General features: G+C 40.9%; 45 protein-coding genes (1 of these 45 only partly in view). 26 read left to right on the forward strand and 19 right to left on the reverse strand.

The window, feature by feature from the left end; genetic code table 11:
* Positions 1–158, reverse strand: the start of a protein-coding gene (locus PAUR_RS22610) for a hypothetical protein (RefSeq protein ID WP_192509973.1). Its footprint begins 547 nt before the window's first position; 158 of the gene's 705 nt are visible here — the first part of the coding sequence; the start codon lies at positions 156–158; its stop codon lies beyond the left edge, outside the window.
* Positions 159–727: 569 nt separating this feature from the next.
* On the opposite strand from PAUR_RS22610, the gene PAUR_RS22615 reads away from it, so the two are divergent.
* A complete protein-coding gene (locus PAUR_RS22615) occupies positions 728–1276 on the forward strand; it encodes a hypothetical protein (protein ID WP_192509974.1) in 549 nt (182 codons plus the stop codon).
* A gap of 2 nt (positions 1277–1278) precedes the next feature.
* Positions 1279–2982: an LruC domain-containing protein gene (locus PAUR_RS22620; protein ID WP_192509975.1), complete on the forward strand. Its 1704-nt coding sequence runs from the start codon at positions 1279–1281 to the stop codon at positions 2980–2982.
* A 69-nt stretch (positions 2983–3051) separates the two neighbouring features.
* Here PAUR_RS22620 and PAUR_RS22625 read toward each other — a convergent pair whose 3' ends face one another.
* Positions 3052–3519, reverse strand: coding sequence for a hypothetical protein (locus PAUR_RS22625; RefSeq protein WP_192509976.1), 468 nt, complete (start codon positions 3517–3519; stop codon positions 3052–3054).
* Positions 3520–4209: 690 nt separating this feature from the next.
* Complete coding sequence (locus PAUR_RS22630) at positions 4210–4491, reverse strand: GIY-YIG nuclease family protein (RefSeq protein WP_192509977.1); 282 nt, start codon at positions 4489–4491, stop codon at positions 4210–4212.
* A gap of 1909 nt (positions 4492–6400) precedes the next feature.
* Between PAUR_RS22630 and PAUR_RS23870 the strand changes: the two genes are divergently transcribed.
* Genes PAUR_RS23870 through PAUR_RS22640 form a run of 3 tightly spaced genes read left to right on the forward strand, consistent with a single transcriptional unit; the run spans position 6401 to position 8317 of the window.
* Positions 6401–6535 (forward strand): hypothetical protein, encoded by a 135-nt coding sequence (locus PAUR_RS23870; protein ID WP_263973720.1) that lies wholly within the window; start codon positions 6401–6403, stop codon positions 6533–6535.
* Positions 6532–7233 (forward strand): class I SAM-dependent methyltransferase, encoded by a 702-nt coding sequence (locus PAUR_RS22635; RefSeq protein WP_192509978.1) that lies wholly within the window; start codon positions 6532–6534, stop codon positions 7231–7233. The genes PAUR_RS23870 and PAUR_RS22635 overlap by 4 nt, the downstream gene beginning before the upstream one ends.
* Complete coding sequence (locus tag PAUR_RS22640; protein ID WP_225738554.1) at positions 7211–8317, forward strand: HNH endonuclease; 1107 nt, start codon at positions 7211–7213, stop codon at positions 8315–8317. The genes PAUR_RS22635 and PAUR_RS22640 overlap by 23 nt, the downstream gene beginning before the upstream one ends.
* A gap of 94 nt (positions 8318–8411) precedes the next feature.
* On the opposite strand, the gene PAUR_RS22645 is transcribed toward PAUR_RS22640, so the two are convergent.
* On the reverse strand, positions 8412–11579 hold the full coding sequence (locus PAUR_RS22645; RefSeq protein ID WP_192509979.1) for a DUF3427 domain-containing protein: 3168 nt from the start codon (positions 11577–11579) through the stop codon (positions 8412–8414).
* 515 nt (positions 11580–12094) lie between these two features.
* On the opposite strand from PAUR_RS22645, the gene PAUR_RS22650 reads away from it, so the two are divergent.
* From PAUR_RS22650 to zigA, 3 genes are all read left to right on the forward strand, one after another.
* Positions 12095–13195 carry a DUF1570 domain-containing protein gene (locus PAUR_RS22650; protein ID WP_192509980.1) on the forward strand — a complete coding sequence of 367 codons (1101 nt, stop codon included), beginning with the start codon at positions 12095–12097 and terminating at the stop codon, positions 13193–13195.
* Between the two features lie 242 nt (positions 13196–13437).
* A complete protein-coding gene (locus PAUR_RS22655) occupies positions 13438–13614 on the forward strand; it encodes a hypothetical protein (RefSeq protein WP_192509981.1) in 177 nt (58 codons plus the stop codon).
* An 817-nt stretch (positions 13615–14431) separates the two neighbouring features.
* Entirely contained in the window at positions 14432–15634 is a 1203-nt protein-coding gene (zigA, locus tag PAUR_RS22660) for a zinc metallochaperone GTPase ZigA (protein WP_192509982.1), read from the forward strand.
* Between the two features lie 900 nt (positions 15635–16534).
* Here zigA and dgt read toward each other — a convergent pair.
* From dgt to PAUR_RS22695, 7 genes are all read right to left on the reverse strand, one after another.
* Positions 16535–18028 carry a dGTPase gene (gene dgt / locus PAUR_RS22665; protein ID WP_192509983.1) on the reverse strand — a complete coding sequence of 498 codons (1494 nt, stop codon included), beginning with the start codon at positions 18026–18028 and terminating at the stop codon, positions 16535–16537.
* A gap of 201 nt (positions 18029–18229) precedes the next feature.
* On the reverse strand, positions 18230–20110 hold the full coding sequence (locus PAUR_RS22670; RefSeq protein ID WP_192509984.1) for an amidohydrolase: 1881 nt from the start codon (positions 20108–20110) through the stop codon (positions 18230–18232).
* 815 nt (positions 20111–20925) lie between these two features.
* A complete protein-coding gene (locus PAUR_RS22675; RefSeq protein ID WP_192509985.1) occupies positions 20926–21669 on the reverse strand; it encodes an SEL1-like repeat protein in 744 nt (247 codons plus the stop codon).
* Positions 21670–21907: 238 nt separating this feature from the next.
* Positions 21908–23428: a cytochrome-c peroxidase gene (locus PAUR_RS22680; RefSeq protein WP_225738555.1), complete on the reverse strand. Its 1521-nt coding sequence runs from the start codon at positions 23426–23428 to the stop codon at positions 21908–21910.
* A gap of 226 nt (positions 23429–23654) precedes the next feature.
* Complete coding sequence (locus PAUR_RS22685) at positions 23655–24410, reverse strand: helix-turn-helix domain-containing protein (RefSeq protein WP_192509986.1); 756 nt, start codon at positions 24408–24410, stop codon at positions 23655–23657.
* 58 nt (positions 24411–24468) lie between these two features.
* A complete protein-coding gene (locus PAUR_RS22690) occupies positions 24469–25065 on the reverse strand; it encodes a hypothetical protein (protein WP_192509987.1) in 597 nt (198 codons plus the stop codon).
* 165 nt (positions 25066–25230) lie between these two features.
* Positions 25231–25461: a helix-turn-helix domain-containing protein gene (locus PAUR_RS22695; RefSeq protein ID WP_192509988.1), complete on the reverse strand. Its 231-nt coding sequence runs from the start codon at positions 25459–25461 to the stop codon at positions 25231–25233.
* 1466 nt (positions 25462–26927) lie between these two features.
* Between PAUR_RS22695 and PAUR_RS22700 the strand changes: the two genes are divergently transcribed.
* The 3 genes from PAUR_RS22700 (at position 26928) to PAUR_RS22710 (ending at position 31077) form a co-directional block, all read left to right on the forward strand.
* Positions 26928–27305, forward strand: a complete 378-nt coding sequence (locus PAUR_RS22700; protein ID WP_192509989.1) for a hypothetical protein — start codon at positions 26928–26930, stop codon at positions 27303–27305.
* A 159-nt stretch (positions 27306–27464) separates the two neighbouring features.
* Positions 27465–28925, forward strand: coding sequence for a PepSY domain-containing protein (locus PAUR_RS22705; RefSeq protein ID WP_192509990.1), 1461 nt, complete (start codon positions 27465–27467; stop codon positions 28923–28925).
* A gap of 28 nt (positions 28926–28953) precedes the next feature.
* Positions 28954–31077: a TonB-dependent receptor gene (locus PAUR_RS22710; protein ID WP_192509991.1), complete on the forward strand. Its 2124-nt coding sequence runs from the start codon at positions 28954–28956 to the stop codon at positions 31075–31077.
* A 98-nt stretch (positions 31078–31175) separates the two neighbouring features.
* On the opposite strand, the gene PAUR_RS22715 is transcribed toward PAUR_RS22710, so the two are convergent.
* From PAUR_RS22715 to PAUR_RS22730, 4 genes are all read right to left on the reverse strand, one after another.
* Positions 31176–31631 carry a hypothetical protein gene (locus PAUR_RS22715; protein ID WP_192509992.1) on the reverse strand — a complete coding sequence of 152 codons (456 nt, stop codon included), beginning with the start codon at positions 31629–31631 and terminating at the stop codon, positions 31176–31178.
* Between the two features lie 301 nt (positions 31632–31932).
* Complete coding sequence (locus tag PAUR_RS22720) at positions 31933–32091, reverse strand: hypothetical protein (protein WP_192509993.1); 159 nt, start codon at positions 32089–32091, stop codon at positions 31933–31935.
* Between the two features lie 5 nt (positions 32092–32096).
* Positions 32097–33641: a hypothetical protein gene (locus PAUR_RS22725; protein ID WP_192509994.1), complete on the reverse strand. Its 1545-nt coding sequence runs from the start codon at positions 33639–33641 to the stop codon at positions 32097–32099.
* A gap of 55 nt (positions 33642–33696) precedes the next feature.
* Positions 33697–34668, reverse strand: coding sequence for a hypothetical protein (locus PAUR_RS22730; protein ID WP_192509995.1), 972 nt, complete (start codon positions 34666–34668; stop codon positions 33697–33699).
* A 354-nt stretch (positions 34669–35022) separates the two neighbouring features.
* On the opposite strand from PAUR_RS22730, the gene PAUR_RS22735 reads away from it, so the two are divergent.
* The gene (locus PAUR_RS22735) at positions 35023–36087 is read left to right on the forward strand and encodes a hypothetical protein (RefSeq protein WP_192509996.1); all 1065 of its coding nucleotides are present in this window, start codon (positions 35023–35025) and stop codon (positions 36085–36087) included.
* A gap of 46 nt (positions 36088–36133) precedes the next feature.
* On the opposite strand, the gene PAUR_RS22740 is transcribed toward PAUR_RS22735, so the two are convergent.
* Positions 36134–36454 carry a hypothetical protein gene (locus PAUR_RS22740; protein ID WP_192509997.1) on the reverse strand — a complete coding sequence of 107 codons (321 nt, stop codon included), beginning with the start codon at positions 36452–36454 and terminating at the stop codon, positions 36134–36136.
* A 107-nt stretch (positions 36455–36561) separates the two neighbouring features.
* Between PAUR_RS22740 and PAUR_RS22745 the strand changes: the two genes are divergently transcribed.
* Positions 36562–37446 (forward strand): LysR substrate-binding domain-containing protein, encoded by an 885-nt coding sequence (locus tag PAUR_RS22745; protein ID WP_192509998.1) that lies wholly within the window; start codon positions 36562–36564, stop codon positions 37444–37446.
* A gap of 66 nt (positions 37447–37512) precedes the next feature.
* Here the strand turns inward: PAUR_RS22745 and PAUR_RS22750 are convergent, their stop codons facing one another.
* The gene (locus PAUR_RS22750; RefSeq protein WP_192509999.1) at positions 37513–38193 is read right to left on the reverse strand and encodes a DUF2306 domain-containing protein; all 681 of its coding nucleotides are present in this window, start codon (positions 38191–38193) and stop codon (positions 37513–37515) included.
* A 162-nt stretch (positions 38194–38355) separates the two neighbouring features.
* Between PAUR_RS22750 and PAUR_RS22755 the strand changes: the two genes are divergently transcribed.
* Positions 38356–39510 (forward strand): helix-turn-helix domain-containing protein, encoded by a 1155-nt coding sequence (locus PAUR_RS22755; RefSeq protein WP_192510000.1) that lies wholly within the window; start codon positions 38356–38358, stop codon positions 39508–39510.
* 42 nt (positions 39511–39552) lie between these two features.
* Here the strand turns inward: PAUR_RS22755 and PAUR_RS22760 are convergent, their stop codons facing one another.
* On the reverse strand, positions 39553–41757 hold the full coding sequence (locus PAUR_RS22760) for a TonB-dependent receptor domain-containing protein (protein WP_192510001.1): 2205 nt from the start codon (positions 41755–41757) through the stop codon (positions 39553–39555).
* Positions 41758–41968: 211 nt separating this feature from the next.
* Between PAUR_RS22760 and PAUR_RS22765 the strand changes: the two genes are divergently transcribed.
* The 6 genes from PAUR_RS22765 (at position 41969) to PAUR_RS22790 (ending at position 49926) form a co-directional block, all read left to right on the forward strand.
* Complete coding sequence (locus tag PAUR_RS22765; protein WP_192510002.1) at positions 41969–42421, forward strand: DUF4920 domain-containing protein; 453 nt, start codon at positions 41969–41971, stop codon at positions 42419–42421.
* Between the two features lie 113 nt (positions 42422–42534).
* Positions 42535–43524 (forward strand): WD40 repeat domain-containing protein, encoded by a 990-nt coding sequence (locus tag PAUR_RS22770; protein ID WP_192510003.1) that lies wholly within the window; start codon positions 42535–42537, stop codon positions 43522–43524.
* A gap of 1 nt (position 43525) precedes the next feature.
* Positions 43526–44521 carry a WD40 repeat domain-containing protein gene (locus tag PAUR_RS22775; RefSeq protein ID WP_192510004.1) on the forward strand — a complete coding sequence of 332 codons (996 nt, stop codon included), beginning with the start codon at positions 43526–43528 and terminating at the stop codon, positions 44519–44521.
* A gap of 96 nt (positions 44522–44617) precedes the next feature.
* Entirely contained in the window at positions 44618–45946 is a 1329-nt protein-coding gene (locus PAUR_RS22780; RefSeq protein WP_192510005.1) for an NERD domain-containing protein, read from the forward strand.
* A gap of 133 nt (positions 45947–46079) precedes the next feature.
* Positions 46080–47213: a PepSY-associated TM helix domain-containing protein gene (locus tag PAUR_RS22785; RefSeq protein ID WP_192510006.1), complete on the forward strand. Its 1134-nt coding sequence runs from the start codon at positions 46080–46082 to the stop codon at positions 47211–47213.
* 253 nt (positions 47214–47466) lie between these two features.
* Complete coding sequence (locus PAUR_RS22790; protein ID WP_192510007.1) at positions 47467–49926, forward strand: TonB-dependent receptor; 2460 nt, start codon at positions 47467–47469, stop codon at positions 49924–49926.
* A gap of 72 nt (positions 49927–49998) precedes the next feature.
* Here the strand turns inward: PAUR_RS22790 and PAUR_RS22795 are convergent, their stop codons facing one another.
* Positions 49999–50868, reverse strand: a complete 870-nt coding sequence (locus tag PAUR_RS22795; protein ID WP_192510008.1) for an AraC family transcriptional regulator — start codon at positions 50866–50868, stop codon at positions 49999–50001.
* Between the two features lie 245 nt (positions 50869–51113).
* Between PAUR_RS22795 and PAUR_RS22800 the strand changes: the two genes are divergently transcribed.
* From PAUR_RS22800 to PAUR_RS22820, 6 genes are all read left to right on the forward strand, one after another.
* Positions 51114–52952 (forward strand): sensor domain-containing diguanylate cyclase, encoded by a 1839-nt coding sequence (locus PAUR_RS22800; protein ID WP_192510009.1) that lies wholly within the window; start codon positions 51114–51116, stop codon positions 52950–52952.
* Positions 52953–53378: 426 nt separating this feature from the next.
* Positions 53379–53831, forward strand: a complete 453-nt coding sequence (locus PAUR_RS23725; RefSeq protein ID WP_225738556.1) for a hypothetical protein — start codon at positions 53379–53381, stop codon at positions 53829–53831.
* A gap of 51 nt (positions 53832–53882) precedes the next feature.
* Positions 53883–54683 (forward strand): HEPN domain-containing protein, encoded by an 801-nt coding sequence (locus PAUR_RS23730; RefSeq protein WP_225738557.1) that lies wholly within the window; start codon positions 53883–53885, stop codon positions 54681–54683.
* 584 nt (positions 54684–55267) lie between these two features.
* Positions 55268–56032 carry a toll-Interleukin receptor gene (locus PAUR_RS22810; protein WP_192510010.1) on the forward strand — a complete coding sequence of 255 codons (765 nt, stop codon included), beginning with the start codon at positions 55268–55270 and terminating at the stop codon, positions 56030–56032.
* Positions 56033–56343: 311 nt separating this feature from the next.
* Positions 56344–56631, forward strand: coding sequence for a hypothetical protein (locus PAUR_RS22815; RefSeq protein ID WP_192510011.1), 288 nt, complete (start codon positions 56344–56346; stop codon positions 56629–56631).
* A 183-nt stretch (positions 56632–56814) separates the two neighbouring features.
* On the forward strand, positions 56815–57576 hold the full coding sequence (locus tag PAUR_RS22820) for a hypothetical protein (RefSeq protein ID WP_225738558.1): 762 nt from the start codon (positions 56815–56817) through the stop codon (positions 57574–57576).
* Positions 57577–57671 lie beyond the last annotated feature (95 nt).

Raw genomic sequence — 57671 nt, forward strand, 5'->3', positions numbered from 1 at the left:
AAAGCACTTTTAACGGAGAGCTGTGGGCCTTTTACTTTTAGGTCGCCTAGATCAGATATATTGAGTTGTGAGTAACCCACTTCCAATGAATTAGAGGGGGTGCTGTGAGCGTGCGTTGCTGCAACTAAGCAACAGAAACTGATTATTAACCTTTTCAAAAATACAGACCTTTATAACATTTAGCCGCCAATAATACCGAAGCCGATAGATGCTGTAAATATTGACATAGCCAGCTGAAAAGTCGCAACACCTTTTGGCTGGTTTATAGCGCAAAATTGTTGCCAGTTATTTTCATGGCCGCCCTGAAAGCGTTCACTAATTTAACAAAAGCGGAATTTTAAATTGGCAATAAATTATCATGTATTTTGCAATATACGAATGAAAGTGCATTGCAAAATGATGCGGGCCTAAATTTAGGCGCACTATTTTCTCACCATAAACACCGCGTTATTTAACTATGTTAAATTTTGTATTTATGTAATTTATTGATTTCAATTGTTTTATTTGTGTGCGAGCCAAACCGTAAAGTGAATACTGATTTTATGCTGTGAAAATGACATTGCTCTGATCACTGGCATGAATATTTAACTATTGTGTATTACCAAACACCGAAACAGCTTTATGTTCCTGCTTTTAACTAAGCGTGGTTGGAACACCTGTATTTATTGGCAAAGCAGAGTGATAACGCTGAGCTTATTGAGTTATTTTATTAGGTTGGAGAGCAAACATGATTTTTAGATATATGTTTATTGCTACAAGTGTATTTTTAGCTGCATGTGGCGGTGGTTCCCAAAGCGATGGCAGCACACCAGCAGTAACAACCCCCAGTTCTGGTCAAGATACACCACCACCCGTTGTAGAGCCTGAGCCGGTACCTGAACCAGTGCCAGAGCCTAACATATTGAGCCTCGAAAACGTGACCGTTCCTGCGCAGTTCGATTGGTCTATGTATAAAGACGACGAAGTGAAAATTAAAACCGTCAGCACAACAATGCGGCCCGATGGTGCACTTGCTGGTATTGGCGGCAAGCACTTTATGAAAATTGTGGCGCTTGATGCAAACCATAATGAAGTTGAAAACCCATTGCAAAAAAGCTTAACAGATAGAACCGGAGAAACACGCACCAAATTAAAATTCCCAAGTGAATGGTATGGGGTAAAGATAGAAGTTACCGTAGGTAACAAACTGTGCAGCAAGGTGTTTAGCAAAGACGAAATCACCGGTGAAATAGAAGTGCCCTGTGATATTGAAATTCCCGTTGGCGATGGAGAATAATTATGAACATGAAATATAGCCTAAGCCTTGGCATCGCACTTGTTTTTCAAACGCCTTATGTATTTGCCGCAGCAACTGAAACCAATACGGTTGATAACCAAGATGGTACGTTCACTTACACCCAGAAAATTAATAAAGACAGTACATCACCTCATTATGTTGCACCAAGTGGGTACGGTTTTAATTATTATTCACACTCTGGGCAAGATTATGGTTGGCAGCACAGTTTCAGTGAAGCATCAAATCCTTTGGTTAAAATACAGAGCGCGACCTTATTGATAAGAGGTTTCGATATTGACTCTGAAGCTTTTCATGGCACCAGTGGTGAATATGACGGTATTAGTGTTGATGGTAATGACTTAAACCCTGGTTTATTACAAGGGACTAATGGTACTTGGTCAGAAACGCCATTTGATGTACCAACATCCTATATTTTGGATGATGGCTTAATGGATGTGTTTTTAGACATTGATATGAACCATAATTATGTTTGGTGGAAAACAACGCTCGATTACAGCCTTTTAACCATTACCTACGCAATAACAGCAAATGATGCACCTTATACACCCACACTGAATGGATCACCTCAAGGGTGCGCAACCGCAAACAACGATTTTGTTGTGGATGTATCAAATAGCGATAATGCAGACCCTGATGGGGACGCGGTTAGTTATGAATATCGTTGGTTTGTTGATATAGGCCAAGGTGAAGTGGTAGATGATGAAGTTGCAGGTAAAACGGATCATACGGGTAATACAGTGTTATCGTCAGAGGTGAACGCGGGCGAAACGTGGCGCGTACAAGTTATTGCAACTGACAGTAATGGCTTGGTGAGTGACCCTGCATTCTTTACGTGGATGTTAGGTGAAAATGACAGTGATTGTGATGGTATCAATGATAACAATGACGACTATCCAAACGACGACAAACGCGCAAGTAACAATTATTCGGTAGAGTCAACGCTTGCGTACGAAGATTTATGGCCAGATAAAGGAGATTACGACTTAAATGATTTAGTGATCACTAATCGCTTTAACGTTATAAAAGATGCTAATGGGTTGGTTAAGCAAATTGACTTAACCGGCAGTATTCAAGCCAGAGGCGCGACACTGGCCAGTGGTTTTGCAATCGCTTTTTCAGGTACCACCAGTGCCAATGTAGAAAGCATTAATATGGCGATTAACGGCCAATCTGAGGCGGTTACCGCAGAAGCAGGTCACAGCAGTGAGTTAGTGGTCGCGGTCTTAAAAAATACCCATTCAGCAACCAATGATTCGCTAACATATTCATTCTTTAATACCCAAAGTGGAGATGAACGCTCGGTTATTCCAGTAACGATGAGCTTGATTTTTGTTGAACCAGTTAACCCATTGGCAATTGGCAATGCACCCTTTAACCCGTTTATTTATAGAGTAAGTGACCGCGGTCGAGAAGTACATTTGCCAAACTATGCCCCCACAGCGTTAGCAAATACAGGTTTTTTCAAAACCGGTGCTGATAATACTGAAGTAGGGGGTGAGACTTATATGACCCCAGCTGGGCACCCTTGGGCACTTGAAATTTCGACATCTTGGTTGCATCCGATGGAGTCGGTTGACATTATTCAAGCATACCCTGCTATTCAAGACTGGGCTGAAAGCCGCAAGGCAAGGGGCGCAACTTGGTATAGCACACCCGTTTCAGGTAAATGCTGGAAGTGTAACTAGTTAACATTTTTTCAGAAAGCACCGTCATGTGGCGGTGCTTTTTTACTTTTTTAAACTGATATGATCTGTTTAAAAGTGATAAATAAATTGTATATTGCCGTCGGTGCGTTTTTCATAATCATAAGACTCTTCGCCGTAACCCGCTTCAAGTCGCACAGCCCACCCTGAATTTAGGTTGCTAGACAAATGGTACTCATAGCTTAGACCAATACCTTGTGTGGTTTGATGATCAAAAAGGCTAATACACAGAAATGTTGAATCAGAGCAGCGTACGTCAGTTTTTCGAGCCCCAACAGCGCCAATGAACGCCCCGTATTTATGTTTACCGTTTAATATTTCTGCGCCCAAACTGAAACCATCATCTAACCCCGCTTTGTAGTTAGCATAATATCGAATATCTGAATTTGTTAGTGAGACGGTTGGTACAACTAGAAATGGATAGCCCCCACCCAATGACAAGTCAACAGCTTTAGCTTGAGCGCTACATATAAAAGTTGACACGATTAACGCAGAGTATACGAGTATTTTTTTATGCATTTGAAATATCCTTTTATTTTAAAATTACATTGGGTACGCAATATACACTACATGCCATGCATGATATCTAATAAAAGGGACAAATTTTGTTTTTATTTGTATTTTTTAGCGTTGATATTTACGGTATTCATTTCTGACCTAAATAGACTACGAAACACCTTCAGAGCAACGAGCGACGAATATAGAGAAGCATTGGTTACCTATTTCGTCTTCCTGACGAAAGTCAGGATCCACGTAACTGACATGACTGAGCGTCAACCACTCACACTTCGTCTTCCTGATGCAGGTCAGGGCCCATGTAACGTACAGACTACAAGTCAGGTATTCTACATTTCGTCTTCCTGACGAAGGTCAGGACCCATCTCAAGACAAACAACTACATCACGTAAACTCAGAATCAAACACAGAGCAACTTCAAGTTAGCCACCCATACGCCGTCTTCCTGACGAAGGTCAGGGCCCATCTCAAGACAAGCAACTACACTACATAAACTCAGAATCAAATACAGAGCGAGTTCAAGTTAGCCACCCATACGCCGTCTTCCTGACGAAGGTCAGGATCCATGTAACGTACAGACTACAAGTCAGGTATTCTACATTTCGTCTTCCTGACGAAGGTCAGGACCCATTTACACCAGACTAATCTCAGTTTATTACCGTACTTTGTTTCTCTGACACGGGCCTGAGCTTTTTAAATACAGTAATACAAGTCGTCCCATTGCGGGTTAACCTTTTCAATTAAGTTAACTTTCCACTGCCGACGCCAGTTTTTAAGTTGTTTTTCACGGTTAATAGCATGGTACATATCAGCATGCGTTTCAAAATACACTAATTGGGTCACGTTATAACGTTTGGTAAACCCATCGATTAAATGGCCTTTATGCTCGTAAATTCGCTTTTTAAGATCTCGAGTCACGCCAATATATAGAGTGCCGTTTGGCTTTGACGCCAGAATATAGGTGGTAGGTTGCATGTGTTAGTCCTTTAAAACAACATTAATAAGTCAGACTGATATAGGTATAACATCCTGTTATACCTACTTATAAAAGTAAATTATTACAGTTATTCAAGATAAATCAAATAAACCCTAAATCATACTCAGAGCGACGAATAAGGCGGGCACCTCACACTTCGTTTTTCTGACGAAGGTCAGGACCCACTTAACGTACTCGACGCTAAATCAGTCACTCACACTTCGTCTTCCTGATGCAGGTCAGGATCCATGTAATGCATATGATCGAAACAATGAACTAAACCACATAGACTCTGAAACCAGTTCAGAGCGACGAATAAGAGGGCACCTCAACTTCGTCTTTTGGACGAAAAGCAGGAGCCACGTAACGTACTCGACTTTAACCAGCCACTCACACACTGTCTTCCTGACGTAGGTCAGGATCCATGTAATGCACATGATCGAAACAATAAACTAAACCAGATAGACTCTGAAACCAGTTCAGAGCGACGAATAAGGCGGGCACCCTACACTTCGTCTTTCTGACGAAGGTCAGGACCCACGTAACGTACTCAACGCTAAATCAGTCACTCATACTTCGTCTCCCTGACGCAGGTCAGGATCCACTTAACGTACTCGACGCTAAATCAGTCACTCACACTTCGTCTTCCTGACGCAGGTCAGGATCCATGTAATGCATATGATCGAAACAATAAACTAAACCACATAGACTCTGAAACCAGTTCAGAGCGACGAATAAGAGGGCACCTCAACTTCGTCTTCTGGACGAAGAGCAGGAGCCACGTAACGTACTCGACTTTAACCAGCCACTCACACACTGTCTTCCTGACGAAGGTCAGGACCCACGTAACGTACTCGATTGTAAACCCGTCACTCACACTCCGTCCTCGTGACGAAGGTCAGGATCCATGTAACGTACTCGATTGTAAACCCGTCACTCACACTTCGTCTTCCTGACGAAGGTCAGGATCCACGTATCTCACTCGACTTTTACCCAGCCACTCTACACTTCGTCTTCCTGACTAAGGTCAGGACCCACGTAATGTACTCGACTCTAAGCCAGCCACCCACCCACACTTCGTCTTCCTGACGCAGGTCAGGATCCACGTAATGTACTCGATTGTAAACCCGTCACCCACACTTCGTCTTCCTGACGAAGGTCAGGATCCACGTATCTCACTCGACTTTTACCCAGCCACTCTACACTTCGTCTTCCTGACTAAGGTCAGGACCCACGTAATGTACTCGACTCTAAGCCAGCCACCCATACTTCGTCTTCCTGACGAAGGTCAGGATCCACGTATCTCACTCGACTTTTCCCCAGCCACTCTACACTTCGTCTTCCTGACTAAGGTCAGGACCCACGTAATGTACTCGACTCTAAGCCAGCCACCCATACTTCGTCTTCCTGACGAAGGTCAGGACCCACGTAACGTACTCGATTGTAAACCCGTCACTCACACTTCGTCTTCCTGACGTAGGCCAGGACCCAAGTAACGTACTCGACTCTAAACCAGCCACTCACACTTCGTCTTCCTGACGCAGGTCAGGATCCTTACAAAACACACGATACTAAAGCAAACATTCTCCACTTAGTCTCCCTGACGCAGGTCAGGGTCTACAGCTAACCCAACTGAGAAATAGCACAATGTAAAAATAACGTAACCAATAAACCGCTTTATTTGTATGGATTTAATCGCAGAGACTATTCAAGCGCTTATAAATCGTGATAAGTTACCAAATATAAAGTAAAAGCTCATGTAAAAGTTGGTCACTTTTGACATAGCAATACGTTAACAAATACGTTTTTAGTCACCAAAAATAAACGGTTGAAGGAAGTAGTACAGCCGTAGCTGCTAATTTATACATCCTTATATAACTTAGCCACGCAGAACTAACAGGAATTTGAATGCGCTTATATCACGCAATTTTAAGCGGCCCAGGGCTCAATAAACATGCAAAAACATCAGGTATTGCTACCCACAAGCACTGCCGTTGTAAAAGAGCGCCAGTTGATGAACTGTCTATAGAGTGTCAGCAATGACTAATACACCTTCTTTTTCCAACACTCAGAGTTTGAATACAAGCAGCACGAATACAAGTGCGACCTCAATCAACACACTTGAGTATTACGCTAACAATGCGCAGGCTTTTGCTCAGTCAACACTACACGTGGATATGGGCGAGCTATACAGAGAGTTTTTGCCACTGTTACCATCTTTGCATCACAGCGAGCATGAAAAAATACATATTCTCGATGCCGGCTGCGGCGCAGGGCGCGACGCACTCGCGTTTAAGCAACTCGGCTATAAAGTCACCGCCTTTGATGCCTGCAGTGAACTGGCCGACATTGCCAGCTTTCATTTACAACAAAGTGTGTACGTAAAAACCTTTCGACAAGTTAAAGAACACGCGCAATATCACGGCATATGGTGTTGCGCAAGCCTCTTACATGTGGCCCATAACGAACTCCCTGACCGTTTCACCAAACTCGCCAGCGCATTAAAACCCAATGGTATTTTGTACGCCTCATTCAAATACGGCAAGGGTGAGCGCAGCGACGGCAACCGCACATTTAGTGATTTAACCGAAACATGCCTAGAGGATGTACTGGCACAAATACCCAGTTTAAAAGTGATTAAAGTATGGCAAAGCAAAGATCAACGCCCTGATAGAAGCGAGCAAATGTGGCTGAATGTGGTGGTGAAAAAGTTGCCTTATGAAGAATCGTCTTATGAGTGATAACCAACAGCAACAACTTGATTTTATCGCTTACATTCAGCGCTTACTGGTTGAAGGCGACTTCAGTGCCACGTATAAGTTTGCCTTACTCCATGCATTGGCTGACGTATGTGTAGAGCAGCCGCTAATATCTGAACAAGCAACACTCAAAATAGACTTAGCCACCTTAGCGGATAAGCTCATAGTTTTATATTGGCACCATGCCGTCCCTTTTTCAGCCGATCAAACAGGTGAAAACGCTTTATTAAAACAAAATAGTGGTGTGCAATCTAAAGTGATCTCGGTGTTGTATGAGTGCCAACAAAACAACATTCGTAATTTACGTGCTCTAAAGCAAAGCCACTTATATAAACCAACATTTAATGCCGCCTTAGCTGCGCTCAAAGTGGGTCCGCTGTGGCGTTTACAAATATTGGCAAAACAAGCTGAATGCTTTTTATACCCGCATACACATAGCACGCAATACATCACCCTAAATGCAGGTATTGCTAGCTGCTTTCGGCGCTTTTATGACTTAGTGGTGTACTTGGCTAAAAATGCGTGGTTACAAAAAATTCAAAGCATAAAACACAATCAAACATTGATTGGCCCACAAAGCCAACTACACGACTTTTTATTTGGTTTTGACCGTAATGCACTCAGCAAAGCCAAGCCTGTGTTAATAGAGCTACAACAGGGCAAGTGCTTTTACTGCCAAAAGCCGTTGAATAACAAAACCGAAGTTGACCATTTTATTCCGTTTGTCCGCTACGCAAACGACTTAGGTCACAACTTTGTGGCCGCGCACAGCGCTTGCAACAACAATAAACGCGACTTTTTAGCAGCGCAATGTCACCGCGAGCGCTGGGAAGAACAAAACCTTGTTATACATAGCCAACATTTAACCCGTGAGTTGAGTGATTACTTTAATTGCGATGCAGATAAATCGCGTTCAGTAAGTGATTGGGCGTATCAAGTAGCACATGCAAATAGCTCGAAGTTGTGGGTAGGTGTGAATGAGTTTGAAGGTGTTGATTTTAATTGTCAGCAACCAAGTATTGGGCTAGGTTGTGTGGCGGAGAGTAAACCGAAATATAGTGTATAGGATTTAGTATTAATTTATAAGCTTACAGGTTGTTCAGAACGTGCTCATTCTATTCTATAGCTGCAACTTTATAGGCATCCTTATTTTAAATTGATCACCCGACCGCCAATTTCCCAGCCTCGTGCCACATGTCACTTGGCATGGGGTTCATCAATTCCCACGTGATATTCATCGGTTGGCTGCCGGTGTGGCTTTGGTATATAACCTCGCCATAGTTTACAAAACCCATGGTTCGGCCATTTTCGTCTTTGCCTTGTTCTCGGACAAATAACAAGATGGTTTTACCTGTTTGTTGGTGTTCAATGTAGCTTAAGCCGCGACCGTGTTCTGGGCGGGCGCTGTTTTGTGTTTGCCAATGAAACAATGTGGGGCTCAGTGCATAGTCGTGATACAACGTGGTGGGCGAATAAGTTTTTTCGCACTTGTTAAGGGTAACAAATAGCAGTTCTAGGCTTTGTTTTTTAAATTCTAATATGCCTTCGCGCGCGGTCGATTTTTTATCAAAAGTGTGCGCGCCAAAGGCGGCGAGTATGTGTTGGCGCGTGTAGCGGCTATGTAATTTTATAGCGTGATTGGGCAAACACGCTAAATCATGCTCTTGTTGGTGAATACGGTTAATTAAAAGCGTAATTACTTGTGCCAGCTCTTGCTGTAACACTGGATGTTTAAGGGCTTTTAAGCTTTGCTCTAGAGCGTTAAACCCTAAATCTTTACCTGTACTATCCCAAAAGTTGTAATGAGCCATTAGCGCAAATTGTTGGTTTATCGGTGTTGGCGCAAAGTTAAAGTTGTTATTACATAATTCCTTTAGAAAACGTAAATAGCTAAGTGAGTCGCAGTTAAGTAATTGGGTGTTTATGGCGCGGTAATACGCGGCATAAATATCGGCTTGTTCTTTGGGAATGACATCACCTTTTAGCCAGTGCCAGCCGCCAAGCTTTTTGTCTTTTGGTTTGTAGATGTCTTCAAGTGTGACCTGCGGGTTGAGACGTAAAAAATTGCTTAAGGTGAGCTCGTCGTCACTGTGCTGTGAATAGCCAGCAATGAGTTGCTGGAGGCGGCGCTTGCCATTTATGGCCTGCTGAATATTCTTTAATATGGTTTTTTGCGTTTGCTTTTGTAGCTCTATACGGCAACCCAACGGCAAATGCGGAAAGTTGTTTTCAATTTCATTTTTGATTGGTTGACTGCTTTTACCAATGAGTGCACGAAACTTACTGGCAAAGTCGTATTCTGGGCGTGCATTACCTACAAAGTCGAGTACGGTACAACATTGCTTTGAACCACCCAAAGAAAGGCTATTGTCGGGCAAACGCAAACCGCGGCCTAGTTGCTGTAAAAAGAGTGTTAGGCTTTCGGTTGGTCGTAAAAATAGCAGGGTGTCGACTTCTGGAATATCAACGCCCTCGTTAAAAATATCGACTACGCACAGGATTTGAATAGCGCCATTGCGCAGTGCTTGTTGTTTTTGTACACGCTCGCGGGTGTTTTTACTGGTAAGTACGTCGGCATTGATACCTGCAAGGTTGAATTTGGCGGCCATAAACTCGGCATGGGCTTGGCTTACACAAAATGCCAGCGCTTTGATGGTGTGAACGTTGGTGACAATGTCGGCTAGGCTGGTGATAATTTTAGTTGCGCGATTATTCTCGCCAGTATAAAGGTTGCTTAGCTCGGCTATGTCATAGCGGCCATTGCGCCAAGGGATTTGGTTTAAGTCGAGTGTATCGTCAATACCAAAGTATTGAAATGGGCATAAATGACGTTGATTAATGGCTTCAGGTAAGCGTATTTCAGCGGCGATGACATCGCAAAAATCTTCTAATATATTAGCGCCGTCTTGTCGCTCTGGTGTGGCGGTTAACCCCAGTAATATGGTTGGCGTAAAATGCTTTAATACGGTCCGGTAACTGGTTGCACTCACATGGTGTACTTCGTCGATGACAATGTAGTCATAATAATCGGGTGTTAGCTGTAAGGTGGCTAATTGGTTGTTGATCGTTTGGATTGATGCAAATAATTGGTTATAACGCTCTGGGGTATAGTTACCCACCCACAATTCGCCAAAGTTATTATTTTTAAGCACGCCACGATAAGCGCTTTGAGCTTGTTTGAGTATTTCTTCGCGGTGGGCAATAAATAAAAAAGTGGCATTTGGGTTTTCATCGTAAAGAGGTTTAAAGTCAAAAGCCGAAACAATGGTTTTACCCGTGCCAGTAGCTGCAACCACCAAGTTTTTAAAGCGGTTGTGAACGCTGCGTTCGACAATAAGCTTTTCTAAAATGACTTTTTGATGGGGCTTTGGGGCTATATCAAAATAAAAGGAGTTACTTGGTTGGCGTACTCCGCGTTGTTCTTTTAGTGAATTTATCAGCTTTTCTTTACACGCCAATTTACCTGTAAACAGTTCAAATTCTTTTGATTGCCAGTAAGTTTCAAAGGTGCTTTTAGTTTTGGCGATAATATGCGGGATTTCTTGTGCAGTGATTTTTAAATTCCATTCAAGGCCACTGGTGAGTGCTGAATGCGATAAATTAGATGAGCCAATATAGCCGGTATGAAAGCCCGTATTACGTAAAAACAAGTATGATTTTGCATGTAGGCGCTCTTGTTGGTTGTTGTAACTGAGCTTCACTTCGGTATTGGGTAAGCTTGCCAAAAACTCTACTGCTTTGGCGTCGGTTGCACCCATATAAGACGTTGTTATTACCTTGAGCTGCTTACCACTGTGAGTAAATGCTTCGAGCTCATTTTTGAATATACGCAGCCCCGTCCATTTTATAAATGATACTAACCAGTAGATGGTATCGGCTGAGTTGATCTCACGTTTTAGCTCCGTTTCTAAAGAAATACCAGCGTTTGCGCCTGAGAACAGCTCGCTCTGAGTTAGTCCCGCGAGCGGAAATATACCATTCGTGTAAGCAGGTAAATCAGCGGCGATAGGGTTACTTTTATCAAACAACGCTGTGAGTATTTTGCCTTGTGAGTCAATTAAGTTATCGCTAATGAGTGCATCGTCAGTAATGTGATCTTTTAACCAAAAAACTAGTTTGTTAGCGAGTTCTATTTGGTGCTGTAACCGTTCGCTGGAGTTAGGTATAGCATTGATGGCGTGTTCTACCAGCTTTGCTAAAAAACGCGACAGCCAAGTTGCGGCTTCGGCACTTTCAAGTACACGTTCACCCACGTAAAAGCGTTCTCTGTTGAGGTTTTGCTCGACCACTTGGGTGATGAGCTGCTCGTAAATACCGATTTGTTCCACGTTTATTCCTTTTACTGCTGTGTTGTGGTTGCTGTAACTCCTTGAAACGATGTTTAGTTTAATTTATTGGGGTGAGGTTTGGAAGGGTTGTGCTGTCTGAGATTAGCCTTGGCTTTGCAGTGGTAGGTTAGATTGGACCCTGACCTGCGTCAGGGGGACGAGTGGTGGGGGAGTTGGGTGTGATATTGGATATGGGGTTTTGTTTAGCTTTGGTGTGTTTGGTTGGCATGGACCCTGACCTGCGTCAAGGAGACGAGTGATGTGTTGGGTGTGGAGTTAGGTTTAACTTTCTCGTGGTCGGTTGGGGTGGGCCCTGACCTGCGTCAGGGAGACGAATGGCGGGGGGGATGTGGAGTGGGTTTAGCTTTCGAGTGTTTGGTTGGATGGCCCCAGAGCTTCGTCAGGGAGGCAAATTCGATGAAGGGTATACGGATTGTCGTTAAGTGTTAAAATACAGATGCTGTTGATTTACCAAACGGCTAGTAAATCAACACTCATAGACTAAGGATAGTTAAATGCAGCGATGGACGCGTTTTATAATGATAACTGTACTGGTTATTACTTCGATTTCTTTATCATATTTTTTTAGTAATAGGCAGTTTTGGTTTAGTCCTCTGCATACACAGCCAGCAGTCACTGATCCAACAAAAATATCTGAGTTTCATGTATCGCAACCCTCCGTAATTTTATCTAAAGAATCGACTTATATTCATAATAACCACAAAATGTTCCGTAAAAGTTGTGAAAAAGCCGACTTAGGAGCTGTAAAATATGAGCAACTAGATGGTATTTATACTTGGGTTGATGAGCGAGGAATTAAAAATTTTAGTGATAAAAAACCACACTCTGCGGCAGAGCTTTATCACACTACTAAAAATAATACATTAGACTATTTTGAACTTAACGTGCAAGCCCGAGGGTTGCCTGTTCGGTTTAAAAATCAGCTTTCTGCAAATTTACGGGCCGTTTTTAGAGCTTATGCAACTTTAGTTGGTTTAAAAGTTATGCGTAAGGTGAAGCTAAATCTACATATATTGCCCAATACCAGAGCTTATAACCATGAGGTTAAAAGTTTAGGGGGGGATCCTACCGGAACAACTGGCGTTTACTTTGGTAGTAAAAATACAGCATATATAAAATATAGCACGTTTGAACACACTATTAAGGTGGCAGTTCATGAAGCAGTGCACGCAATTAATGAAGCGGTTATTGGTGATACGCCTAAATGGTTTAACGAGGGGTTGGCTGAATATTTTGAATATACTCATGTACACATGCAAGCCAGTATTATTGAACCGAATAAAAGCTGGGTATCGTTGAATGGACGTCTGTTAAAGTCGGTGATCCAGCCTCGAAAGTTAGTTCATACTAGCCCACATTGGCGTAAGTCGAATTATGCTCAAATGTATAGAAGTAGCTGGGCATTTGTATACTTTTTAGCAAGCGATGATACCCGTAAGTTATTATTAAGAAAGTATTTACTGGCTGAGCAGAGCAACAAATGTGACACGTTGGGAAATGATAAAATTTGGACATACTTAACAGCGCGTCAAGGTAACCTAGAGCACGCGTTTGTACGTTTTACGAAAAGTAAATTAACTGCGCATCGATACTAGGTTAAAAACTTACTCTAATCATACGCGGGATGGGGGCAATAGATGTGATGAGTGCTGCTACTTGATTGGTAGCGCCACTAAGATTAATTATACATCTTAATCGTTTCTGAACTGCCGTAGCAAAGCGAGTTTTTTGGTATTTAATATTAAATTAGTTCAACTTATTTGTAGACAGCCTTAACCTTGCTGTGTACTTTATAACCTCATTTTGGAAATGATTAAACTAAAAGGAATGTATATACATGGAATTATTACTCAATAAAAAATCACTAAAAACACTCAGTAATAAAGATTTACCAATGGCATTAACACCAGTTGCGGCTGGTGGTGCTGAAGATGTAAATTTTACCTTGTATGCAGGTTGCAATACTCGCCCTTCTGATCCTAGGATCTGTGGTGGTACTGGGCGTACTAAGTAATTTAAACGAGTGGCTAATATGATTAATATTGGCCACGCTTTGTCAATTTAGCACTATTTTAATTATTGCTACCCACCTCGTTTATTACCTACTTTACTTTAACTCTTATTTTTACTTTACATCATTTACTGCCAAGTAGCGTGAAAGCTCAGCATTGTCGTTTTGAACGTGTTTTAGAATCTATTGCTTGTGGCGCGCGGGTAATGAGACTTCGGTGACATGAAAAGCATGGGTCCTGACCTGCGTCAGGAAGACAAATGGTGGGGGCGTTGGGTTGCTTGTAACTGGTGATATTCGCGTTTATGGGATGGTGAGTGGTTTATTTGTCGCCCTGAATTTATTTCAGGGTCTAGGTCTGAGATGTTCGAAAGTGAATAATGATGGTTTGATGGGTCCTGACCTGCGTCAGGAAGACGAATGGAGGGGGTGTTGGGTTGCTTGTAAGTGGTGATATTCGCGTTTATGGGATGGTGAGTGGTTCATTTGTCGCCCTGAATTCATTTCAGGGTCTAGGTTTGGCGTAGTTCGAGAGTAAAGGGTTAGTAATAATCATGGGTCCTGACCTGAGTCAGGAAGACGAATGGAGGGGAGTTGGTTGTTGGGTTTAGTTTTGGCGTGCTTGGATGAGCCCTGACTTTCCTCAGGAAGACTAATGGTGGGGTAGGTGGGTGGCAGGAGAATAACGGTAGGAGCTTTAAAAAGTTGCGCAACGAAGTGTTATAATATAACGTATCTTGTTGGGTCGTGTTATTAGCGCTTCGTCATCGCTAATGATCAAATCAAAACCGTCAATTTATAATTCAATGTGGTCAAAATTATGTCTAATATACCGTCGTTATTGCCAGTTACTGTGCTTTCTGGCTTTTTAGGTGCAGGTAAAACTACCGTTCTCAATCATATTCTAAGCAATCGAGAAGGCCTCAAAGTGGCTGTCATTGTTAATGATATGAGTGAAGTTAATATTGATGCTGTAACAGTACAAAATGAAATAAGTTTAAACAGGGCTGAAGAAAAGCTAGTTGAAATGAGTAATGGCTGTATTTGTTGCACACTCAGAGAAGACTTGCTTGAAGAAATAACCCGTTTGGCCAATGAGGGCAAATATGATTATTTGGTTATTGAATCGACCGGTATTTCAGAACCTTTACCGGTGGCCGAAACATTCACGTTTGCAGATGAAAATGGCATTAGCTTATCGGATGTTGCCCAGTTAGATACCATGGTGACTGTGGTCGATGCGGTTAACTTTTTAAAAGATTACGATGAAGCCAGATCTTTACACGAAGTAGGTGAAAGCTTGGGTGAAGAAGACGAGCGCAGTGTTGCTGATTTATTGGTTGAGCAGGTGGAGTTCGCCAATGTGTTGTTAATTAGTAAAACGGATTTGATTTCTGACACTGAGTTAGCTCGCCTTAAAAGTATTTTAAAAACGCTCAATACCGATGCTGAACAAATTGCCATTTCAAATGGGAATGTGCCTTTAAAGCAGGTGTTAGCGACCGGTAAATTCAGTTTTGAAAAGGCAAGTGTTGCAGCGGGTTGGTTAAAAGAAATGCGCGGTGAGCATTTACCTGAAACAGAAGAGTTTGGTATTAGCAGCTTTGTGTTTGAAGCGAGGCGACCGTTTTATCCTGAAAAGTTTTATAACTTTTTACACAGTAAAGAGATCGCGGGTAAGTTGATCCGATCAAAAGGCTTTTTTTGGCTGGCAACAAGGCCGCAATTTGCAGGAAGTTGGAGCCAAGCGGGGGGAATGGCAAGATATGGTGCTGCTGGGCTTTTTTGGAAAGCTGTGCCAGAACAAGATTGGCCAACGGACCCTGATTACCGTCAAGCAATAGAAGCGCAATGGATTGAGCCGTTCGGTGATATGCGCCAAGAGCTGGTTTTTATTGGTCAAGGGTTAGATAAGACCGATATTATCAATCGATTAAACGCGTGTTTATTAGAGGATGACGAACTGCTAAAAGGCGCACCATCTTGGGCTAAATTACCAGACCCATTTCCATTGTGGGAATGATGCCTCTTAGGAGTTTAAGTTGGTTTGTCATTTTGAATTCAGTGAGTAATTAATAGCGGCGATTCCTTATTGGCACTGACCTGCGTCAGGGAGACGCATACTCTCCTTTTTTGTATGTTATGAGTTCAGATACTCTTCATTCGTCTCCCTGAATTTATTTCAGGGTCCACTTGTTGTGTATCAAGTGAGAGTTTTGAGGGCTATTCAGCATGGGTCCTGACCTGCGTCAGGAAGACGAAGAGTGGTGAATTGATCACGAGATTGTATTTCGTAGCGGCGCAAGCTTTAGCATTTTGAGTTATAGACTTACCTGTCTCCCTGAATTTATTTTAGGGTCCACTTTTTGTGTAGCAAGTGAGAGTCTTGAGGGTTATTCAGCATGGATCCTGACCTGCGTCAGGAAGACGAAAAGTGGTGAATTGATCACGAGATTGTATTTCGTAGCGGCGCAAGCTTTAGCATTTTGAGTTATAGACTTACCTGTCTCCCTGAATTTATTTTAGGGTCCACTTTTTGTGCAGCAAGTGAGAGTCTTGAGGGTTATCTAGCATGGATCCTGACCTTCGTCAGGAAGACGAAAGAAGGAAGCGAGCTGTAGCTATGGATCCTGTTCTGCGTCAGGAAGACGAAAGAAGGAAGCGAGCTGCAGCCATGGATTCTGTTCTGCTTCAGGGAGACGCATACTCCCCTTTTTGTGAGTTATCAGTTTAGATACTCTCCCTTCGTCTCCCTGAATTTATTTCAGGGTCCACTTGTTGTGTACCAAGTGAGACTCCTGAGTGTTATTCAGCATGGATCCTGACCTTCGTCAGGAAGACGAAAGAGGAAGTTGGCATGGCGTTCCACACTTTTCGTCGTTCTGAACTTGTTTCAGAATCTATAGCTTAAGAGGTTGACTATTTATTCTGAAACAGTAAGTGTGCGATAGGTATCGTATGCAAATTGGTCTGTCATGCCGCTGATGAAATCTTGTAACAGTCGGCAGCGGTAGTAAAACTCGTATATAGAATTGGTTGCATGTTCTGGCGGGAGCTCTGCAACACTTTGCTGATAAACCGCGACAAACTTTTTCGATATACGTTTTACGAGCCTTTTTTCTACTGGGTAAGCCCTCCCATTTTCAAGTAAGTCAGTGAATTGAGTACTTGAGAGATCTAATACTCGTTGATATTCATTGAGTATTCCACTGGTAATTTTGTAACCTTGGAGCTCTAATTGCTCAACTTCTTTATGAGAGAATACGTGCTTTAGAGCCACATTTTTAAGCGCTTGAGTTACACAGTGTTGATAGCCGTTATCTTCTAATAGAGCTTCGTTAAAATGGCCGTGGTAAATGGCATCTAGGTTGTCGACAAATCGCTGTGTGGCGTGTGTGACTAACGGGTGTAATAGCTTAACTCTTAAAAAAATAAAAAATTCATTTTCAAAATTGGCAGGGTTGATTTGGGCTTTTTTAAAGGCGCTATCAACTTTATCTTTCATATAGCTACTATCATTAAGGCGCTGTTTTTTGACGATTTGGGTGTACTCATCGATTAACAACCCCTTTAGTTCTAATACGGTGATAATACCTTTTTCAACCGCATCTTCCATGTCTGCTAAGCAATAAGCTATGTCATCTGCGGCTTCCATTATATAGGCAGCTGGGTGGCGGTTACCGGCTTCAATGTTGAGTGTGTTCCACAGTTGCGTCACAAATTTATTTTCGCTGTAGTAAAAGCCGACTTTTTTTTGCAAGTATGATTTATTGTTCGGCACCTGTGATTTTGGAGTGGTTGCTGCACGGGTATATTTCAGAATACTGGCTGTTTGGCTGTAGGTAAGATTGAGGGTTGAAAGGGTGTGTACGATGCGTATTGCTTGGGCATTGCCTTCAAAGCTACATACATCAAGCAAAAGTTGCTCAGTGAGGGTTAATTCACAGCTTTGTGTTGCATTCAATGCTGTATGTGATGGTGTGTTGTATTCACTGTGATTTAGTAAATAGCGTTTGAACCAGTCGTTTATTGCGGCTTCACCAAAATGACCAAATGCAGGGTTGCCAATATCGTGCATAAGGCAAGCCATTTCACATAATGTGACGAGTGCGCTTTCTAAATCTTCCTGTGAATTTGATTGAATATAATGGTGCAAGCCACGCTTTTTTAGCTCTGCAATAATAGACTGAGCAATAAACCGACCATTTTGTTGTACTTCTAATGAATGGGTTAACCGTGATCGTACCGCGGCGTTGCGCTCTAACGGAAATACCTGAGTTTTTTGTTGTAAACGCCGTAGTGCTGCACTGTTGATAATACGGCCTCTGTCACTTTCTAAACTGCTATTGACGTTGCCTCGCGTATTCCCTTGCGTATTGTATGGTCGTAGTGTGTTTATTTTGCTGCTAAAAGTCATGATTTGATTCTGCGCAATTGAAAGTTAAGTATGTAATTTAAAGGCTTGTATATTTTTTGTAAACACAAATGGCGATTATTCACGCAAAAGCGATGACTTTCCCGTTCATTGGTTTGATTAAAAATAATGTCATCCTTAACATTATTTTTTCTAAGCGATTATACGAAGTGTGTTTCCTTTAACTTTAAATACGTAATGCGATTAGCTAAAAAGTTGGTACTGATAGCGTAGCTTCCCACCTACCCAAGTTTGTAATACCGGTATGTCGCGTATTTTTCTTGCGTCACTAATTGTGAGCGGATCTTCAGCTAAAATAACGTAATCGGCCAGTTTGTTTTTAGCTAAACTGCCCACCCATTCATCAACATGGCATTGCCAAGCTGCATCATACGTAATGGCCTTGAGAGCTTGTTCTCGGGAGATGCATTCACTTTCATTTAACACGTGGTGCTTGGGAGATTTTTCCATAATACGGGTTACTGCTTGCTCCATCATGCGTAACGGGCCAGTTGGGCTCACTGATAAATCACTGTGTAAGGTAATTCGGCTATTTAGGTCAAGCATGGTTTTGCAGCGGTCGAGCATGTGCGACTTACTCTTGAAGATAACTTTTTCAAAGGCATAACCCCAGTAGCCAACATGGCCAATTAAAAAGCTCGGTGAAATACCAATTTCTTGCATACGTTTTGCGCTGTAGTCGCTTAACAAAGAGCAATGCTCAATACGGTGGCGTTTATAAATACCCGACTCGCCAACCAGCGCGTTTTCAAATACATCAAGCGCAATATCAATGGCGTGGTTACCATTGGCATGAATTAAAATAGGCCAGCCTTTATTGATAATGGTATTCACCATTTTTTGATAGTTTGGTTTATTGCTGTCGGTTTGTTCTGTGGCGTCATAACTATAATTGAAAATTCCGTAATTATTGACGGGGTTACAACTGTACTGTTCTGACTGATAACCGGTTAACCCTTGGTTGGAGCCATCGGAAACTAACTTGACACCCGCTTGAAACACTTCAGCTAAGCTTTGCTCGGTGATGGGCGTAAAGTCAGTCAATGCTTCTGCATCGGCAACTGATTCGCACAGTTTTGCGTAGCCAACGCGCATATTATGCGGAGTGAATTTTCGATAGAGCTTTAACATTTCACACATCATTGGCTTCATACCTGCTTCATACATCATAGTGACGCCACGTTTATTTGCGGTAGAGAAAATTTCAGCAATGTAGCGAGGTAAGTGCTTTAACGCCGCTAAATTTTGAGATGTAGGTATGGCGTTAAAAGCAGGGGAAATTTGCGTGAGCTCTTGCAAAGCCCCTTGCTCGGTTATGTTGTTAACAAAGTTAGCTTGTTCATCAGCGGGGAAAAATGGTTTAATTTGCTCTAGGGCTGCGGTGTTTACATAAGCGGTGTGTAACGATGCTGACATAAGGAATATTGGGGTGTTGTCATCTCTTAAATTATCTAATGCTATAACGGTGATATCAGCAAGTTGTGGTGCGCTGTCTTTACATTCCCCTTCATACTCAAAGGGCATAAGCGCAGGATCAACGCCAGTACCTAAAATCCAATCTCCCGGCTTTTCAGGCGCAAACTGCTTAACTTGGTTAAGTACGTAATCTAGGCTGTAATCTGGGTTTAAATGCTGACCCGTGAACGTGCCTAAATCAATCCAACCCATGGTCAGTGCTGTAGGAACAATATGCACATGAGGTTCAATTAAACCTGGTAAGAGTGTTTGGTTTTCTTCTAATACAAGGTGATTGTTGGGTTGCATACCAAGTGCGCGCATTTGGGCACTTACATCACTCAAATTACCTACCGCAAAGACTTTGCCATTTGCAAAGCCAATCGCTTCAACTTGGTCGGTTGAGCCGTTAATCATAGGGCGGATCACGCCGCCAGAATACATGACAAACCCTGTAGGGAGTAAAGATTCAGACGTACTAAGTTGTTTTGCATACTCTTTAATTGAATCGGTGAAATGGTTTAAAGACTCTGAGGTTTCGTAATTATTCCAAAGTGGGTTGTGACAAGCACATTGTGCACAGTCGTGATTACAATTGTCGTGATTCATAAGTTACTTCCTTATTATTGATAGCACTGGTTTAGCCATTTACCGTTAAGTGGCACAGTTATTATCCGGTTTAGATAAATAAAATGTTATTACATCTGCTTACACCAATGATTTATATGGTAAATCGGTTTATTAGCCATGGTGGTTAAACGTTGCATGGGTCCTGACCTACGTCAGGAAGGCGAATAGAAGAACGAGCATTTTGCGTCATGAGGACGAAACCCTTCGTCGTTCTGAACTTGTTTCAGAATCCATTAGGTGAAGAGCGCAAGTGGTGTGACGATTGGCATGGATCCTGACCTACGTCAGGAAGACGAATAGAAGAATGAGCATTTTGCGTCATGAGGACGAAACCCTTCGTCGTTCTGAACTTGTTTCAGAATCCATTAGGTGAAGAGCGCAAGTGGTGTGACGATTGGCATGGGTCCTGACCTACGTCAGGAAGGCGAATAGAAGAACGAGCATTTTGCGTCATGAGGACGAAACCCTTCGTCGTTCTGAACTTGTTTCAGAATCCATTAGGTGAAGAGCGCAAGTGGTGTGACGATTGGCATGGGTCCTGACCTACGTCAGGAAGACGAAGGAGGGAAGCTGGCATGGCGTTTTACACCCTTCGTCGTTCTGAACTTGTTTCAGAATCCATTAGGTGAAGAGCGCGGGTGGTGTGACGATTGGCATGGATCCTGACCTACGTCAGGAAGACGAACGAGGAGGGCAATAAAGGATAGCTGAATTGGACCCTGACCTGCGTCAGGAAGACGAAAACACTTTCGTCGTTCTGAACTTGTTTCAGAATCTTTATTGGTAATAAACACCTATTTTGTGACCACTTGGTGCTCAGTGGAAGGTGTTGTTGGTTTTGGATCTTTTCGGTATTCCTGCAGCTTTAGTATTTGCCTTTCAAGCATTTGTGTCGGGACTTGATTATACGCCTTTTCTAACCACATAATGGCAAGATCACTGTCTTTTTTAAATAGGCTATATTGTGCGTTATATTTAAAGATAGGGTTGTATAGTAAACCTAGCAGCAGTTTGGCATGCCAATATTTTTCTTGAGCCGCGCGTTCAAGCAATCGTAATGCCTGTTTTGGTTGTTGCTTGATGATGTAATACAAGCCTGCATTAAAATAATTGTAACGACTTACTCCGGTGCGATCACTTTGTAACTCTATGATTTCTTGCTCAGACAATGACATCAATAACTTCGTAATGTGTGAACGTATCATATTAACAGGAATATTATTAGGGTGCTCTAAAGCACGATTGTAATGTGTTAATGCATGATTGCGAAGTTCGTTACTGTCGGGTTGTGCTTTAAAGCGAAGATGATATACAGTTGCAATACGAATGTTAGCAATACCAGGCTCATAGGGTTTTATTTTTTCAAAACATGCAATAGCCATTTCGTCATTTTTAAGACCAAAATGTTTCATACCCCGTCGTAAATAGGGCGACCAAGTTGCTTCGTCAGCACTCAGTGCTTTTTGTGGTAAGCCTTCGCATGCAAAAGCAGGTGTTGAGCACAGCAGCGCAATGAACATTAAGCTGAACAGCCTCATCTACAAGTTCCTATTATGGGTTTTTATGTTTTTGCAACAGTATTAAAGATGAGCACATTTGGCAATCCGACAAATGTTGATTATTGTAAATGTGTGTAAAGATATTCTTGATTTAATGTTCTAATTAGGCTTTATATTCTGAGGTTTTTGCGTGGCTAACATGAGGTTTTGGTTAAAGAATGAGTTGATATTACTCGCGTAATTATCAACTCATTGAGGGTTGGAAGAACTGGTTTAATTAGGGGGTGAAGTGTGCTTTTAACTGTAAGTTATCAGGGTCATCACCTTCGGTATTGGGTACCCATTGCTGAATACATTCGGTATTTGTTGCACAGCGATCGGTTAAAGCGTGTAAAAAAGCCACAAGGTCTTGTTGTTGATCCGTATTTAATATGGGTTTTACAAAACGTGAGCGTTCAAGGCGTCTTAATGCTGCTTGGCTATTCTCTTGAGCTTGGTCGTTTAAGCTGTCACAGTTTGCGTTGTCAGCAAATTGGGGCAACCCACACGCTCCACCTCGTTGAAAAAATTGTTCAATACTGGTTGCAGGGTCAACATAATGGGCCACAACCTGATCTAATGTCTGAAAAGATCCAGCGTGGCCATAGGGCGCTGTGAGGCCAACATTGAGTAAGCTGGGTATTCTAAACGCAAACTGGTTCCGGCGGGTTGGTTCAATGGCTGCTCGGCCTATATCACTTTTGTTATCCTGCGTGCCAATGCCAAACTGTGGATAAGCAAGGTTAACAAATCCTTCTCGGGTAAATCGAGATCCGCCATGGCACGTATCACACCCTGCACCCCCATCTTCTTTTGATGTGAAATACAATAATGCACCACGTTTTTGTTGATCAGTTAACGCACTGCTGTCGCCATTCATATAACGATGCCAGTCGGTATCAATAAGCACCATGGATTGTTGATATTGACCAAGTGCTAACGCAATACTGTTAAATGTAATTAAATTCTCGGCGGAGTCTTGGCTGTTAAATGCGGCACGAAATTGCGCCAGCCAATCATTGGTAGCAAGGCCGCCCGTTTCTGTACCGTAATCGCCAATGCGTTCAGCCAAATGACGTCTAACCTCTTCATTATTGGTTGCTTGTGCAAATGCATTCCCGCGCATTTCTTCAACTGAAGTAACCGGAAAGCGTGACAGCGCTGCGGTTAGGGTGTCTCCAGCATTGCCATCTGGTGTATTAAAATTAGAGTCAGGGGTGCTTATTTGATCGGTACGGTTTCCTTGTGCATCTTGCACCCGCTCAACACGCCCATCCCAAAATAAGGTGCGGCGCATCAGCCCTGTATTAAAAACAGTTGGAGCATTGCGCGGTATGGTAACCTCGTTATTGATGGCTTTGCGGGCGAGGCCAATGGCATCGTGATCAATGGCATTTGTACCAATACTGAATGAAAGTTGGTCGGCACCACCTAGCTCAGGGTGATGGCAGGTGGCACAGGCGACTGTTTTTTCACCCCCGAGCGCTTTTGAGAAAAACAGTTTCATACCCAATTGTGGTATTGGATTGTCTATCCTTGGGGCTTGACGAGTCTGCCTAATTCTTCTATTCAATCTTTTTTCTGTAATGAGTGTATTAAGCATAGTGTCGGTTGCGTTACTGGCTTGAGTATCAACGTTTTCACTGGATGTATTGAGTTGCATAGGTACTATGTTTTGCGGTGTTTTTAGGTGTTCAACAGGCGCTAAGTTCGCGCTGAATACAAATAGATTACTTAATACTAAAGAACTTAAAATCATATTACATCCAGTTATAAATAATGAGCTTTCAATCACACTGCCAAGCAAATGTGGAAGAAATGTGAATTATTGTTAAAATTACACTTGTGGTTGGTTTTTTATTCTTACGTAATATCTTAAAGTTCATTACTTAGTATTGTTATCTGGGAGCGGGCACGACGAGTTGTAAATTTATTGTGTAATTCAACGACTTTGTATGGCTATATAGGGTGTTTTCCGCTGTGAGTTATGGTTGTTTGTTTAAGTCGTTCGTAACCATGCTAAGCAATGTCGCCATAATTACAGCCCACCCAGCGTAAATGAAGTTTTCATAATTATTATATAGAAAGGCCAAGTTTTTGAACGAATAAACACGGTGTAGTACATACTCTAATGCGGTTATTAGTGATGTAATGGTGAAATATGCATGAGTGACGATCAGCAGTGAGTTATTTCCTCTGTTGTGGTACCAAGGTTTAAATAAAGGAAGCCTAACGATACTGTTTTGATACATGAGCAAGAATATAATTGAAAATGAAATTACAGCTTGTGCAATAAAAATGAGAGAAGAGTGCCACGGTGTTTTGTTATCAAGACTACTTAGAAAATCCATTAGAAATAAAAACGTATAATACTCTATAAGATTCATAAAAAGTAAAATGCTTGTTGATGTGGCAATTACTATGTTTTTTCGTATAACACCAAATGTTAGAAGTAGTACTAAAAGCGAAATATATAACGACATCATGAATTCGGATGAAAGGTACGCAATGGCGAATATGACGAACACAGAATTTTTAATGTTCTGAAGCTGTGCGGCTAGCGGCTTTAAATCAATTTTACATACACTTAACCACTGAAAAAGCTGGCTTGTTTTTGGCTCACAGACCCCTTGTTCATAATTGATGACTGTTTTGCGGTCACAGTCTAGCTTTTTAGCCATCTCAGTTTGCGAGATACCAGCATTTTTCCTTATGGATTTTAAGTCGTTTCCATCAAGCACTTATTTTTTCTACTTAGGGCCTTAACAATTTAAGTAGTGTATACATAAATTATGATTTCTACGTGTCACTTATCTGTTTTTTTAAATCTTTTTCATGGCAGATTATCATTGATAATAGAATTCCTATAACAGAAGCCATTCCTAAATATATTAGAACTTCATAATAGTCATAAATAAAAGAGAGGTGTAGGAGGCCAAAATTGTGATCTATTGTATATTCAATTGCCGTCAGGACTACAATTAAGGTGAGGTATATATAAACCCAAGGGGTAACACCATCAAAAATTGTCAAAGCTACTCTATCTGATTTTGATATCCATCTTGATATTTGAACCCTAAATATTAGTGAAATAACAGCAAGTATACTTGTTGCTATTTGAACTCCAAAATGAATTGCGGCGGAGGAGACTGTGCTTATTTCAGATGCATTTAATATATTTACAGTTAACTCAATGGTTAAGTATTCGAAAATAAAAATAATTAAAAACAATGAGGAAATATGGGTTATATTTATTTCTTTCTTCAGAAATCCATAAGTAATAGCGATTAGTATTGATGTTGTGTATAGTGAACTTGGAATTTCTAAAGAGCCGAAAGTTGAATAAATAACAGCAGTTAGGATTATTGTGAGTATTATACCTGTTGATTTCTTCATGGCTTAGTTAATTCATTTTTTCTTAAGTTTTTGATCAATATTAATTCGTATTGCCTTCTCTGAGATTCTTTTCTTGGTTTGTGCGGGGTTGCTCCACCACTAATGCGAGAGCATGATTTTAAACTAAGTATCTTCATATTATACCCTAATTGACTTCCTATTTAATTATTCTTCAGAGTCTAGTTTATCTCTGATTTTAGCAATTTGACTTGTCAGCGGCTTAATATCAACTCTGCAAATCATTAACCATTTAAACAGTTGCCCCATTTTTGGCTCGCCTACACCAAACTCGTAATTACTGATTGTTTTTCTGTCACAACTCAGCTTTTCTGCCATTTGCGCTTGTGTTATACCGGCCTGTTTCCGCATGGCCTTAAGGTCATCACCATTGATCACGTCCTATCCTTAAATTATCGATGGAAAGGTTATTTTAATTATATTTAACGGAAATATAACATTGTAATCACATAATGTAAACTAGCGTGGATATGATAATATTTATATGCGAATTAGTGAAGGGGTTGTTGGTGTTTTGATAAAATAAATGCGTGGGTATTTATACCGGGTGTGGTTCGCAAAGGAAGAGATTGTATGGGTCCTGACCTGCGTCAGGAAGACGAACGAGCGGGCAATAAAGGGTAGCTGAAATGGATCCTGACCTACGTCAGGAAGACAACGAGAGGGTGATAAAGGGTAGCTGAAATTGGTCCTACGCTCCAAACCCTTCGTCGTTCTGAACTTGTTTCAGAATCTATTATGTGAGGATTGTGAGTGGTGTGACGACTGAAATGGGTCCTGACCTACGTCAGGAAGACAACGAGAGTGGTTTGGTACTCGTGTCATGCTTTCGTCGCTCTGAAGGTGTTTCAGAATCCATTGTGTGAAGATCGCGAGTGGTGTGACGACAGGTATGGGTCCTGACCTTCGTCAGGAAGACGAATGAGAGGGTGGTAAAGGGTAGCTGAAATGGGTCCTGCGCTCCAAACCGTTCGTCGTTCTGAACTTGTTTCAGAATCTATTATGTGAAGATCGCGAGTGGTGTGACGACAGGTATAGGTCCTGTCCTTCGTCAGGAAGACGGGAATAAAGGGTAACTGAAATGGATCCTGCGCTCCAAACCCTTCGTCGTTCTGAACTTGTTTCAGAATCCATTATGTGAAGGCCGTGGGTGGTGTGACGACTGAAATGGGTCCTGACCTTCGTCAGGAAGACGGGAATAAAGGGTAACTGAAATGGATCCTGCGCTCCAAACCCTTCGTCGTTCTGAACTTGTTTCAGAATCCATTATGTGAAGGCCGTGGGTGGTGTGACGACTGAAATGGGTCCTGACCTTCGTCAGGAAGACGAATGAGAGGGCAATAAAGCGTAGTTGAAATAAGTCCTGAATTGCGTCAGGAAGGAGGAATAGGGATATAAGCGTCTGGGTCCTGACCTTCGTCAGGAAGACGGGAATAAAGGGTAACTGAAATGGATCCTGCGCTCCAAACCCTTCGTCGTTCTGAACTTGTTTCAGAATCCATTATGTGAAGGCCGTGGGTGGTGTGACGACTGAAATGGATCCTGACCTTCGTCAGGAAGACGAATGAGAGGGTGATAAAGGGTAGCTGAAATAGGTCCTGAATTGCGTCAGGAAGACGGAATAGGGATATAAGCGTCTGGGTCCTGATCTACCTCGGGAAGACGAAAGGGTCGTTTCGCATCAATCTTGATGGTTTTCTACGCGAATGTTGGTTTTAGACCCAGTTACTTCACAGTAAATTGTGCTATTTCACAAGTTATTTATATCGTGGGGAGATTTTTTCACATCATTTACTTAATTATGTTTACAGTCGGTTTTCATAGTAAGTAAGGATATGTCATTGATGACTAGTTTGTTACCACTGGATGTGGCATCTGAATCGTTAAATAAGTTGGGGTTGCGAGATGTGACTAAGTACTCTATTGCAACGAAAAAAATATACATAAAGCATGTGTTTATAAAAAACCTCGATGCAGATATTGTAAAGCCCAAACTCAGCTATACGGATTTTGAGTTTTTTAGGACCACGAATGCAGTTGATGGGTATTGCTATATATTAGTTTACGTTTTCAATAAACGACGTAAGAAGTTTGATATGGCATTTTTCTTAGAAGATGCCGAAGCGATTAAAGGCATTGATATGCTTGAGGCTAAAAAGAGAATGACTGATTTACATACCATATCTCGTAATATACGCGGTGCGTTACTAGGCCAGTTTTAACCGCATGGCCTAGCGCGAATCCCCATGTCTATTGTTTATCACGTCGGGGCCACTCAGTATAAAGGGTGAATTGTACCTGCTGCGACATTATGTCACACCCTTCCTGTGATTATTCGAATTATACTACTCCCATCTTTTTGAAATAATAACAATAATAATATGATCAAGTCTTTACTTGTTTGGCATAGGCGCTTTGCCTTGCTATGTGTTATTCCCTTTATTGTGTGGGCGCTAAGTGGTTTGTTACACCCCGCTATGTCGCACTTTGCCAAAGCTGAACGGTTAAAAGCGCCTTTAGTGAGCGTCCCTGAACATATTTTAACAACCGCGTTGCCATTAAAGCGGGTTTTAGCTGATCATCAGGTGACTGAATTTAGTCACGCAAGTATTGTTGAATATGACGATGATTATTATTATCAGGTGATTGTGGCCGGTATAGACACTCGGCGTACGGTTTATTATTCAACCCGTACAGGTGTAATAAATAGGGCCTTGAATGATGAGCTTTATGCTCGTTATTTAGCACAAATCTGGTCTGGTCAGCTGGCGTTAGAAGTCGCATTAATTAATGAATTTAGCCCTGCATATGCTGAAATAAATCGTATGCTGCCGGTGTATCGTGTCACCTTATCGAATGAAAATAACCTCTATGTTGATACCTTAAGTAAGCGCATTGCGGCACATAATACGCCCTTAAGGGAAAGTTTATTGTTTTGGTTTAAGCAACTTCATACTTTTGAGCTTGTTGGAGGGCGGCATGATTTATGGCGTATTATACCCATGCTGGCTATCTCATTATTACTGTTTGGCACTGCTACTTTTGGCTTGTTGAGTTATAGCTTGTTATGGCGACGTTTAAAAAACAAACGGGTTAATACACCTGTATTACATCGTTCATTCGGTGTGGTTTTAAGTGTATGTATGTTGGGCTTTTCGACAAGCAGTATACATATATTAGTTGATAAGTTTTTCCCCGAGACGTTTAGGGCGTTGTCACCCGGCAACGCTATTTTCACAGCCTCTTTAACCCACGACCCTGTTAATGATTTGCTCCAAGCACAAGGTGACAACTTTCAGTTAGTGGTTATTGGTGAACAAATTTTTACTCAGGTTATTAAGCAAGTGAAGGCACAACATAAGCCTGTGCTTGATTTTAGTTATTGGCGTGGTGAGCGCGCTGATGTCACAAGTGTTGATGTGGCCACCTCACTACTTTCAAGGCAACTTAACGTCGCAGGTGCCGTGTCTCATTGGCAAAAGGTTGATAAATTTGGCCCGACTTATGGGTTTATTAATAAGCGTTTGCCAGTTATTCAGGTTAGCTACGCACATACGCCAGATGTACTTTATAGTGTTGAGCCCCACACTGGGTTTATTGCCAGTGTTGATGGCGACTGGCAAACCGCACGGAGTTGGCACTTTGGGTATCTTCATAAATACCATTTTTTGAACCCATTAGGCAGAGGCACGCGTGATATTATAATGACCTTTATATGTATTGGGCTTGTCATTACCGCAGGGTTTGGCGTGCGTTTGTATATAGGTCGTCGTTATCGTCAAAAACAAGCCTGCGCGCGCCGTGTATTACATCCTGTAGTAACCCCAATAAAAAGTAATTAATTAAAATAACAACTTAGGAATATTTAGCATGAAGCAACGCTTTCGTTATTCGCTTATATCGTTGTCAATTTTGTCAGCGTGTTCACTGAATGCAATGGCAAACTATGATGATGGCATGGATGAAATAGAGCAAATAACCGTTACCTCAACCCGTACCGCTAAATCGAGTACTGAATTGGCCTTGAGTATTGGCAGTGTATCAGAAGACGTTTTAAACAATGACAATAGCCAGCATTTATCTGAATCATTGCAAACCATCCCGGGTGTACTATTAAACCAATTGTCGGGCGGTCAGGGGCACAATGCAGCAATTAGAATGCCTATAAACTATGGTGGCTATACGCTCTACCTACAAGATAATGTGCCATTACAATCCGCTGCTTTTTATAATCACAATGCACTTTGGTGGGCAAGCAGTAATTCATCACTTTCACGCCTAGAGGTAATGAAGGGCGCGGGAACCAGTTTGTATGGGTCAGGTGCTGTTGCAGCAACGGTAAATATATTATCGGCGCCAGTAGATTCAGATAAAAATGAGGCTGGCATCACATTGGGTGAAAATGGTTACGCTCGCTATCAAGGCAGTGCGACACACCATTTATCAGATCAAAATGGCGTGAGGGTATCAGGAGCGTACCTAAGTAATGATGGTTGGCGTGACAATAGTCGCGTTGAAAAAACCGAGCTGAACGTGTTGCACGAAGTGAGTGTTGCCGACAAACATTCGTTTAAAACCAGTATAATGGCCTCATCTCTTGATCAACAAATGTTGAACGCCTTGACGGCCGATATGTTTGCACAAGACCCGTCGCAATCAGGGTTACCAGCTGAAGTGATAAAAATAGATCCTCGGCGTAAAACTGACTACTTTCGTATTAGTTCAGAGTATCAGTATCAAGGTAATGGTGTTTTTGCGTCGATTATTCCTTATGCGCGTTATCGCAGTAACGATTATATCGCAACGTGGCAGCCCAATATGCCGCAGGTTGAGTCAAGCGTAAAAACGATAGGCGTACTTGCATTAAGTAATTTTAGCCACAGTGATGATTTTGAAACCACCATTGGTATTGACTTAGAATATTCGCAAGGTGATGCATTTTCTTTTCAAGCAGCCACCAGAACTACATCGGGTTGGGGGGCGGCAACGTATCCAAAAGGGCATGTATTTTATGATGATAAAACGCGCTTTAAAGGCATAGCACCTTATATTCAGCATGTGGGCTCTATCACGAGCCAGCTGAGTTATTCATTAGGGTTAAGATACGATAGCAATGAATATGAGTTTGAAAACAACTTAGCGGTTTACGATGACGATGGGTTTGGCAATCGCTCGATAGCAGACAGAACAGACACGTTTGACCATATGAGCCCGAAGGCGAGTTTGAACTATCAATTAGATGATACCAGTAATGTGTATGTGCGTTTTGCGAACGCAATTCGCATTCCAACTGCGTCTGAGCTGTATCATTTAAAAACCAAGGAAACCAGCGCTCAGTTGAGTTCTTTAAGTGAGGAAACGTCAGATACTTACGAAGTGGGTTATAAGGTAAATCTTGACGCGTTCTCGCTAGAGTTGGCGTATTATATTATGGCTGTAGATGATGCCATTGTCACAGCGTATGATGATTTTGGTGCGTCTTATCGGGTAAATGCTGCAAGTGTTGAGCATCAGGGCATAGAGCTTGGTGTGAATTATCAATATTCTGATTCTGTATCGGTTGCGTTTGCATACAGTCAATCGGATCATGAATTTGATCATTATATTGAAGACCAAGGCCGAGTCGATTATAAGTCTAAAGAGAGTAAAGCACACGACTTGTCAGGCAACAGTTTACAAATGGCTCCTGAGTATGTGGCGAATTTAAGGCTTAACTATAATAGCCGTGCTATTGAAGGACTGAATATCATTGCAGAGCTACAAAGCATTGGTGATTACTGGATGGATGCTAAAAATACGCAAAAGTATTCAGGCTATACAGTCGCCAATTTGAAGTTTAACTATGATTTATCTGATGCACTTAAACTGCATGTACGCATTGCAAATGTGACGGATAAAAAATATGCCTTACAAAGTGAATTAAGGTATGGCAAAGAGCGAATTCAACCGGGTGCGCCGCGTACCATGTATGCAGGGTTAAATTACTCATTTTAAAAAGTCGTGTTGGTTTGTTCAACATAGATGAAACGAGTTAGCCATTACGCTCAGCCGTATTGAAACAAGGCGCATGTCATAGTATGCGCCTGTTTTTATTAAGCTCGATTGTTAAAGATCATGCCTGAATGGCTAGAACCATTGCTCGCAAATAAACTTTGTACGAGCGTAGAGGTTTGTTTTTTTATGACCAATTGAACATTTTGTAGCTGTTCATCAAGCTGTTCTTTCAATTTAGCTACTTGTGCTGTTTGTTCATCTTTAGACAGCGTTTTGTCTGCGCGTACTTCTCCTATCCTTGCTTGCAGTATTCTTATATTGCCGACTATTTTTTCTTGGTCGCTTATGTCTTCTTTTCTGTTTTTTGCAGATGCTTGGGCTGCGTCATCTTGGCTTTTTTCTGGCTCTACGGGTGTCGAAACGGGTTTATTGTCCGTGTCAGTTGCCTGAGTATTTGCTGCATTGTTCTCCTGTGCTGTTTTCGTAGATGTTTTGGCTAAATTATTAATGTCTAGATTTGAATATGCTTGTGGAGGTAATGAATTAAAGTTCATACGATCAAGGCCCTTACGCGACAGAAAATTGGCTGAGTGTTTATATCTGAACAGGAAAGCACTAATCGTACCAATTATAGATATTTTAAAGACTTAACATAGGCGTGTATTTTGTCTCTAAAGATCATCTACATATTTCGCTGCTCTGAAGGTGTGTCGTAATTCGTGTATCGTTATCGCTTGGGTTGGTTAGTAAAGGTATGGGCCCTGACCTGTGTCAGGGAGACGAAAATACTTTCGTCGTTCTGAACTCGTTTCAGAGTCATTTGGTGAGGTATGTGTTTATGGATCCTGACCTTCGTCAGGAAGACAGAATAGGGATATAAGCATCTGGGTCCTGACCTGCGTCAGGAAGACGAATAGGAGGACGAGCACTTTGTGTCAGAGAGACGATACTCTTTCGTCGCTCTGAAGGTGTTTCAGAGTCTATACCGATGGATGATTGACGATATAGACTCATGGACACTAGCCGACCCCAAGGGCCTTTAGTCGTTTTTTTATAATGGGGTTGTCGGTTGAGTTAAATAAGTTTTTCAAGCGAGTTTTATTTTGTTGGTTGAGTACCACGCCTGAATCAGACAATGTGCGAGCGAATGCGTCAACACTTTGCACTGTGGGGTTTTTTAATAACGCGGTGATGATTTGTCCGTGATAGTGTGGATCTGTTGATAGTAATTTAACCGCATCACGTTGAATGTCTGCTTGTGGGTGCTGCAAAAGTTTCGCAACGGTCGGTAACAAATGAGGAATTTTGCTATTTCCAACAGCAAGTATGACTGTGCCTAAGTGCTGCTCTCCATTGAGGGAGTTTAATAAAAATGTCTCAACCGAAGCTTGTTGTTGTGGGGTAAACTTGGCCATTGACCCTAAATTTAGCAAAGCTGTTTTGGCTAATGGACTATTTGGCTTGTCTGCGATGGTTGCTAATGCATTAAATGAGATGTTTGACGACGCCCCAAAGCGGCCCAATGCAATAAGTAGTTTTTGTTTAGTCTGAATATTAACTTGCTCAGTAGAAAGTAAATCAGTGAGCATCTGTTCAGCAAGTGGGCTTTGTTCTTTTTGTAACGCGTAAATAATTGCTGAGCTGGCAGTTGGGTCTTCCTCGATGAGTGCAACGAGTTCAGATAAATCATATTCACTGAGCAGGTGTTTCCCAATCTGCTTGGCTAATAGTGGGTCTAGCGATGTTTTTAGTTCTAAGATTGCGTCTTGTAATGCTTCAGGGCCTGTAATTTCTCGTGCAACCGGTGATTGAGAAGCCTTTGTCAAAGTGGCATTGTGATTGCGACTTACTGCTATTAGCGGCGTCGGTTGATGATTCAGGCGGGTAATATGCACTTTTTGTATTACCCGATATTTTTGTGCATTGTTTTCCCATAGGTTCTCAGATGAATAGCTGACCTCCAAAGGGGTGTCCTGGTTAGTTAAGGTCATTGTCCAGTGCTCTTGCTCATCATTAATCGCGGATGCGGAATGAAGCTGACGCGACTCAAGGTGACGGTCTATCTGATCACCTAACCTGTTATATGAGTAGGTTTTCATTCCATGCGCATCGTTAAACGTCAAGGTTGACTGCTCTGAGAAACTCATTAAGTTAAGTATGTTAGGTAATACATTTAACGTATGCTCACTGGGTAAGGCGAGCAAGTCTACTTGCGTTATCTCAGTGCCACGACGGTTAAATATAAATGGCAACTGTGGTGTTAAAGGCTGTGGCTTGCCATTGTTCATAAACACAATATCGGTCAATAGGCCTTGGTTGACTTGTGTATTGTCTAAGTGCATGTGCCAACTAAGAGATGAATGGGTTATGACGGCTTTATTTTCGGCGAGCACGGCTGACTCTATTGTTACGGAGTATGTGTGTTGCAATATTTTTTTCGGTGCACTGTGTGAAATAGGGTTTTTAAATAAGGTTTGCTCTACCTGCTCTTCTTTATGCTGCGTGAGGTAAAGTATGCATCCAGTACACAAGGCAAGGAGTAATAAAGTTGCTTTTAGCTTCATGGTCAATTCCTGTTGTGGTGATCAGTTAGATCACCACGGTGTTCAATACAAAAGGTTATAGCGTGTCCCATTGTGGGCTAGCGTATTCATATAATGTGTATTCACGTTGATAAAGTGGATCCCATTTCATGACATCAACATTGAATTGCAGTAAACCCCATAGCTTTTTGCAGTAAGCTTGAATTTTTCCGTCTCCACCACTGAATTGAGTGGTCACTTTTAGCTCCAAAAAGCCTTGTTCTATTATTTGTTCATCTTGTTTAATGCGGCGGATCCCTGCTTCCACGTACCCTTTACCTTTTACTTTTAAAAGGCTTAACTTTCCTTTAACTCCGGCTTCAGAAATACCATGACCAAATGATGCGTATGCTGAGCTACTTACTACTCCCCCAACATAAGGCGCAACTTCTGCGTAAATGTAATCTGGTCGTCTAACACCATCAACTTCAAAAGGTTCTTCGTTGTTGTGACCACCAATGACACCACCAACCGTAAAATCGGCACCAGCTTCGATACCGGCACCAAATTTAACGCCAAGCTTTAATAGACCTAACGGATCAAGTGGTAACTCAACTTTTGGCTTGATTGCTTCAGGTATTAGATCGAAATAATACTCAACAGGGTAAGTGATTGATGCGTTTAGCAAGTCGTCACAATTGGGTTTAAATGCAGCAACGCTATCTTCACCAACGGTTAAATTAAATGTCATACCTTGTGTGCAATCAAGCTTACTTGGGTTGAAGGAAAATTCGACAGAGCCAACTGCAATTTTAAAATTGCGATTGTGAAGTTTTAACCAATTTCCTGCTTGATAAAAACCACTGGTTGCCCCTTTACTCGTTTCATCTACATACATCCACCCTTGTTGATCTCTGTATTGGTGAGAGCGACCCACTGCGTTGTTTTTATTGATAACACGTGATTTCTGCTCTACGTAACCAGGGTCTTTGTATAGGTAGGCATTGGCGGTTGGTGCGAATGCCAATGCAGTTAAAGCTGTTGCAAAGAGCGTTGATATTGTTTTCATGATTTCCTCGAAAGTTGTTGTGTGTTTTATGTTGTGTTGCGCAACGCAGAGCAAGATACATTACAATATTTACAATTTAGTTACAGTTGTACCGGTAATTTTGTAAAATTAGTGTGTATTTATTCTTTTTGGGTACTCTGTGACACGGATAAAGTGAGGAGAAATAATGCGTGTTTATGGCATGTTGATGCCTTAAATTATTATTTTTGAGATTGGGTCATGGTGTTATTGCACGCTTCAGTGTTGATGAGGGAGTGATTGCATCTGGCTTTATTACTGGACGAGGTGAGCTGGCTTTTCGTCGTGGAGTGCCTATTACATGGCAGCTTTTTTGTTTTATATGTTAGGCTTACAATGACTAAATGGTGGTTAAGCAGATTGTCAGTTAATGCTGATTGGGGTGGCAGTAATTTTATGGCTTTTAAACGTATTATTGTGGCGGTTATCGTTATTGTTGTATGTATTTGGTTTTTTCTCGACTTTCAAAGCAAAAGCACAGCCATGCCTTCCCCCGACTTGTCAAAACATGTGGTCACAGTTCAAACGGATAACGCATTACCGCCAGAAATTCGTAAAACAACGATTGCAGCCCAACCTCAGAGAAAGCTTGAACACAAACAATGTGATCTGAGCGGGTTCTTTAATTATCAAAGAGACTCAGCTAAGCGGTTGGCTGAAACGCTTGGCCCTGAATTTTTTCTATTTGAAAGTGTTATTAATCAGCAGCTTAAATTAAAAGTTTATCATCAAGGCGTCATCAATACGACATTCACTACAAAGTTGGTTACACGATTAAGGAGTGTACATACTCATTACTTGCGTATGCTAGGACAAAGCGCGGCCAAGCCCATTGATGTGAACTTAATTATTATGGATAGTCGCGCAGCTTATGAAGATCATACCTCGCAAGGGGGGTTTGACCCTCGTTCAAGCCAAGGTGTCTTTTTTCATGGTAACAACTCCGCTTTTGTCGAATATAAGGGAGATAACACGACTTTGAAAACCGCCATTCATGAGGCTGTACATGCAATTAATCTGAGGCTCATTGGTAGTATGCCTCGCTGGCTAAATGAAGGGTTGGCTGAAACATTTGAAAGCGTTAATGGTCACCGTGGCTTTGACGTAGATTACCGAATACTGAATAGAACACCTATGGAGCTGTATTCGGTGCTCGATTCTGAAACTCAGTGGGGCAGTATTGATACAGCTCAATTATACTTTAGTGGTTGGGCATGGGTACATTATATGCTTAATGACGTTCCAGCAGAGCAAGCGTTATTGGCTTTGCTGAGACAAGAGCAGCAGAATATGTGCGTGATGTTATCAAGTGAGCAAATTGCGGGCTTATTGGAAGCTGCCCACCCAACCATTGAACAAGCGTTTAATCAATGGCGAATGGACCGCTTAGCAACTCACTAAAGTGAATGATACGCACGTCGATCGAGTGTGTAAGCAAGTGTGGCATTCATAGTTTTGTTAGCAGTTGTTTGGCTGTATCACGTGTTAAGCACGCAGCCATCGGAGTTTTCTTGAACTTGTTGTTACTGACCGTACGATTAATGCCTTTGTGAGTCAGGTTGTCGCTTAAAACATTCACACGACAAACTGTATTTTCATTGTTATTTGAGTATATAAGCTCAACTTTATCAGCCCACATAATTAAGTTTTTATACGGGTAACCTTCAGCAGTATTGATTGTTTCTTGCTGACTTTCTGTGGCGTGTACCATATTTGTCGACAATATATTGGCAGTGAGTAATATAGGTAGTATAAGTAACTTATTCATAGCAATGCTCTTTAGTTGTTTGATGCCTAATGAGTATTAAGTGATTTAAGATTACTGACAAACGATAAAAACTTTACTATGCTTAAGTTTTTCTAATGTGTAATGCAATGCAACTTCCCCCATTAAAAAGTTTAATGTACTTTAAATATGCCGCAGAGTTAGGTAGCTTTAAAGAGGCCGCAGAGTGTTTGTATGTAACACAAGCGGCGATTAGCCAGCAGATCCGCAGTTTGGAAACGCATTTAGCATGTCAATTGTTTGAACGCCAGACAAGAAAAGTAACACTGACACACAAAGGTAAAATGTTGTACCCGCATATTTTACAAGCGTTTGAACATTTAAATACAGGTTTAAAAGCGATAGAAGAAGATCCTTCACCCACGATTTTAAATATATCGGTACTTCCCTCATTTGCAACGTGTTGGCTACTGCCAAGAGTGAGCAGTTTTCAGCAGCAGCATCCAGAAATAAAAATTCGTATAGATCCCAGTGATAGTTTGGTGGACTTTGATTCTGGTGATGCCGACTTAGGGATCAGGTTTGGCATGGGACATTATCCTGACTTACACAGTGAGCAACTGGCCTGTGATGATATGTTATTGGCTTACAAACCCGGGTTGATCAATATCGACAAACCTTTAAAAGCAGAGATCAAGCGTCACAATTTAATCATGGATATTTGTCCTGATGCTGAACGAGCTTGGCAAATTCTGTTTCGGGAAATTGAATTAGAGCAAGAATTTGATCCACATTTTTTAGAAATAGATAATGCGGCGCTCGTGATGCAAGCGACACTTGCGGGGCAGGGCGTTGGTATGCTACGTCGTCAGTTGATCCAACCGCAACTGGCGTTAGGGCAGCTTGAGGTGCTGCCCAGCTTTAAAGTATCGTGTGAGTATCAATACTATTTAGCAGGGCCTGCTGGACACTTTAACTGGCACAAAGTGAAAGTGTTTCAGCAATGGCTACGGGACCAGTTTACAGATCTATAAACTGGTGGCTTATCGTGTGTTGCTGCAATGAAATAGGCCCGATTGGCACTGTGAGGCGCAATCGTTTTATTGACTGAACACAGGTCTACTTTTGCGATTGTTTAGCCATGTCTTACCGAGCCAAAAGCATATGATTAGCAATATAAGGGGCTCAGGTATATGTATTAGAAACGTTTGTGTGATCATATCGGGCAGTGCCTGTGCACCTTGTCCGAAAAATGACCCTATGGCAATGTATAGCGCGAAACTCATGCGCCAAATATGTCTGGTCATGCGTTGGCTGTGCGAAATCCCTTTGTTGATAACAAGCTTTACATCACCGATGAGTGCGACCAATGACAGTAATGCAAAAAAGAAGTAAGGTTCATGACTGAACCCATCAACATGGCCGCTGGGGCTCGTGAGTGCGTTATAGCCAAAATAGGCGCTCGCAACACATAAACCTACACTGGCAAATGGCAGCATATAATCCAATGGTTTGATTGCATGCGGGGGAGACTTAACAATGAGAAAAGCACTCAGTACTAAATGTAGTGTAAATAGCCCGGCAATTAGGGTGATCATCATTGGCTTTATATAGGCAATATAACCGCCAGTTAATGCCATAAGGGTCATTGATACAACGAAAATTTTGCCCGCGTTACGGTGCGGCTTTTTGCCTTTTTTAAGTGCCAATGCAGCGACACCAGAAAGTACGGCGATACTGCCTGTGATAATATGAATTAGCATCATAGGTGACATGTCCATACGACTCTCTTTTATTTGTAGTTGGTTTTATGAGACACCTTATGTTGATTGCTTATTGATGTCGTCCAGCACAATTGGCGAAGACATAAAAGTCAGTGTAGTATTACGTTTTAATACTCAAAATGCACTTTAATTCATTGAAAAATATACTAAGAAAAATTTATGAGCCCAGAAATAATACTTGGATTAATTACATTTGGTATCGCCATTTTTGTTGTCTCTTTGTTGGCAACACGGATAAAAGACAAAGCATATGTTGTGCCTTTTATGGTGTTTTTGATGGTGCAAGGTGTGGTCGGCCTTGAGCCATTAGTGTTTGCGCATTTTGCGCAATTAGAACTTTATTATATTGCACTCAGTGGCGTTCTTTGGATGTTAATTATGCCGTGTATTTGGCTGTACATTGAAGGACTCACAGCAACTTATCGTTGGCAGCTCAAAAGAGCTCATTTATTACACGCTGTGCTGGCGCTGTTTGGTGCAATCGTTGGGGCTGTGGTGTTATGCCTTCCTAGCGAGTCTCAATTTAAGATATTTTACGCCGATGATGCACAGTTAAAAGCCGGTGTTGAACAATTCAGTGCAATACTCGTTGCGTCGTTGTTCTTATTGTGGCTAGTGCAAAGCAGCCTCTATATTTATAAGATATTCAGGCAATTAAAAAGCTACAGAGCAGACTTAAGGCAAGTATTTACGAATGAAACCCATAAATCTTTGTATTGGATTAATGTCACTTTGTGCTTACTTATTGGTAGTTGGGTGTGGTTACTTATGGTGTTGTTCTCGAATTTTAACGAGAAAATACGCTTTGTGAGTGACGTTATTCCAATGATATTGAATTTAGCTGTTGTGTGGTTTTTTTCTATACAGGCATTGCGCCAGCGCCCAGCCTTTGAAACGGTGTATCAAAAGTTGGCTGAGGAGCCTATTGATTTGGCACGCAGCAAAATTAAGTATCAGCGGTCTGCGTTAGGTGATGCACAGTCGCAGCGAATTGCCGACAAGTTAAATAATGCGTTAGTTAGCGACGCGTTATATTTAAACAATGAACTCACCTTATACAAGTTGTCGATACACTTGAATATTCCCGCACACTACATTTCTCAAACATTAAATCAGACCATGAAGACTTCATTTTTTGAGTGGGTAAATCGTTCACGAATTGAAGCCGCACAGGTTAGGCTTAGTAACACAAATGATAGTGTATTAGATATTGCAATGGCGGTGGGGTTTAACTCGCGGTCTGCTTTTTATAGCGCATTTAAACAGCAGGTTGGGTCTACACCGAGTGCATATAGAAAACGAGAAAATAAGTGATGGTTTGATGCATCACCTATTTGGTACGTTATCTATGCGCCGCTAGAATTGATAACTCAATGCTAATTTGTAATTGCGGCCGAGTTCACTTGGGTCGGTGGCACTGCTTGCTGGTGCGCGTAAATAACGTTTGTTCGTTATGTTGTCCACACTAACACGTATATTTAACCCTGAAAGTAGACCGTCTCCTTGATAATGGCCATTGAAGTTATAAACAGTGGCGGTGCTTGTACCATAACCGCGTTGTAAATATTGCTCACTGAGCCTTTGTTGTGAACGATAATGACGTATTTGAAAGCCAACATTCAGTGACTGGCTGAGTTGATAATGACTGTTAAACGTCAGTTTATCAGCGGGGGCTTCTGAATAGGGTTGTTTTGTATAGTCTATATTGCCTAAGAAAAAGTTTGGCACACCCATAACATCCATATTCATTTTAGAATATGCCAAGTATATGCTGGTATTAAGATACTGATAATGGGATTCAACTTCGAAGCCTTCACTGTCTAATCGGCCAATATTTTTAGCACTGTAGTCTCTATGTGTAGCAACCGGTATGCCATTGGTGGGCTTTGGGCCTGGAGAGCCAAAGTGTTTATTGCCCGCGTTATCAAGATAATACATGAAAGGGATATTATCGATGTAATCGTCAATTGTGTTGTTAAAGTAAATGGCTTTTATATGGAACGTGTCCGCGTAGCGTTGGTTTTCGATACTGAATCCAAATCCTCCTTCATAGTTTGTAGATTTTTCAGCTTTTAAATTCGGTTGTGGTTCACTGAAGCAAATCTTACCGCCGATATGACAGCGCCACTGATCCTTTTTATACAATTCTTGCAATGACGGAGCTCTAAATGCTTGGGCAGTTTTTAGATAAAAATTTACATGGCGGGTGGCTTTATAGGTTAGGCCAAGTTCACTAGATGTTGCATCATCACTATTACCTCCAAAGGGTTTGAATGTGTTTGTACGGCGCTGGTATTCGTCATATCTAAGGCCAGCGGTGACTAATAATTGACGGTTAAAAAACTGGCTCTGATCAATAATTGAAATAGACAATGAATCAGCATTACTCTCACCATAGTAGCTGGTACGTATCTGCTCCTCAAACTGATGCTGATCAAAAGACTCATGCTCATAATTAAGCTCAACAGCTAGTTTGTGGCTAACAAAGCCGTCAAATTGAGATAGGTTAGCAAGTCGCACACCGTGACGTTTGCTTTGGCCATAGCTTTGTTTATCATAACTGACTTTTTTATCGCCTCTTGGGATATATCCTTTGGTAATTTTGTCGTAGGTTTTTTTTGCGTAAAATGCTTGAATATCTAAGTCAATCAATGCGCTGACTGGTTGGTAACTATAATTGACCATACCTTCGAGGTAATCGTTTTTATAATCTTCCATTAAAGTCGGGTACTTTATACCTAAGCTGAGTCGTTGGTCATACGGTTGATCGACCGATTTTGTTTTGCTGTAATCAATTTTGCTTTTTAAATAATGTTGAGAGTGAAAGTACCATGTATTTTTTAATGCGACGTTACTGCGCTCGGATTGATTTATAATTTTGTCTGTTTGTGCGACGACTTCTTCGTGGTTTTGTGCACCAACAACGTCAATATCATCATACTCCACGTGGCTCATGGTCATAATAGTATCGGTTGTATCCGTGAGCTGAAATACGTTGATGGACCTGTTCATTGAATCCGAAACCGATTCGTTTTGAACTGAAAACTGAGCACCTATCCCTGTGTTGTCTAAGTAGTCTTCTGCGTCTTTTGTCACCATTCTAATGCTACCGCCGATAGCACCTGAACCAACGGTTAATGAGTCTGCGCCTCGCAGCACTTGAATTTGTTTTAATTGACTCGGATCGACGCCTAAACTGCCAATAGTAGAAATGTTTTGGCTACCATCAGAGTCTGTTTTACGTTTTATGCTATCGACAGATACATGGATACGTTCGCCGTATAATCCTCTGATACTGGGTTGCGCTGACAGTGGTGTGACACTCCCCGAAATATCAACTCCAGGCAGTGCTTTTAATATTTGTGTGAGATCAGCAGATTGACCTCGCTTTATATCATCTGAAGACAGCGCGGAGACTGATGCGGCGACATCATGATTGGGTGCTGTGATTTTATGGCCAAGCACTTCAATGTGTTCATCGGCAGAGGTTTTTTTTAGTTGAGCGTGTGCTTGAGCGTGGATAGCTGCGCTAATACAAAGACAAATGGCAGAGTACTTCATGGTATTAATCCTTAATGGTAATGGTTCTCATTTCGTATTGCGGGGCGCATATTACGCTTTAAAATAGCTAAATACAATAACTAATTACTTTTGGTTATAACAAAGCGCTAAACTTGAACAAAATGGGTTTTTTTCTGGCATGTTCTTTGATATGTTCACGGAGTAGTTGTATTAGTTTGAGTTTTTAAAGGGACATTATAAGGAGTCGAAAATGAGGCAAGTGCTGTTCATACTATTGTTATGTGGCGGGTCATTGACTGCAAATGCAGAAGAGTTTGCAGGGGGTGCTGATATGAGTAAATTAGTGGCTGCTAAGGAGGTTTTGCGTGATATTTCATCGTACCGTAATAAACCCGTTACTTTAAAAGGCATTGTGACCAAAGTATGTAAAAAGAAAGGTTGTTGGATGGCACTTAAAGTCACTGACAATGATGAGATAACCGTGAAAGTGAAAGACGGTGTTATGGTTTTTCCACTGTCAGCTGTAGGACGCAGTGCATTCGCAACAGGTGAAATTGTGACGCGGGTTATGGATTTGGAAAAAACACGAAAATATTTGGCACATAAAGCACTAGAAAATGCAGAACCATTTAACCCGAATGAGGTTACCACGCCGATGTCGGTCCATATATTAAAACCTTCATCGGTCACTATTTTGCAATAGTGCTGGTAATTGTTCGGTCAGTTAAGCACGCAGGCACTAAACTTGCTTCTAAATTTGCTTAAATGAGTTGTGCTTGAGAACATATTACTCAAGATATTATTGGAGTAGCAAAGATGCGTTGGCCTGCAGTTTTTATAGCATTGATTTTATTGCTTTTAATTGGTTGCAAACACGATGTTGAAATAAGTGATGGGGTTGTTCATACGTTTTCGACAGAGTCAATTTCACAGGGGCAATTTTCTGACGACGGTAAACTATTGCTAGGAGTCACCGGTACAGGATCTGTCATGCTCTGGCGGGTTGACTCGCAGCAAGTGGAATTTAAGATCCCAGATCACAAAGTGTTAAAGCCAGTCAAACATGTCGTTTTATCAAAAGATAAATCGCTGATTTTAGTGGCCAATGATAATACTGTCGGCCTGTGGTCTGTTCCAGCCAAAGCAATGATAAGTAAAGTAAAGTTTTCAGGAGTGTCAGCGCGCGCAACGATCACTGCCATGGCATTATCACCACATAAAGACCGGTTGCTTGTGGGCATGGCTGATGGGTCACTGAATATGGCTGATATAAACACGCGATTGAACAATCGTTTTAAGCCACATAGCCAACCCATACGGCATTTAAAATTTGATACTCAAGGCGCGCTTTTTCTCTCGGGTGGGCTAGATGGTAAAATTGGGTTATGGCAATTTGGTTCTTCGGCAGCGCTATTTGAGCAAGAGTTTGCACACCGCGTTACTAGTTTAGCGACCACACGTGATTTCTCTCGGTTTTTTGTTTCAGATGGGTTAAGTGCGCAACATATTAAACAATTAACTTCGGGCGCAGAGCAGGCTAAGCTAAATTATAGTGCGCGTTTTAAAATATTCAGGCAATCAACATTCGTTGAGAATGGGGCGCTATTGGCGACATCTTCTTCTAAATCACATCTGTCTTTATGGCACACAGAAACTGGAGAGGAGTTAGGGACATGGACTATTCAGACCAAAAATAAGGGGGCGAGCATTGTTGCAATGCATGCCGACAATCATGGTAATTTGTTCACATTTAACTCTGATGCGGTACTTGAACGGTGGAATTTGGATTTAATAAAGGCGCTATAGCGTGAATTACTTCATCGGCAGTTTATTGTTACTTTGTACTTTACTTGGTTGTTCAGACCCTTTTGTTGCACAAGCTCAAAAGCGTTATGTGCTGAGTGAAGAACGTGTACTTGACGGTAAATTATCACACGATGGTGAATGGGCTGCATTAGTGATGGAAGGGCCAAGTGTTAATATATGGGATGTGCGTTCTAAAAAGGTGGTATTTTCTTTGGCAAAAGAGGCATTGCCCACCACTATAAAAACGTTTTTATTCAATAAGCAACACCGTTTGATTATTGTTGCGGGGAGTAACGTACTACAATTATGGGATATAAATACGGGTAACCTTGAAGGGACCCTCAATGTATCTGGTTTTGATGAATTAGCAAGAATTACAACTTTGCAATTGTCACTAGATGCTAGGTTAGTGGGAATAGGCATGACGGATGGTTCGGTGACGCTTTTTAATCGCGAAAACAAGCAAGCCCGTAGAATAGTCCCTCACACAAGCAATGTAACTCATATTCATTTTTTACCTGATAATATTAGCGTATTAAGTGCTGCTCATGATGGCTATGTCAAAGCGTGGACAATGGATGAAGGGAATACGTTATACTCAGTCAGGTACCCTTCACGAATTAGTACGCTTTCGGTGGCACGTACAGGCAATGATATGTTTGTGTCAGATAGTCTGAAAACTCAGCAAGTGTTAAATGTTAGCAATGGGAAATTGAGCAAGCAGTTAGATTATATGTCTCGGTTTAAATGGTTTCGACACGCATTGTTTCTTTCCGGTTCGCCCTACCTTTTAACTTCGTCGCCAAAATCAGAGTTAACTGTGTGGCATATGTCTTCTGGTAAAGAGGTATTAAGTTGGCATATAGAGGCTGAATCAATGGGTACAACCTTGTTTGATATGATTGAGTTAAGCAGTGGTAGGTTAGTGACTCTCAATAGTGAAGCCGTTGTAGAACATTGGCATACCGATGAGTTACTTTTTTTAGGAACGCAATAATAGCGAATAGGCTATTACAATGTATACTGTGTCAAAAAGATAGACAGGCAGCCTCGGGTTGCAGTCATCATGTGCGGGTTTTAAATGGATGATAAAATGCGGTTAATACTGAAATGTTTGCTGGTCGTTGCTTCGTTGCTTAGCTTGAAGGTACTGAGTTATGAGCCACAATTGACTGTGGAGCAGTGTGCACGATTTAATCAAGAAGCCGCGAACATTCAGCTATTAATTAAAACGGCATCTGGGGTACAGCATCGTCAGTTATCCAATCGAGCGGGGCGTTTAAAAGAACGCATAGAGGTATTCTGCCAAAACCCCACCGAACTTGAATCACAAATTGTTGTTGCTTTAAAAGTACCTGTAAAGTTGGCAATTTCGGGGCAAGCACAAACCGAGAATAATGCCCACTCTCAATTATCAAGTTATCGTGACCAACGAAAACAACAAGCATGGCAACGTTTTTATCAACGACCACCGCACTGCGATTCCTATAAAAATAATATGGCGGAGTTAGTTCGTTGTAGTGATGAGCAAGCAGCACAAAAATTACTTTTTGAACGACAGTGGGCAATACGTCACCCTGTGAAAACCGCTTTTACGACAGAACCAAAACATGCGGAACAAGAGCAAAAGATCAGTGATGTCATTAATACCCACACTAAAGTAGTAAAAGCCTCAAAGCCTAAAGTGGACCTTCGGGATCCGAGCTTATACGTCTCATCAGTCTCTAAAGTTGAAGATATATCTTCAGGGTTTATACCTTTATGGCAGTATATTGGGGAGTATGTTATTGCGGTTATATTATTGCTGGTATTTTTGTTTGTTATAAAGTTGACGAGCCCTTATATCACCAGAATGGCCAAACGACACTTTAGTGATCACTACCTAAAATCGACATTAAGAAAAGGGCTTCTAAAAACGCATTACAGTTTGCATCATAATTTGATGTTGCCAACCGCAAATGGCAACATCAAACTAGATCAAGTCATTACTTCCAAACACGGGGTGTTTTTAATTGTTAGCCAATCTCAACTGGGTGATGTATATGCAGACAGGCATTCAGAAACATGGATAGAGAGAAATAAAAAACATGAAGCGCATTTCACCAACCCGTTAAAATGTTTGGATCAACGTTTAAGTTTGTTGAGAGAGCTGATAGGTCTTGACGATGAAGTGATAGGCTTAATTGTTTTTAATCAGGAGGTGACATTTAAAACCCCAACGCCTGCAGAAGTATGTTTATTGGCTCAATTGATTAATCGTATTGACTGTTACCAAAGTAACGTGTTGGATGTTGCGAAGGTGGAAAAAATAAACCGCTTATTGATTGCGTATTCAGCAAGTAACACAGGAACTGTTGCCAAAAAGCCAGATGATGAATCGAAACCACTTACCACCGAGTCTTTAAGTAACACCGCCGAGTAGCATAAAACCTCATCATTACAATTTACTATGGGGTAGTTACATACATATCAATGTAAATACACATGAGTTTGATAATTAATATTATTTAAAATAATATGTTGTGATAATTGCAATGTATAGGGTGAATGTGTTTATGACTAAAAAGCAGCTATTTAAGCTTCATAGTTGGGTCGGTTTGTTGTGTTTACTGCCATTTTTATTGATTTGCTTGACTGGCAGTCTTTTGGTTTTTAAAACAGAGATTGACCGTATTTTACTGCCTGATGAAACAGTTGTTTTTGCTTCAGAAGAACGCATGCTAGAAGATGACTTGCTTATCGCTGTGCGTCAACAATTGCCAGAGTATGAGTTGGGGAGCTGGGAACTGCTCGGTAATAATGGCGAGGCAGATCGAATATATTTAATTAAAAAAGGCACAAATATTTGGTTTAAAGCCCATTTGAACCCCTACACTGGCAAGGTTCTAAGTACACCTGAGCATTTACATCACTACTTGACCGACTGGTTAGTAGAGTTACATTACACATTATTACTCAATGATATTGATGGACTTGATGAGCACCTAGGGACTGCATTCACCAGTATTTTTGCACTGTTTCTAATTTTTTTAGGCATCTCAGGTTTAGTCATTTATCGGCAGTTTTGGAAAAGAGTACTGACACTGCGCTGGGATCAGCGTTTGTTGGTTGTATTAAGCGATATTCATAAAATGGTTGGCACATTATCGTCACCAGTATTACTCATTTTAGGTGTGACGGGTGGTTACTACAATATCTCTATTTATATTCATGAATGGCAAGAGCATCAACAGCGGCCAGAACATCATATTATGCAAAAGCGTCTCTATGTTGATGACGTTAGCATCACAGAGATGGTTGTCACAGCACCGGACTATGTAGCTGGCTTCAAGACTACCTACATTTTATTTCCGACAGAACCAAATCAAAATATTACCTTATTTGGACAAGTTCCGACATCTAACCCGTTACTGAGTGACTATGGCAGTATGGTGACGTTTGATAGCCAAACAGGGCAATATCTAAGCCGCTATGACATTCGTGAGCAGGGTTTTGTCACTGTGATGATTGATACATTTCGTAAACTACACTTTGGTAATTTCGCGGGGTTGGCCAGTAAAATTATATACAGTATTGTTGGATTAGCACCAATTCTCTTGGGTATTACGGGGCTATATTTATGGTACTCCCGCCGACGCAAACGCATAAAACAGCGGACTAAAACCAAGCTTGCTTCACTCTATTCATAGAGCTGATGTGCAAATAAGCGTTGAGGTGACGTTTTTGTTATAGGTATACGAATTTAAGACGATGTTATTGATGTTTCTAGAATGTGTAGAAGGTAATTATTTATTCCAAAAGGGATTTATATTTCGATATACAATAACAAAGTAAACATTTATAAAACACAAATGAGAGTTGTTATCATTTGTGTTTGTTGCTAATATGCGCCTCCTATTTTTGAGGTAACCACCTCTTGTTGCAGTATTTTTAGGAGTTTGTATGCAACCTTCGCGTTTTGGTTTTGGTGTGAGTTCACTGGCTATATCTGTTCAGTTAGCTTTATTTGGCAGTGTCGCAGTTTCTGCAAACGTTATTGCACAAGAGGAGACAGCCAACGAACAAAGTGTTGAACGTATCAGTGTATACGGCCGTCATAATCAGCTTATTTTAGACTCTGGCACCGCCACAAAATCAAATATGGCTTTGATGCAAACACCAGCAGCGGTTGTTGTGGTAGATAAATCACTATTGTTAGATCAAGCCGCGCTCACTTTGCAAGACGCTGTTCGCAATGTGAGTGGTTTATCACAAGCAGGTAACAACTATGGCGTTGGTGACAACCTGATATTACGTGGACTCGGGGTGAGTTATACGTATGACGGCATGTACGGAGGCGCAGACTTAGGTAATAGTTTTAACCCAACGCGCACGTTGAGTAATGTTGAAAGCATCGAGGTCTTAAAAGGGCCGGCTACTGGATTGTATGGTATTGGTGCCGCGGGTGGTGTAATAAACCTTGTTGAAAAAAAGCCCTTGGATATAGAACAGTATGAAATTAAAGCGACGGCAGGTGCCTGGAATACATACGGTGTGATGATTGATGCAAGTAATGTGCTCTCTGAAAAATGGGCATACCGTTTCGTTGCTAACCATGACAGTACGGATGGTTTTAGAAGTTTAGGGTCCGAACGTAATGAGATATATGCCTCATTGAGTTTTGAACCCAATGATAAACATCGTTTGTTACTGTCGACTGCATACATAGATGATGAAGTACAAATTGACTCAGTGGGTGATCCGGTAAGGATTTTAAATTGGGATAGCATTGAAGGTAACCCTGGTGTTGTTACGGCAGGTATGCTGCCCAATGACACCAATGCAGATGGTGATGATAAGTTAGGTATTAAATTAACACAGTCACAACGTATTGAACTTGCCAATTCAATTTCTGCATCTGATGGGTTACATCCTTTTGATTTAGGGTCTGGTAACTTAATTTCACCGTTGTCAAAGCCTAACCAAGGTGAAGAAAAACGCGTGAAACTTCGTCATGATTGGTACTTTGATAATTCGTCAAGTTTTACACAACAACTGTTATATCGAGAATACGACTCTAACTTTATTCGTCAGACCGGTGCGTACAATTATGTGTATTGGGAACGCTATGGTGAAATTAATGCTGATCCGCGCGCACCGTTATTAGTCGGTGACACGGTTTATCCGTACGCAGCACGACGCCAAGAATACAGAAAACAAATCGCCAGTGAGAAAACATGGCAATATTTTGCTGACTTAAAATTGAGTTGGAATTTCGGTTCAGTGGTTGGTGAGCACTTAGTCAGTGCAAACTATGAAAGCCGTGATATGGCTTATAAAAGCTGGTCAATATATGACGAAGATGGCACGGGTGAAGGTAAAAATGCATTGCCTTACATTTTAGATATTCGCAATCCGAACTGGCCAACGGGTGCATTTGAAGATTATAGCCCTACGTTACGAAGCAATTATGACAAAAAACTCACAGCGTATGGGATCAGCGCTCAGGAAGTTTTGTACGTCACTGATGAATTAACGGTCCGCTTAGGCGCAGCCCATACAAAGGTAGAGCAAAAATATCAACATAAAGGGACTGACCGCACTCCAGGGATCAGTGATGAAATTGATACCAGTGACAGTGGTTTTACCTTTAATGCGGGGGCCAATTACCAGTTTACTGAGCAGCTTGCCGCATTTATTAACGTTGCGAAAGGTCGTACCGCCTATAGTGTGTTGGGTAGTTTGATTGATACCAGCGCGCCCAGATATGAAAATGAAGAGAATCGACCAGATTCAGAGTCTGAATCAATCGATTTAGGTGTGCGCTTTACCGCATTAGATGAAGACTTGATTGGATCGGTGGTTTGGTTTGATACGCGTCGTACGAACCTTCGTTATAATAATGAGCAATTTAACGATAATCCAGATGATGCAGAGTATAATATTGATGTGCCGCAGTACTTTTATGATGATGAAAACAAATCAGACGGAGTCGAAGTAGACATCAATTTGGCGATTAATGATGTATTGAGTATGAATGTGAATGCCACTTGGCAAGATGCGGTTGAGATTCGAAGCAATAAAGCATCAGGTCAAAGAAAAGGGATCCCAGAGAAGTTAGGGAGCATATGGCTAAATTATGATTTAGCATTAGCGCAATTAAACGCACCCTTAAAGGTCAGTTTAGGAGCAAGCTATATTGGTGAGCGTACAATTAACGCTGCTAATTTTGGATTACCAACATCGACCATTGGTAGCTATACGCGTTGGGATGCAGCGGTTGCATATCATACTGAAACATACTCACTTAGGTTAAATTTAGAAAATTTAACGGATGAAAAATATTATGCTAAAGCACTCTTTTTAGGTGGTTTACCAGGAAATGAACGAAACGTTAAATTCACAGCAAGCTATACATTTTAAATTGTAGAGATAAAAAATAGCGAACAATACGGTTAATTGATAAAGCCCTGATAGTGATATCAGGGCTTTGTGTTATCTGACTAAACAATTAATATTAGTCAGTAAGTCCACGGGGGCGGTGTCTTTTAAGTCATTTAGATATTCTTCAAATGGTGGGAAGTCAACCAGCTCTAGGCCACTTTGCGGCAGCCATTGTCCAAAAAGCCAATCATACGGTTTTTCCAGCTCCGCATAATCACCTTTAAACAATAAACTCACACAATTGCCTGCGGGCACCGTTACGACTTTTAATTGTGAGCCTAGTTGTTCTGCTTCATCAGGTGCAATACTGATGCAGGCAAGTGATGTGAGCTGTGATTGTTCAACAGATTTTGGATCATCGTAGTATAAACCAAAAAACCGTGTTGCTTCATTGATGAGGTTATGGGCGCCAGCAATAACGGTCAATTTTTCAAACGCTTGGCCAATTTTCATATAATCACCATGGTGTTCAAGACCTATGAGCATGATTTCTGGCGTGGTGTGCTGCTGTATATTAAACATAAACGGATACTCTTTCTTTGATAAAGGATAAAACGCAGAGTGGTCAACCAAGGGTGTACTTCGTAACTTTCTATACACGTCAGGTGTTTGACCATAGTGTTTGCTAAAAGCGCGGTTAAAGGCGGCAACACTGCCGTATTGTACTTTTGCGGCAATTTCAGCTTGACTCATATCACTACGTAGTAACATTACAGAAGCTTTTTGTAGGCGCATTCTCCTAACGGTTACATTAACAGGTTCACCCGCAAACTCACGGTAAATACGATGAAAATGATAGGCCGACATACATGCTCGATCTGCCAATGTATTCACATCAAGATCCTTATTTATGTTGTCATACATATAATCAATCACGCTCAGAAGTCGTTGTTGATAATGGTTACGTGTGATGGCTTTCATGTCATGCTCCGTAATATCGTATTGCGAGTAAATCTATATAAATGTACTTGCTTATGCAATGGTGGTTACTTTATGCGATATTGAATTGATAATGTTTGCTTTCTTTCAACATGATTCTTTTGTATTGCCATTTGAAATTGATTTGTAAACATGGGGGATCTGGCATAAAGTTAATTGAGCTGAATGCAATAGTCCTAACATGTTCATGCTGTGTTGCTGTCGTTCACTGTAGCCAGGCTAATTATATGAGAAGTGTATTTCAACAATCACGATTAAGCGTGTGTCATACCCTGTTGTATGTCATAGTTTTTTTTATGTGTTTGCACGTTAATGCAGGTCAACCAAAGTACGATTTAACGCAAGGTGGGGCAGGAATAAGTCGAAGTTTTTCATATGTTGAAACCTCAGATGTGGCGACGTTTGATTATGTATCTACCGCGAAAGAGCTAAAATGGCAACCACACCATAAAGATAATCTGAATTTGGGAATTACGCAGGGAACATACTGGTTTCGACACACTTTCTCTCTTCATGGTAATACACCGCAGGATGTCATGTTTGAAGTAAGCTACCCTTTACTAGATGATTTACAGTTATTTATTGAACATGATGGAAAGATATCCTCTTATCAGTTGGGGGATCAGCAACCCTTCTCAAATCGTCCGATAAAACATCGCTTTTTCTTGATCCCTTTTGTTATTCGACCACATGAAAACGTTCAGTTATACGCTCGCTTGAAAACATCCAGTGTGATGATATTACCGGTAAAACTGTGGAAGTTTTCAGACTTCACACAAAGGAACCAGATAAATACCCTTATATTAGGGGCATATTTTGGGTTGATGTCTTTGTTGTTTGTTTACGTTTTTTCTTGTGCGGTGATCACACGCAAGCATGTTTATGGATATTATCTTGGTTATATTTCAAGTATGACGTTGTTATTGTGTAATTTATCGGGCTTAAGTTTTCAGTATTTTTGGCCTAATAGTATTTGGTGGAATGGACAGTCGAGTATTTTTATTCTGTACATTATTGTTCTTTTTGGCATTTTATTTAGTCGTAATTTACTTGTTATAGAGCACGCTTACCCTAAGTTTAATCGGTTTTTACGGTATCTGACTGTTGCCGTTGGGATGATGGCAATAGCGTCACTCGCACTACCGTATGAACTTATTTTGGCACCGACCATTTATTTTAGCATGGCATGTTGTGTACTTGGACTGGTAATAGGCTACCTGAGAGTTAAAGATGGCTTAGAAGTGGCTAAGTTTTATAGTATCGCTTGGGGAGGGGCGTTATTTGGTGGGTTAGTTTTGGTCGGTACTAAAATAAGTTTAGTGCCTTTTAACTGGTTTACTGAGCATGCGCTGATGTTTGGAATAAGCTTTGAGATCTTATGTTTATCGTTTGCAATCGCAAAAAGTTTGCAAATTGAGCGCAAAGAGAAAATTGCCTTGAAAGACTCGTTAATGACACATTTAGCGAATGCCAAAGACACCTTAGAGCAGCAAGTATTACAACGCACTGCTGAACTTGAAAAGGCAAATATACAGTTAATGCAATCCTCTATAACAGATGCTTTAACCGGAGTAGCGAATCGTCGACGGTTAGATGAATTTTTAGATGTAGAATATGCACGCGCGGTTCGGTTTAACTATCCGATATGCTTGTTAATGATAGATGTTGATTATTTTAAGCGCGTAAATGATCAATATGGGCATCAAGTTGGCGATACATGCTTGAAGCTGATTGCAGAGCTTATTTCCAATGAAATAACTCGAGTCGGCGACTTAGTCGCCCGTTACGGTGGTGAGGAGTTCTGTATTGTTTTACCTTATACCCATGAATTAGATGGTGCAAATATAGCGCAAAAAATTAGAGAAAGTATTGCTGCTCAGCCCATAATGAGCAGCGCAGGCGCTATTGAATTAACAATCAGTATTGGAGTCGCAGGCCATCAGCCAGACTGCAATATGCCGCTTACGCAACTTGAACTGGCTGATAAGGCATTATATACCGCAAAGAGAAACGGGCGAAACCAAGTTGTGATGGCCAGTGAGATGCATGAAATTAAACTGAGGTAAATGGCGACTTTCATTGGTATGAATTGAGTGGCTACGTTTGATTAATGGGGTATTAAGGTTTGGCCGTGAATGTCTGCTTTGTGCTAGAAACGGATCATCAGCATAACTCATTTCTGCCCCATTATGCGTTAGACCTTTTACTCATTCATATCGTGTTAACGTGGTTTTGGATTAGTTTTAATTATGGTTCACTCTTGCTTCTTGCTACCAACTTTTAAAGTAAAAAAGTATTACCATAATAATGACACCACATGCATAAAAGAAGTATTATCGTCTAGTTTTTTAGTCATTATGCTGCGTGTAAGTAAGAATGCTTATTAATATACAGTTAACTGGCATGCTGAAATGTGCATCGCAGGTATAGATAAGTACATATAAAAAAGACTAAGTGAGGATAATTAATTGAAATTGGAATTCCTAGTTCTTGTGAAGAACGATGATTCATTTTGCAACAGTAAAAAAGCATTTATTGACTTTTTAAAGGTAGACTCCCTTATCTCTATTACAGGTCAAAAGCTAACTTTTAAGAGAACCCAAAAGTCAAAGCCTTTAATCACCGTCAAGTTTAGAGTAGAAACAGATAACATTCCTTCAAATAAGGAACGTTACTTTTTAATAGTGCTAGAAAATACAAAGGAAGATCTCGTTGGCGAGTTTTCTGAAGTTGGTAATAAAATTAAAGAGATTTGCAAAAGAATCAACCCAGAATCTACAGTAATAAATGTATTATGGGATGATATAGGTAGGCACTATGCCTACTTAGCATACCCGCTGATTAATGACGTAGAAAATGTAATGCGTAAATTGATCAGTAAGTTCATGTTGATCAATGTTGGTATGGACTGGTCAAAAAAAACAATGCATCCTGATTTGGCATAAAAAATTGAAAAGTTCGAAGACGAAGACACTCACTTAAATGACCTTTACAAATTGGACTTTATAAATTTATCCCATGTTTTGTTCCAAAAAAAACGGGATATTACTCTTGACGACCTCGACCGTGTTTTGGCTAAAACTTCATTTGAAGATACTGATAAGGCTAAGATTTTAAAATATGTCCCTAGATCTAATTGGGAAAAATACTTTTCTACTTTGTTAGGTGAAAACTCACAAAGTCTTGAGAAGAAGTGGGAACTTCTTTATAAACTAAGAAATAAAGTTGCTCATAATCGCTTTTTGACGAAAGAAGATTTTGAACGTGTGAAAGGGCTAACCTCCCAGGTCAAAGAAATTCTCAAGGTTGCAATCAATAAGCTTGGTGAAATTGATTTAGATGAGGAGGATCGAGAGTTAATAATACATTCGTACCAATCTGAATCGCCTCATGCTCAAGCATATCTAGCAGAAAAAGCTGTTGCTGAATATTACATGAAAGGTGGATTTGAATTAATAGTTCCTGAGTTTCGAAGCTCTAGGTATGTGACCGACTTTATTGTAAGAAATTCAAACATTTCAATCGCAGTTGAAGTTCGATCTTTATCATTAAGAAAACTGATGGTTTCATTAAAAATGAGGTTAGAAAAATCAATATTTATTATTGAGAAGTACATTCAAGAGCAAAGTATTGACAATGGTGAACTAGTCATTGTTTTGAGGGATTCCCCTGAATTTATTACCTCTTCAATATTCTTAGAACGAGTTAAAATGCTCAGAGATGAACTTAACTCTAATATCAAAATAAAATTTGGAGTTATAAATCCAGAGTCTGAATTTGAATTGGTCGATTTATAATTCAGTAATAGAAAGCGACTATCTGGCTGGCTAGCTTCAGCCAGTTAACAAACCAAGTAATATGCGATAAACGTGAGTATGTTACCATAAGAAATTGGTTTACAGCGACAAGTGGCTTATAAAAAAACTGTTTAAGAGGGTTCGCTACGCGTAGTATTTTCACTATGCGTTCACCCCTTAACAAGGCGTTACCCTTACTTTTCCTAATACCTACCAGCCTAAATAGAGCTGTATCCATAACACGCTTTTGTTTATTTTCGTTTCAGGCTTTTCGGGCTAAAACATTTCTGCCCCATAACGTGTTTAAGCGAATGGCTCTAAAGAGCGAACAACGGCAGTTACAATTTCCTAAATCCATACTTTTCAGCCTCTGAATTTACAACTTCCCCCCATATTCAAGAAAACGCGCAAATTGTGCACTTTTATCTTTCTAAAAAATTAACAATATGCATTTTTAATAATGCTGGTAAAGAGTTACCATCTTTGTTAAAACTACGCATCAAGAAAAGTATGCGATTACAAATCAGAAATATGCGCGATTTGCGCACTATTAAATTGTTATAACTGATGGAGAGTGCATCAAATTGAAGACATTTTTAAGTTGGTCTGGAAATAAAAGTCATTCAGTTGCTTTAGCTTTTTCGGATTGGATACCATGTGTTATACAAGCAGTTGAGCCATGGATATCTTCGAAGGATATTGACCGAGGTTCAATTTGGCTTAATGAGATCTTTGAGCAATTAAAAGATACTAATTTTGGTGTTGTTTTCGTTACAAAGGAAAATCAAGATAAACCTTGGCTCCTTTTTGAATCGGGAGCTTTGTCAAAAGGGTTGTCGGAAAATCGAATTTGTACGGTTTTAATAGATTTGGATGTTAGAGATATTGATGCTGGCTCACCTCTTAGACATTTAAATCATACAGTACTAGAAAAGGATAGCGTCCTTGCTTTAGTGAAAACTATTAATGAAAATATAAAGGAAAGTACAATTCAAGGAAAACACTTAGAGACATCATTTAATGCGCTTTGGCCAACTTTAAATTCTGAATTACAAGAAATACTACTCAATGAGCCTGTTTCAGAGGAGCCACGTCGAGATGATGCAGATGTTTTAAATGATATTCTAGATAATGTATTAAATATTAATAAAAAAATATCTCGACCCAGTTTGATGCGCCATGGTCATCACATACCCCCAATTCATGCGAAAGTATTGGTCAAGAATTTAGTGAAAATGGCGCTAGATTACGGTGATATTGTTGAAGCTGTTGGAGGTGTTATTCCTGATGGCTGGTTAAAGAAAGAGCTTGGATCTTACGGAATGTATGATGAAGATGATGAAAGTTAAGTTATAACAAACACATTAAAACGGAACTCCAACAGTTGGCTTATGTGGGAGTTACGGCTGTCCGCTTATGGCACACAACTGTCCTTCAGCTCTAAATTGTATCTTTCCATTGGCGAGTTTGCTCTGACTCGCCTATGTCCCAAAATGAGTTAACTTAAAAACTCTAAGGCAGCTTTGAGTGAATAGCGGACGTTGAATTTTTCAGAAACTCAAGTTTATAGCATTTTAACTAGTAACTTGCTCCTATAGTCATGGAAACGACCCATTGGGTCGATATTAAATTGTTATGTTGCAAAAAGGTTCTGACATATATGTCGAATAAACGCATTCCAATAACTAAATTATTTATAGCGATTTGTGCTCTATTGGGCGGCAGAATAATTTGTTCTTTGGTTAGTATCTTAAGTGTTATTCTTTTAAGCTATGACCCCCACGAAAAAATTTATGTGTGGGATTTTGTTCTAGCTTGGAGTTTGCCTAGTTTTATTATAGGTTTATCAATTGGCTTTTTAATTGACAGCTATATAAGTAGTAAAAAAACTCATGGAAGAAAAGCTTATTTTGAGCCTCCACCAGTAGATGGAAACGGCGAAGTTTAGCTATGTAGTATTTCAACATAACAAACGCATCAAAAATGACGTCAAACGCTTGGCTGACGCTCATTCTTCGCTAATTTTAGCCAAGCATTATCCGCACTTTATGCGGGCGTTAGGCTTACCTTGGAGTTGCTTTTGATAACCGAAACAAAATATAGGTTACTTGTTCAAGAAGGGCATTTGACTATGTCTAGTTTGATTGGGGGGCTTAACTCTTTACGAAAAGCTAATATTGATGACATTCACCGAGGACTTTTCTATTCCGGACTTTTTGAACTTGCTACTGGCTTTGAAAGGCTAATGAAAATTGTTGTTTTACTTGAACACAAAATTTCAAACAACTTAGAAAATCCAACTAACAAACAGCTGAGAAGTTTTGGTCACAATATATGTGAGCTTTATAGTACTTGTGGAGAGCTAGCCAAGAAGCATCGAGTTCATATTGAAATGATCCCAAACGATGTTCAAAATGACATGCTACTTGTGCTATCTGACTTTGCTAAAGGCTCAAGGTATTACAACTTAGATGAGCTTACTTCTCAAAATAATAATAAAGATCCTATAGCGCAGTGGTTATCTGTAATTCAGTATCATATATGGGGGTTAAGAAGTGACGTGAGAGAAAAGTTACAAGAAGATGCTCTTAAATATGGTGATGTAAGCCATTGGTATCAAAATCTTAATGGAGAATGGATTACAGACATTGATTTTTATTATTTTTTCACTGCAACAGAAAAAGCCAGTTATCATGTGAGTTGGTCAATTATCTCACTATTACGCCCCTTCTATTATCTGTTACAAGCACAAACTATAAAGTTGCATGATATGCAAAACTCTCTACCTGAGAAGGTTCCTGAAGATCTTCCGCATATGTATGAGTTTTTCTCTTTTCTACTTGAAAACAAAAGTAGTGTGTTAAGAAAGAAGCAGTGGGTTTGGGGGAAATAAGCCTAACAAGTGCCTAAACCAAAGGGACGCAAAACAGCCCTTCGTTTCTAACACGTTTATGTCCAAAAACGAGTTTGCTGGCCGTCTGCTTCGCG

The organism is Pseudoalteromonas aurantia 208 (assembly GCF_014858725.1).
Classification (GTDB): Bacteria; Pseudomonadota; Gammaproteobacteria; order Enterobacterales; family Alteromonadaceae; genus Pseudoalteromonas; species Pseudoalteromonas aurantia.

What these genes read in the sequence shown, in the direction of transcription:
- PAUR_RS22615 (WP_192509974.1), top strand. Translation starts at nt 728, where the DNA reads ATGATTTTTAGATATATGTTTATTGCTACAAGTGTATTTTTAGCTGCA.
- PAUR_RS22620 (WP_192509975.1), top strand. Translation starts at nt 1,279, where the DNA reads ATGAACATGAAATATAGCCTAAGCCTTGGCATCGCACTTGTTTTTCAA.
- PAUR_RS22625 (WP_192509976.1), bottom strand. Translation starts at nt 3,519, where the DNA reads ATGCATAAAAAAATACTCGTATACTCTGCGTTAATCGTGTCAACTTTT.
- PAUR_RS22630 (WP_192509977.1), bottom strand. Translation starts at nt 4,491, where the DNA reads ATGCAACCTACCACCTATATTCTGGCGTCAAAGCCAAACGGCACTCTA.
- PAUR_RS23870 (WP_263973720.1), top strand. Translation starts at nt 6,401, where the DNA reads ATGCGCTTATATCACGCAATTTTAAGCGGCCCAGGGCTCAATAAACAT.
- PAUR_RS22635 (WP_192509978.1), top strand. Translation starts at nt 6,532, where the DNA reads ATGACTAATACACCTTCTTTTTCCAACACTCAGAGTTTGAATACAAGC.
- PAUR_RS22640 (WP_225738554.1), top strand. Translation starts at nt 7,211, where the DNA reads ATGAAGAATCGTCTTATGAGTGATAACCAACAGCAACAACTTGATTTT.
- PAUR_RS22650 (WP_192509980.1), top strand. Translation starts at nt 12,095, where the DNA reads ATGCAGCGATGGACGCGTTTTATAATGATAACTGTACTGGTTATTACT.
- PAUR_RS22655 (WP_192509981.1), top strand. Translation starts at nt 13,438, where the DNA reads ATGGAATTATTACTCAATAAAAAATCACTAAAAACACTCAGTAATAAA.
- zigA (WP_192509982.1), top strand. Translation starts at nt 14,432, where the DNA reads ATGTCTAATATACCGTCGTTATTGCCAGTTACTGTGCTTTCTGGCTTT.
- dgt (WP_192509983.1), bottom strand. Translation starts at nt 18,028, where the DNA reads ATGACTTTTAGCAGCAAAATAAACACACTACGACCATACAATACGCAA.
- PAUR_RS22670 (WP_192509984.1), bottom strand. Translation starts at nt 20,110, where the DNA reads ATGAATCACGACAATTGTAATCACGACTGTGCACAATGTGCTTGTCAC.
- PAUR_RS22675 (WP_192509985.1), bottom strand. Translation starts at nt 21,669, where the DNA reads ATGAGGCTGTTCAGCTTAATGTTCATTGCGCTGCTGTGCTCAACACCT.
- PAUR_RS22680 (WP_225738555.1), bottom strand. Translation starts at nt 23,428, where the DNA reads ATGATTTTAAGTTCTTTAGTATTAAGTAATCTATTTGTATTCAGCGCG.
- PAUR_RS22690 (WP_192509987.1), bottom strand. Translation starts at nt 25,065, where the DNA reads ATGAAGAAATCAACAGGTATAATACTCACAATAATCCTAACTGCTGTT.
- PAUR_RS22700 (WP_192509989.1), top strand. Translation starts at nt 26,928, where the DNA reads ATGACTAGTTTGTTACCACTGGATGTGGCATCTGAATCGTTAAATAAG.
- PAUR_RS22705 (WP_192509990.1), top strand. Translation starts at nt 27,465, where the DNA reads ATGATCAAGTCTTTACTTGTTTGGCATAGGCGCTTTGCCTTGCTATGT.
- PAUR_RS22710 (WP_192509991.1), top strand. Translation starts at nt 28,954, where the DNA reads ATGAAGCAACGCTTTCGTTATTCGCTTATATCGTTGTCAATTTTGTCA.
- PAUR_RS22715 (WP_192509992.1), bottom strand. Translation starts at nt 31,631, where the DNA reads ATGAACTTTAATTCATTACCTCCACAAGCATATTCAAATCTAGACATT.
- PAUR_RS22720 (WP_192509993.1), bottom strand. Translation starts at nt 32,091, where the DNA reads ATGAGTCTATATCGTCAATCATCCATCGGTATAGACTCTGAAACACCT.
- PAUR_RS22725 (WP_192509994.1), bottom strand. Translation starts at nt 33,641, where the DNA reads ATGAAGCTAAAAGCAACTTTATTACTCCTTGCCTTGTGTACTGGATGC.
- PAUR_RS22730 (WP_192509995.1), bottom strand. Translation starts at nt 34,668, where the DNA reads ATGAAAACAATATCAACGCTCTTTGCAACAGCTTTAACTGCATTGGCA.
- PAUR_RS22735 (WP_192509996.1), top strand. Translation starts at nt 35,023, where the DNA reads ATGACTAAATGGTGGTTAAGCAGATTGTCAGTTAATGCTGATTGGGGT.
- PAUR_RS22740 (WP_192509997.1), bottom strand. Translation starts at nt 36,454, where the DNA reads ATGAATAAGTTACTTATACTACCTATATTACTCACTGCCAATATATTG.
- PAUR_RS22745 (WP_192509998.1), top strand. Translation starts at nt 36,562, where the DNA reads ATGCAACTTCCCCCATTAAAAAGTTTAATGTACTTTAAATATGCCGCA.
- PAUR_RS22750 (WP_192509999.1), bottom strand. Translation starts at nt 38,193, where the DNA reads ATGGACATGTCACCTATGATGCTAATTCATATTATCACAGGCAGTATC.
- PAUR_RS22755 (WP_192510000.1), top strand. Translation starts at nt 38,356, where the DNA reads ATGAGCCCAGAAATAATACTTGGATTAATTACATTTGGTATCGCCATT.
- PAUR_RS22760 (WP_192510001.1), bottom strand. Translation starts at nt 41,757, where the DNA reads ATGAAGTACTCTGCCATTTGTCTTTGTATTAGCGCAGCTATCCACGCT.
- PAUR_RS22765 (WP_192510002.1), top strand. Translation starts at nt 41,969, where the DNA reads ATGAGGCAAGTGCTGTTCATACTATTGTTATGTGGCGGGTCATTGACT.
- PAUR_RS22770 (WP_192510003.1), top strand. Translation starts at nt 42,535, where the DNA reads ATGCGTTGGCCTGCAGTTTTTATAGCATTGATTTTATTGCTTTTAATT.
- PAUR_RS22780 (WP_192510005.1), top strand. Translation starts at nt 44,618, where the DNA reads ATGCGGTTAATACTGAAATGTTTGCTGGTCGTTGCTTCGTTGCTTAGC.
- PAUR_RS22785 (WP_192510006.1), top strand. Translation starts at nt 46,080, where the DNA reads ATGACTAAAAAGCAGCTATTTAAGCTTCATAGTTGGGTCGGTTTGTTG.
- PAUR_RS22790 (WP_192510007.1), top strand. Translation starts at nt 47,467, where the DNA reads ATGCAACCTTCGCGTTTTGGTTTTGGTGTGAGTTCACTGGCTATATCT.
- PAUR_RS22795 (WP_192510008.1), bottom strand. Translation starts at nt 50,868, where the DNA reads ATGAAAGCCATCACACGTAACCATTATCAACAACGACTTCTGAGCGTG.
- PAUR_RS22800 (WP_192510009.1), top strand. Translation starts at nt 51,114, where the DNA reads ATGAGAAGTGTATTTCAACAATCACGATTAAGCGTGTGTCATACCCTG.
- PAUR_RS22815 (WP_192510011.1), top strand. Translation starts at nt 56,344, where the DNA reads ATGTCGAATAAACGCATTCCAATAACTAAATTATTTATAGCGATTTGT.
- PAUR_RS22820 (WP_225738558.1), top strand. Translation starts at nt 56,815, where the DNA reads ATGTCTAGTTTGATTGGGGGGCTTAACTCTTTACGAAAAGCTAATATT.